Origin of the sequence: Paenibacillus sp. p3-SID1389 (genome assembly GCF_025151705.1) — a bacterium.
Taxonomy (GTDB): domain Bacteria; phylum Bacillota; class Bacilli; order Paenibacillales; family Paenibacillaceae; genus Fontibacillus; species Fontibacillus phoenicis.
Genome location: NZ_JALXVO010000031.1, coordinates 1 through 50,487 on the forward strand (window position 1 = coordinate 1; position 50,487 = coordinate 50,487).

Sequence of the window (50,487 nt, forward strand, 5' to 3'; positions counted from 1 at the left end):
GATATCAGCTGTAGATAAAGTTAGATGTCATTCAAGGGAGCGATTTAATTGGACCATACAGATCAGGCATGGCAGGAAGAACAGCGCCGCGTGGAGTACGTGGCCGACCAAATCGACGCCAGAATCCGCAAGCTGGAGCGGGAGGTTGGCAGCGTACGCGGCGATGTCGTTGAGATGCGGAAGAACTTTTGGGACGAAGTAACGGTGAACTTCAGCGAAGCGGATGATGTCGGTGAAACGTCAACTAGCTTACGGCAGCAGTCCCAGGTGCTCGCAGAGCGGGAGAAAAGCCACCAGCATGCCTCTATCGCGTTGGGGAAGCTGAAACGTCTAAAGCAGTCTCCTTATTTCGGGCGCATTGATTTCGCTGAAGACGGCGAACCGGTGGAAGCCATCTATCTTGGGATTGCTTCATTGCTCGAAGAGGGGGATGAAACGTTCCTCGTCTATGATTGGCGTGCCCCGATTTCCAATCTCTATTATGACAGCGTTCCGGGTCCGGCTTCCTATGAGACGCCGTCCGGTACGATCAAAGGGACGATGACGCTAAAACGTCAGTTCGTGATCAACGGGCGCCGCATCAGGGTGATGTTCGACACCGGCGTCACGATTGGCGACGAGCTGTTGCAGCAGGTGTTAAGCCGCAGCTCTGATGCGCAGATGAAGAGCATCGTGGCCACGATCCAGCGTGAGCAAAATAAAATCATCCGCAACGATCGCAGCCGGATGCTGATCGTGCAAGGGGCCGCCGGCAGCGGCAAGACATCGGCCGCCTTGCAGAGGGTCGCTTACTTGCTTTATAAGCACCGCGAGGTGCTGCAAGCGGATCAGATGATTTTGTTCTCGCCCAATCCGATGTTTAACAGCTATGTTTCAACGGTGCTTCCGGAGCTGGGCGAAGAAAATATGCTGCAAACGACGTTCCAGGAGTATCTGGAGCATCGGCTCGGAAGAGAATTTCAGCTTGAGGACCCGTTTGTACAAATCGAATTTGTCCTCTCTGCTCCTGAGGATGAGGCTTATCAAGCTCGGGTCAGCGGAATCCGTTTTAAATCGTCGGTACAGTTCCTGCATGCGATCACGCGGTATAAGGAACTGCTGGAGCAGAAAGGGATGATCTTTAAACCGCTCCGCTTTCAAGGCAAGGAAATTGTTGGCGTGGAGGAAATTGCCCGGCAATTTTATGCTTATGATCCCGCGATCCGGCTGGCCAACCGTTGTGAGCTGTTAAAAGATTGGCTGCTGAAGGCCATCGCGGCCTTTGGTAAGTCCGAGCTGGATCAGCCTTGGGTAGAGGAACAAATTCAGCTGCTGGATGCAGAGGACTACCAGCGGGCTTACCAGCGCATGCGGCGCAAGCAGCATGGTAAAAGTCCTTCATTCAGCGATTACGAGGATGAGAAGACGATTTTGGCCAAAATGGTTGTCAGCGATCGTCTTAAACCGCTCCGGAAATGGGTCAAATCGCTGCGGTTCGTTGATGTGACGCGTCTATATATGCAGCTGTTCAGCGACCTGACGATCTTCCGGAAAGTCCATCAAGAAGAGCTTCCAGATCAGTGGGAAGATATCTGTGAGCAAACGCTGCAGAAGATTGCGGGGGGCGAGCTGTTCTATGAAGATATTACGCCTTTCCTCTATTTAAAAGAGCTGCTGCTTGGCTTCCGGTCCAACACGTCGATCCGTCACGTCATTATCGACGAAGCGCAGGATTATTCGCCGTTCCAGCTGTTCTTCCTGAAGCGGCTGTTCCCGCGGGCCAAAATGACGGCGCTCGGCGACTTGAACCAGGCGATTTATGCTCACGCCTCGGTGCTTCAGCAGTCTTCTGTATTCAGCGATTTGTACGGTGCGGAGGAGAGCGAGTTGATTACGCTGGAGCAAAGCTACCGTTCCACCCGCCAAATTGTTGAGTTCACCCGCGAGATGATCCCTGGAGGGGAGGCGATCGTTCCGTTTAACCGGGAAGGCGAGATGCCGGAGGTTCACCTGGTTGACGATGCAGATAAGCTCCACGCTTCGCTGGAGGCAACGATCGGTCAGCTGCGCGCGGACGGATATGAATCGATTGCCGTCATCTGTAAAACGGCGGAGGAAAGCAAGCAAGCCTACGATCGGCTTAGCGCTAAGCTGCCGGCCAAGCTGATCAAGAAGACGACGTTATCCTTTGAGAAAGGGGTTCATGTCATTCCGGCGTATTTGGCCAAAGGTGTGGAGTTCGATGCGGTACTGATTTACGACGGTTCCGACCGGAAGTACACGAGAGAAGCCGAACGGAAGCTGTTTTATACGGCCTGCACAAGAGCGATGCACTTGCTGCGCATTTACTCCGTAGGCGAACCTAGCCGGTTTATCCGGGAAGCTTCGAAATCAACCTATATTCTGGTTCCTTGACAGCGGTATAATTTCGGCTAAATGTATCACACTAACCGGGTCTGTTTAAACTTCATTCGTGAAGGGTGGCCTGATGGTTAGATGCTCGGCAAAAAAGGCGATTTGATTGCATTGGCCTCCATACCGCTTATTATGACGCTGGGAAATTCCATGCTGATTCCGATATTGCCACAGATTGCCCGTGAGCTTCATGTCAACTCCTTTCAGGTCAGTATGCTGATCACCGTGTATGCGGTGGTTGCGATCTTGCTGATTCCGATTGCCGGCTATCTTTCCGATAAATTCGGCCGTAAAGCGATCATTGTGCCCAGCTTGATTATCGCGGGAATCGGCGGCTGTATTTCTGGCGTGGCGGATTGGTTTGTGAACGGGCTGGCCGTATACTGGCTGATCCTAGGCGGTCGCTTCCTGCAAGGGATCGGAGCGGCTGGCGCCTTCCCGATCGTGTTGCCGCTGGTCGGCGATCTGTATGAAAGTGAGGAGGAAGTCAGCCACAATTTAGGCTTGATCGAAACCTCCAATACGTTTGGCAAAGTGCTCAGCCCGATCATAGGTGCACTGCTTGGCGCTTGGATCTGGTATGTGCCGCTTCTGTCGATTCCGGTATTATGTTTGATCTCGCTATTGCTGGTGCTGTTTTTGGTGCGGGAACCGAAAGATCGGGAGAAGGCCAAGCCGCTGAGGGAATTTATCTCTGCCGTCAAAGCGGTGCTGAAGCAAAAAGGCCGCTGGCTGTATGCCATCTTTGCGATCGGCTGCATTTCGATGTTCCTGTTGTTTGGCGTGCTGTTTTATTTGTCTGAGCAACTGGAAGCAAAACACGGCCTGGACGGTGTGATCAAGGGGTTGGTACTGGCGATTCCGCTGGCAGCTTTATGTCTGGCTTCTTATGTGACCGGGAAAAAAATCGGCAAGGACAAAAAGCTGATGAAATGGTCTGGCGTCGCAGGCTTAATCCTATCGACCGGCGCCTTATTTGGCATCGGCTTTTTCAACAACATCTATTTTGTGATCGTTTGCCTGATCGTCTGCGGCGCTGGTATCGGCATCGTCCTGCCCAGCTCCGATGCCTTGATCACCGAAGGTGTCGACAAGGAAATGCGCGGTACGATTACTTCACTCTACAGCAGCATGCGGTTTATCGGTGTATCGGCGGGGCCGCCGGTGATGTCGCTGCTGATGAAGGCTGGCCATATGACAATGTTTTTCGTCATCGCCGGAGTGTCGCTGGTGGCGGTCATCCTGCTGCTGACGATGGTCAAGCCGGAATCCGGGCACGGTGGCGCAATCAAGCCCAAGGAGCCCCGAAAACGTACGAAAGTGGTAAAGGCTTTCCATCACAGCTAGGCATAAGGGCATGGACTCTCGGCAGCAGCGGACCGATCGGTTACGCTGCTGTTCTATTGTCCGGGCTTTTTTGGTATGATTAGGAGCGAAAGTGCCGCTGGGACAGAGGTGTTCGAGCGGGCAAAGGTACGAACATCATGATTTTGGAGGGGTAGACATGAATGCCAAACAGGCGGCGGGTTACCGCGCTGCAGAATGGGTAAAGGACGGAATGACCGTTGGTCTCGGGACGGGGTCAACCGCTTATTATGCGATCGAGAAAATCGGCGAGATGGTGGGGAACGGGTTGCAAATTCGTGCCATCGCAACTTCGAAGGCTTCAGAGGAGCTTGCCGCGAAATATCACATCCCGCTAATTGAGGCGAAGGACGTGGACCGATTGGATCTGGCGATCGACGGGGCCGATGAGGTGGATCCGCAAATGGCGCTGATCAAAGGCGGCGGGGGAGCGCTGCTTCGGGAGAAGCTCGTCGCGATCAACAGCGATCGGTTTATCGTCATTGCCGATCATAGCAAGATGGTTCCTACATTGGGGCGTTTCAAACTGCCGATTGAGTTGGTGCCGTTTTGTTACGAATGGACCCTGCGGGAGCTGAAGAGCCGTTACGATGTTCCGTTCGAAATGCGGATGCAGGGGGATCAGCTGTACGTGACCGATAACGGGAACTACATCGTGGATGCGGCCTTCGGACAAATCGCTGACCCTGCCCGGTTAAGCGACGAGTTGAAGGCGATGACAGGCGTTGTCGAGCACGGACTGTTCGTTGGCATTGCGCAAACCGTCGTGATTGGTTATGAGGATGGGCGTACAGAAATTAAGGAGGCACCATGTTCAAATCAATAAAAGCGAGGGTGGACGAGCCTGTCATTCGGGAGCTGCTGGAATATGCGGTGATGTTTGACCCGGATGCGCTGGAGGACGCGGCTCGTTTGTACCGGGAAGAGGATACATATCAGCTGTATGGATATGAAGAGGAAGCGGGGATTGCCGGAATTATCGGCTATCGTGTCAACGCTTCGCAGACGCTTGAAATCATCCATCTTGCCGTCCATCCAGAACAGCGGATGAAAGGGTATGGACGAGCCTTGGTGCTGCTCGCCCTCACGGAAGCATCTCCGGAGCGGATGGAGGCCATTACCGATGAGGCAGGCGCAGATTTTTTCCGGAACATCGGGTTTCAAATTACCGGGTTTTGGGATGAAGCCATCGGGGAAGAACGGTTTCGCTGCATCTATGAAGTGGAAGAGAACGAAGAGGATGAATAAGGTCCGGCTGAAAGGCTGCGGGGAGAACCCCGCGGCTTTTTTTGCGTAATCATCGTGATAAAAATTCGCTCAAGGGATTTGACTTTCAGGCGGCAATCGCCTATAGTTTCATATGTAGTTTCATTGTCGAACTATTCTACTGGTGAACTAACTGGACATGTTTCTTGTTCAGAAGACAAGGGGGGATTTAGGGGTGAATCTTGAAACGAAGCAGTTGATTGAGCGGTATATGGCAGCTTTTTTCGAGGTCTCGAAGCGGCTGAACGGGCAAATCCGCGACATGATTCAAGAGGATATCACCATGGAGCAATTTCAGATTTTGAAGTACATTTCCTCCCGCGGCAGATGTACCTCGACGGAACTGGCAGATGCGTTTGGGGTAGGCAAAAGCTCCATCACCGCGATGATCACACGGATGGTCGACAAAGGATTGCTTCAGCGGACTCGGGATCAAGACGACCGTCGGGTCGTTTATTTAACGATGACAGAGCAGGGGCAACGCAATTACGACATTGTCCAAGATCAGATCATCAGCACCGTTTCGAAGTATTTGGTGCATTTCGAAGCGGACGAAGTGGAAGGATTTATTAGCGCGTTTGAGAGATTAGCCAGATTGGTCGGAGAGGGGAGTTCGGGAAAATGAGATTCATACTGAAGGCAAGATGGTGGATCTTGCTGTTGTGGATCGCTTTGGCGGCAGCATTAATGCTGACGGCGCCTTCCATGGCGGATTTAGTGCGGGAGAACGGGGAGATCACCGTTCCGGACGGGTATTCCTCCTCTGAAGCTTCCGCCATATTAGCGGAGGCGGCCAAGCTGAAGGGCGGAGCGGCAGAGACTCAGATCGCCCTCGTCTTTCATGATGATCAAGGCATCGATGATGCCGAGCAGAAAGAGATTGAACAAGGCATCTCCGCGCTGCGCGACCATATGGAGGAGATCGGCATCGCTTCAATTACCGATCCGTTCAGCACGCCGGAAGCGAAAGATAAGTTGATCTCCAAGGACGGTAAAACGATATTAACCTCTTTGTCGGTGCTTGACGAGCAGCGTCCGCTCAAGGAGATCGAGCAAGATATTCATCAAACCCTCGATTCGCTGAAGGTCGAGCACTATCTGACCGGGCAAAAGCAAATTAACGAGGATATGATCGTCAGTTCGGAGCAGGGTCTGAAGAAATCGGAATATTTTACCGTAATCTTTATTTTGCTGATCCTGTTCGTGGTATTCCGCTCGGTGGTGGCACCGTTTATCCCATTGCTGACGGTTGGGCTCAGCTATCTGGTGTCCCAATCCGTCGTTGCGTTCCTGGTGGATACGGTGAATTTCCCGATTTCGACGTACACGCAGATCTTTATGGTGGCGGTGATGTTTGGGATCGGGACGGACTATTGTATCCTGCTGATCAGCCGCTTTAAGGAAGAACTGCAGCATGCGGATGACCAATGGGAGGCGATCGTCCAGACGTACCGTAAAGCAGGGAAGACGGTGCTCTTCTCCGGGCTCGCCGTCCTGGTCGGCTTCACGACAATTGGATTATCGCAATTTATGTTGTACCGCTCGGCGGTAGCGGTAGCTGTCGGCATCGCGGTTATGCTTATCGCCTTGGTTACGGTCGTGCCGTTCTTTATGGCCGTGCTGGGCACCAAGCTGTTCTGGCCTGTCCGCGGTTCGCTGGAACATAAGGAAAACCGGTTCTGGGGCGCCATCGGTCGCTTCTCCTTGAAGCGTCCATGGGCAGCTCTGTTGATCGTTGCTGCTGTAACGGTACCGTTCGTGATTACGTACACCGGCAATGTATCCTTCAACAGTATGGAGGAAATCGGCGGCGAATATGAATCGGTCAAAGCGTATAACATCATCTCCGAAAGCTTTGAACCCGGTGAGTCGTTGCCGTCCACCATCGTGATCAAAAATGACGAGCCCATGGATAATGCGGAGTATATGGCACTCGCTGAGAAGATCAGCCGCGAGGTTGAGAAAACGGATGGCGTCGCCAGCATTCGGGGGATGAGCCGCCCGACAGGGGAAGTGCTTAAGGATTTCGCATTAAGCAATCAGGTGAAGACCGTCGGTGAAGGATTAGGCGAAGGCGGCGAAGGGCTGGGTAAGATCCAAAACGGATTAGCGAAAGCCAGCCAGGCGCTGTCGGAAAACGCCCCTAAGCTGAAGGAAGCCGCCGATAGCACCGGGAAGCTGGTGGACGGTACCGCGAAGCTGAAGGACGGAATCTCTCAGCTGTCCGGAGGTCTTACCGCGATCGAGAAAGGGATTCGTGAAGGTTCGGCTGGGGCCGGCCAGTTGAAGCAAGGATTACAACAAGCGCAAAAGAGCGCTGAGGATTTGGCGAACGCCCACAATCAACTGCTTGACTCTTATCAGCAGTTGGCTCAAGGGGTTTCCGGCCTGGGTAACGGTCTGAAGGAAATCCGCGAACCTTTGGGGGCTGCTTCGCAGGGGTTAGCCGCCTTGACGGGTCGCTTCAGCAGCCTGGAGGGCAAATATCCTGATTTAGCGTCGGATCCAGATTATTTAACGATTCGCACGACGGTATTGGAAACCGGCAAAGGTCTGGAGCAACTGACGGCCGGGCTTCAGCAGATCGAAGCACAGCTTGAGCAGGTTGCGGCCGGGCTGAATCAAGCTAACCAAGGCTACGCGCAGGCGGCAGCCGGCGGGAAGCAGTTGGCTGAGGTCCTGGACCAAATCGTTGCTGGGCTGGCGAAGCTGCAAACGGGATTGGATCAGGCTGCCAAGGGTCAAGGCAAGATCGTGGGGCAGCTGCCTGAAGTCGAATCCGGTCTGGCGCAAATTCAAAACGGGCAACAGCAAGTACAAACCGGATTCAGCGAATTCTCCGGTCAAATCACGCAGCTTACTGATGGGCTGAATCAAAGCGTTGACGGCCTGGCTCAAGTGTCCGGCGGATTAACAACTGCCAAGGACTACTTGACGGAGGTTGGAAGCACGGACAACGGTCTGGACGGCTGGTACGTTCCGAAGGAAGCGCTGGAGAACGAACAGATCGAGCAAGTATTCGATACGTATCTGTCCGCGGACCGCAAAGTCATGAAGCTTGAAGTCGTCTTCTCCAGCAACCCTTATGGCCGGGAAGCGATTGACCAGATCGATGCAGTGGAAGCTGCGGTGCAAACGGCGGTGAAAGGGACGCCGCTGGAAAACGCCGACATCGCGATCGGCGGCGTATCGAGTACGTTTAACGATCTGAAGACGATTTCGGGGAACGACTATACGCGCACCGTCTTTTTAATGCTGGCTGGGATCTTCATTATCCTGGTGGTATTGCTTCGTTCGTTGGTGATGCCAGTCTACATCATTTTGTCCCTGGTGTTGACGTTCTACGCTTCGATCGGGTTTACGGAGTGGGTCTTCGTCGACGTCTTTGGGTACTCCGGCGTGAGCTGGGCGACGCCATTCTTCGGTTTCGTTCTGTTGGTAGCGCTGGGCGTTGACTACAGCATCTTCCTGATGGACCGCTTTAACGAGAACAAAGAGTGGAACGTCAGCGACGCGATCTTGCATTCGATGCGCAATATGGGGACAGTGATTTTGTCCGCAGCGATCATTCTTGGCGGGACGATGGCCTCAATGTATCCGTCCGGCGTGCTGTCCATGCTGCAAATCGCCACGCTGGTGTTAACCGGCCTGGTGCTGTACTCCGTAGTCGTTTTGCCGTTCCTCATCCCGGTGATGGTGAAGCTGTTTGGGCAAGCGAACTGGTGGCCGTTTCACCGCCGCTTCGGCGAAGGGACGCAGCAAGAGAACAGTGTAAATTTGTAAACCGCAGGTGTACAAAAGCAACGCCGGCTTCTTCTCCAATTTGGAGGGAAGCCGGCGTTTTGTTGTGGATACCTTGACCTTAACCAAGCGTGCTGCGTTTGAGGAAGCTGCGCAGCGCCCATCCGCGCTCTTGACGCTTCTTATATTTCGGTAGAGAACGGTACACCTCAATCGACTCCTTGTAAGCGCGTTTTGCCTCTTCCTTGCTGCCCAGCGACTGATACAAGCAGCCAAGCAAATAATACGCTTCACTGGAGGAGGATTGGATTTCGCCAAACCGCGCGGCGTATTGCAGCGCTTTCTGCGGATCTCGCTCACGGAAGGCGGAGGCGAGGCGCAGGTAAGGTTGACCGTATTTCACCCGTTCGTTCAGGCTTAGGGCGTGCAAAATATGCGCTTCCCCTTCCTCGATCCGTCCCAGTCCTAAACAGGCCGTCCCGAGGTCATCCCAAAACTCTGCCGACGACTCAGAGAAGTCCTTCGCCTCTTCGAGCAAGCGATGAGCTTCGGCATATTTCTTGCGTTCCAGCAGTAAGCGGGCAAGCTCGCGTTTGGCAGAGACGTCGAAGGGGCTTGCGGCCAACTGCTGCCGGAGACGACCTATATTGCGGCTGCGTTTGATCGGTTTGCTCAGGCTCGGAAACAACCCAACATATCGCCGATCAATGAAGTAAAGGATGAGGAGCAAGACGATGATGGCGAGAAACGGATTGCCTAGCAGCCAAGACAAGAGAAAAAACAGGAATATCTTACTCATGAAAAGTCCTCCGCAATCACATGATAATTTCCAATTATATCACAGGGGAAGGAGGACGAGGAAAAAATAAAAACAGCCGCCTCGAGGCGGCTGTCACATTGATTTATTGGAAGTTGCGAAACGAGCCTGTGGAGCCGATCGAACCTGTACCGGTGATCGAACCCGAGGTGTGAGATCCCGTGGAGTTCATGGAGCCTGCGGAACCCAAGGAGCCCATGGAGCTGGCAGCGCTGGAGCCGATGGAGCTCAAAGAACCGGTGTGCGTGGAGCTTGGCTGGTGACTGTTCATGGAAGAGCCGATGCTGCCACCGCTATAGTTGCTTTGACCGATTCCTTGCGTGCTGTAGGAGGTTTGACCGATGCCAGGCTGGGTATAACTCGTGCTGAATCCAGACATCGAGTGTACGCTGCTTTCCAGTTGATTCGCAAGTTGGGCTACGCGTTGATATTGTTGCATCGCTGTTTGATGTCCTTGGAGCGCGGATTGAATCACTTGCACGGCTCTACGCTCACGTTGAGCCAACTCTTCCAACTGCATCGCGTTTTGTTGTTCCTGCTGCAGCATTTGCTGGTACATCATCGTAGCTTGGCGGGTTTGCTGTTCCAGCTGGCGCATCGATTGTTCGATCTCACGAAGTTGTTGACTGACATTGTTGTACATCTGCTTAAGTATCCTCCTCTAGTTAAGTTAGGTTGTGAAACCAACGTTAGGTTACCCCTCGAACTCTCCGCTATACATCGAACTAAGCGGACCTCCGAGCTCGTCAAGGTAAGGGTCCAAACCCTCGTCCAACCAAATTCATAAACTATTCTGGAGGTGAATGCGATTGGACAAAAACGGGTTTATTCAGAAAATCGCCCCCCTTGCCGCTGCCAACTCGAAGGAAAGCGGGATACCGGCTTCATTGACGATCGCCCAAGCGATTTTGGAATCGAACTGGGGGACAAGTCGCTTAGCTGTTCAAGGCAATAATCTGTTTGGGCTAAAAGGCACCGGTCCAGCAGGCAGCTTGATTCTGCCCACAACCGAGTATCGGAGCGGCAAAGCGGTGACGGTGAACGCGGCTTTTCGCAAATACCGGTCATGGGCAGAATCGATTGCGGATCACGCCCGTTTATTATCGGCGCCGCGCTATGCCGGGGCGATTGGAAAGACAGGTCCGGAAGCGGCGCGGGCCGTTGCAGCGGCCGGATACGCGACGGATCCGCAATATGCCAACAAGCTGATCCAGTTGATGAATACCTACAGCTTGACGCAATATGATGCAACGAAGGGAGATGAACCGATGACTGCAGAGGAGAAAAAACAATTTGCTGCGCTTCAAGACCTCGTCCAAGCGCAGGCGAAGAAAATCGCCGAGTTGGAGAAATGGACAAAGCCGGGGATTCCCGCCTGGGCCAAGGAAGCGGTGGAGGCGGCGGTGAAATACAGCAAAGACGATCCGCTGTTGATGAACCCGGAGCAGGGCAGCGTGGATTTTTACCGAATCATTACCGTGATGCACCGTCGGGGCTTGTTTGACAAGGGGATATAAGCCAGGACTTAGACGGTTGTCATCAGCGTCCCCCGGTGGTACGATGGGTTGGAAGATTAAGGAACTGCCGCGAGGGAGGGAGTAACGATTCGCAAGCGATTATGGATATCCGCGGTTGCCGGATTGGTTTTGTTGCTGGCAATGTATACATGGTGGTATATCGAGAACGTATCTCCAGTGAAGGTGACGAAAACCTTTGACGGTGCGGCCTGGATGGAGGAGGACCCGACTTTTGCACCGCCGGTCCATCTTTCGTTAGACGGGTATTATGACAAACGAAACGCCCAATTTAAGGGTGCAGTAAAGATTAACGGACAGGTGTATGACAATTGCTTCCTCGTCAACGGGTCCGGACATCGTTATGAAGGCGCTAACTTGATTCGGCTTGGGGCAAGCTATTTCGATGCAGAGATGGTACGCATCGCGTGGTCCATTCCTCAGTCAGAGCTCCCTCCTGAGTTGACCCACCCGAAGTTCCCCGATGCGGAGATTTGGTTAATTAGCCCGGCTTCATCCGGTGAAGAGGCGAGCAACTTACGACAGGAGTTAGTAGATCGTTACTTCGCGAAGCTAAAGCTGAAATAAAAAAAGGACAAAAGCCCTCGTAGAATTCCTTGCTACAAGGGCTTTTGTCCGGGCATCCCTTGCGGGATGCCCATCATGGGAGAGGAGAAACCGGACGAAGAGCTTATGGGGAAACGTAAGTCTTCTCCGCGGTTGTCTACGACATTTGGTGATGTCGATACTCTAAGTGTGTCCGGGCAGAGGGGTTTTATACCTCCATTCGCAAAAAAGTTCGATGATTTTTTCATTTTTCATTCCAAGGCGGATTATGGTACGATATCGACAGGAATTTTCCAGGCATAAAAGGTGAGTGAACAAATCGATGAGAGTTATTTCGGGCCGAGCCCGGGGCAGGTCGCTCAAAGCCGTACCCGGCATGGGGACCAGGCCAACCACAGACAAAGTCAAAGAAGCGATATTCAGCATGATCGGTCCGTATTTCGACGGCGGCTCCGCGCTGGACTTGTTTGCCGGAACCGGCGGTCTCGGGATTGAGGCGTTAAGTCGCGGCATGGACAAGGCGGTGTTTATCGATAAAGATTTTAAGAGCATTGAGACGATCCGTCAGAATTTGAAGGCGACCGGATTCGAGACCATGGCTGAAGTCTACAAAAACGACGCTGAACGTGCGCTGAAAGCTCTGGCGAAACGGGAGGCGTCATTTGATCTGGTGTTCTTGGATCCGCCGTACCGCCTGAAACACGGGGATGCGCTGATGACCCAGATGGACGAGCTGCAGCTGCTCAAGCCGGAGGCCACGATCGTGCTCGAATACGAAGCCTCGTATGTTTATCCTGAGCGGTTTGGGCCTTTTGTGCAAATACGTAAAGCGGAATACGGGGAGACTTCCGTATCCATTTATACTTACGATACCGAGTTGAACACGGTTCAAACCGACGATCAGGAGGAAAAACAACATGAGTGAACAGCGGCAACCGCGAGTGGCGGTATATCCGGGCAGCTTTGATCCTGTAACGAAAGGGCATATGGACATCATCCAGCGGGCCTCGCGCCAGTTTGACAAGCTGATCGTGGCCGTGCTGAACAATTTGAGCAAGAAGCCGTTATTTACGGTCGATGAGCGCAAGGCCTTGCTCAGAGAGGTGACCGGGCATCTTCCTAATGTCGAAATTGACAGCTTCCGGGATCTGCTGGTCAATTACATGGACTACAAACAAGCCCATGTGATCGTCCGGGGCATTCGCTCCGTCACCGACTTTGAATATGAGCTGCAGCTGGCTTCTACGAATCATAAGCTGAACAGTGAGGTGGAGACGATCTTTATGATGACGCATCCCAAATATTCGTATTTGAGCTCCAGCGTCGTCAAGGAGATAGCCAGCTTCCACGGCGATGTCAGCGATCTCGTTCCGCCGGAGGTTGAGATGGCGTTGCGTGAGAAGTTCAAGGATAAGCTGGGGCCGAGCTAAGCAAGGCTCAGAGCTTAAGGTTTCTCTTGTCGCCGCCACAGGAGCGCGATGGACAAGAAGCCAACCGTCAGCAATGTCAGCATCCACAGCTGCCATTCCATCACCCCGAACGCTTGCTGCCAGCTGGGCAGCTTGACGGCCGGGGTGTCGCTTCCTATTGGGGAGGCTTCGCTGCCGCCAAATGCGGGGAGAACGTTTGGCAGCCAGCGGGTGACCGGCTTCCACAGCAGCAGGGTCAGGACATAAGCATAAGCTGCATGGAGCAGACGGCTGAGCAGGAACGACCGTTCTCCGATGCCTGCGGGGCCGAGGATGGCGCGCACTTGCAGGTAAGCGCATAGGCCGCTCCACCCTAGCACCGCACCCAGTAACGAGGCGCTGAGGGCCGGAGGAAGGGAAGGGGCCAGCCCGGACAGGGCATAGGAGCCTAAATGGACCTCGAGAGCGCTTTTCACTGCAACGGCCATTGTTTGATTAGGGAACGCGAGCAGAATAACGTGAATCACGACTGCGAAAATAAGCATATATCCGCCGATAATCATCAGCGTTTGAACGCCCGAGGCGACCGCGTCGCCCAGCAGCTTGCCAAAGCTGCGGCCGTCTTCGCGGCGGGCCTCCTCCATCCGGCGCATGGCCAGGCGCAGGATGGATTCACGCGGCCTGGCTGCAGGCTTTACCGGCGGAGACACCGCTGATTTCGAGCGGTCTGGGAACACCAACTGCAGCGTAACGCCGGCGGCGAGGCCGGCAATCCAGTGCACGGCGAGCAAGAGCAAGCCGACCTCAGGGCGGCTTAAGAAGCCTGCGCCAATCACAACGACGAGCAGCATCGGGCTGCAGAAGTGAGCTGCCGCGGCGAGACGTTCGGCTTCACGCGCGGTGACCTTGCCCTGCTTATGCAGGGTCACCGCAGCTTCGGCTGCGGCAGGGAAGCCGGCCGTCATCCCCAGCGGCAGCACCCAGCCGAAGGAGCCGGGAAGACCCAGGGCGCGGCGGGTGAAAGGCTCGAGCAACGCGCCCAGACCATGGGCGAATCCTGAGGCGATCAGCATTTGCGACAGAACGATAAATGGCAGCAAGGCTGGGAATACGATGCGCCACCATATGGCCAAGCCTTCCCCCGAAGCTTTGAACGCTTCGCCGGGGGCGTAAACGACGCAGATCACGAGCAAAACGGCCAAAAATCCGGTTAACCATGTAGAGAGCGGGCTGGCGGCCAAACGTCGGAAATTCATATGTATAGATCCACCTTCTTTGTCATTAGATAAAGATCGATAGCGAATATACGCATAGTACATGCTATGCATCAGCGGCGAAGGACAGACTACCGGTTTCGCATGGCAGGTGCAGGCAGAGGAGCGGCGGCTGAGAAGATGCGAAAGCGCCGTCACACAGGAAGGGAGGAGAAACGGGATGCGACCATCCAGAGCCAAAGCGTTAAAATCGGGACTGTATGTGCTGATCCTTGCGGTGATCGTCTATATTGTCGTCTATATGTCTACCCCGTATATGATCAATCAGCCGGGGACGGCAGAGGAAATCAAACCGATGGTTTCCATCCCGTCGGGAGATCCTGAGGAGAAGGGCACTTTTATGCTCACAACGGTTTCCGTCAGTTACGCCAACGTATGGATGCTGGCGACGGCTCGCTTCAACAAGCATGCCGAGATCGTGAAGAAGGAACCTGATCGCAATGACGAGGAATACGAAACGCAACAGCGATACTATATGAACAGCTCCCAATCCAATGCGATTATGGCGGCCTATAATAAAGCCGGCGTCAAGTACGGTATCGTCCCGGAGTACGTATTTATCATCGGCTTGTCTAAGGATAGCCCGCCCAAGGGAGATTTTCACTCCGGGGATATAATTCGAGCGGTGAAGGGACAGCCAGTCAAACGGTTTGAAGACCTTGGCGCCTTGCTGCAGGACAATCAACCGGGGGATGTGGTTGATGTCCGTCTGGAACGGGGAGGCAAATCGGTCGACCAGCAGGTGGAGCTGGTAGAGATTAAGGCGGCTGACGGCGTGCGCAAGGCCGGATTAGGTGTATCGGTAGGCGAACTGCGGAAGATACAGGCAGCGGATCAGGCCAAGGAAGTGAAGTTTGCTGACACGCGGATCGGCGGTCCATCGGCCGGCTTGATGTTTACGCTTGAGATTTATAATCAGTTGACGCCGGGGGACTTGAGCAAAGGCTACCGGGTGGCCGGCACCGGCACCATCGCCGAAGACGGCACCGTGGGAGCGATCGGCGGCGTCCAGTTCAAGATCGTGGCGTCGGATCGGGAGAAGGCGGAAATATTTTTTGTTCCGGAGGCAAATTATAAGGTTGCGAAGGCCAAAGCAGAAGAAATCGGTTCGAAGATGAAGCTCGTCCCGGTGAAGAAGCTGGACGATGCCTTGGATTATTTGGCTTCGTTGGAGCCGAAGGCGTCATAATCCAAGGGCGGGCGAATCCAGGTTTGGCGGCGTGAGGCTTGGAGCGTAACGGCGCGATTAATCCGTCAGGCGAATAGGGGCTTGACGGTACTCGCGCAGCAGCTCCTCTGCGCTTCGCTTTGGCATCGCATTTGCATATACGGCAGCGGCCCGAATGTCGAGATTCAGCTGCGGGTGCTCCATTTCAGCAGCCCGGGTGAGGATCGGCAGACGGGCCGTTTGTTTCATCCGCTTGAGCAGCTGCTGCCCGGCCGCGCTAAAGCCAAGCACGCGCAGATACCCTGGGCCTTGCGCGAGCGCCTCGGGCGCCAGCAGCTCTCGGGGATGCTGCAAGAGAATATGCAGCAGCGTGCGCTGCAGTTTCGTATGCGTGTAGCGTTTCGTCTTGAGCTGCGCGAGCAGCTCGGCGACGGTGGGCTCTGCCAAGCGGGGCAGCGTCTTTTTGATCCGGTATTCCAGCCCTTCGGTCACCTCGTGAAGGGCGGCCAGCTGCTCCGGCGACGCCAGGAGCAGCTGATGGAAGAGCGGCGCGGCCAAGCTCTCCCACGTCACGGGCCCGCGTCCCGCCGCGAACTCGCGGGCGAGGATGTCCACCGTGGACGGCGGGAGATACGGCGCGGCCGCGGTAAGGCCGCCGCCGGCGATCAGCCGCCGCACGGCGGTGGCGCTGGCGATGCTCGCGTTCGTCGGCGCGACATCGCCGTATCCCGCGGCCCGGCGCCGGACGGTGACCGGCGCGATGCCGCTGCGAAGCCGCCGCAGCGCGATCAGGTAATGCAGCCCCAAACTGTTGTTGGGCTGCTCCAAGAGCGCTCGCGCTGCGGCGGCATCAAGGGCGCTGCCGCCGAGCGTGCGGGCGGCTGCGGCCGCGTAGGCCGCGGGGTAGCTCGCCCCGGTGGCGAGCTCCTCCGCCAGGGCCGCCCGCAGCGCCTGCGGTTCGGCGGCCAGCCGCTCGGCCAGCGGCAGCAGCGCCGTCAGCGCGCCGGCTTCGCTGCCGAAGCACAGATGCGTCGTGATCCCCGTCGCATCCAGCAACGCCACGGCTCCGTAGGCGAACCACTCCGCCGGCTGGGCCGCGTAGGCGACCGGCAGCTCCAGTACGACGTCGACGCCGAGGCGGAGGGCCATCTCGGCCCGAGCCCATTTGTCGACAAGCGCCGGCTCGCCGCGCTGCAGGAAATCGCCGCTCATCACGGCGATGACCGCGTCCGCCTGCGTCAACCGCTTCGCCTCGGCGAAATGGTAAGCGTGACCGTTATGGAGCGGATTATATTCAACGATAATCCCTACGATCTTCAAAGGACTCGACTCCTTATTCTCCGGGGTGATAGTTTCAAATTTTCATTTATGAATATACCACAATATACCATGAAATCGGCGCGGTACGGCAAGGGGGAAGTGAACGACAGCTTTTCCGCAGGATTATCGCTTTATTGTTGACAAAACTTACTTAAAATCGGTATAATAACTTTTGTTTGTTTGGAGTGATGCTGATGATTATTCATTTACGTCAGGTGAACTCGTCCGGAGCTCCGGTGAAGATTCATCAAGCCTTGGACGTAAGCCATGTCGTTAAAGGTCGCAGGGACATTACCGCGATCAGTCCGCTTCAGGTCGATTTGCAGGCGGAAGCTGCCGGCGGAGACGTTGTCGATGTCAAAGGCCAGCTGACTGCAGAGCTCGATATGACCTGTTCCCGGTGTCTGAAGCCCTTGAAGCAGGTCGTGCAAGCGGAGTTTTCAGAGAGCTTCAAACAAGGCGACGATCCCGAGACAGACGTACAGGCGCAGGAAGAAGACGATGACTTGCATTATGTCGCCGACGACAAAGTCGATCTCGTGCCGTACGTGGAAGAGACGCTGTTGCTTCATCTTCCGTATGCCGCTCTGTGCGAGGAATCCTGCAAAGGGCTATGCCCGGTTTGCGGAACGGATCGGAACGAGCGGGATTGCGGCTGCAATACGGATAAGATCGATCCGCGACTCGCAGCGCTCGGCGATTTTTTCAAAAAATAAGCAAGAAAACAAGAAATAAAGCCCCGGTTAGGGTTGACTTGAATAAGGAGGTGGGAACCATGGCAGTACCTCAACGGAGAACGTCCAAAACGCGCCGCGACAAACGCCGCACGCATTTCAAATTGGCTGTGCCGGGCATGGTAAAATGTGAACAATGCGGAGAATTGAAGCTTGCTCACCACGTTTGCAAAGTTTGCGGAACTTACAAATCTAGAGAAATTATTGGCCAATAAGCTTAAAGCAACAACTCAAAGTAGTACTTCATTTCGATGAGGTGCTATTTTTTTTGTCTTTGTTGTTGCCGCCTCCCGTGCCGCCTTCCGTCAGGTTTATGGCAATTTCGCTTTTCTTTTGGGACGGGATGCTTTATACTACATTTTAGTACCAGGTTCTAAAGAGTAGCTTCGCCAACTATTACATATAAGGGAACGTTGATATTATAGATAGACCATCATTGCTTGCTGAAGAGGGGGGGATACCCATCGAACGTTTGCCGAAGCGGGCGAGGCAGCAACAGCTCGTCCAAATGATAGAAGCTAACCCGTTTATTACGGACCAAGAGCTGACCCGTCAGCTGAAAGTCAGCATTCAGACAATCCGTCTTGACCGCATGGAGCTGGGCATCCCGGAGCTCCGGGAGCGGATGAAGCTGATGGCGGAACGGTCGTATGACCAGGTTCGTTCCTTGCCGCTGCATGAGGTCATCGGGGAGATCGTCGATCTGCAGCTGGACAAGAGCGGGATCTCCATCTTTGAAATCCGTGAGGAGCATGTGTTCTCCCGGACGGGGATCGCCCGTGGACATCATGTGTTTGCCCAGGCGAACTCCTTGGCGGTGGCTGTGATCAACGACGAAATCGCTTTGACATTCTCTGCAGACATCCGGTTTATCCGTTCGGTGCATCTCGGTGAGAAATGCATTGCGAAAGCTTATGTCAGACCCAATTCCGGCCAAAAAGGCAAAGCGAAGGTTGAGGTCTTTACTTACGTAGGCGAAGAAATGGTATTCCAAGGGAATTTCGTCATCTACCGGTCCACCGGAGAGGACACTTCAGAAGGAGGAAGTCAGCATGAGAATCGCCATTGATGCGATGGGCGGAGATCACGCGCCGCAGAGCACGGTCGAAGGTGCACTGGCCGCAGCCAAGGAATGGAGCGATACCGAAATCATTCTGGTTGGTAATGAGCAAGTGCTGAAGCCGATGCTGCAAGGAGCGCCGGCAAATTTACGAATTTATCACGCGTCCGAAGTGATCGAAGCGGAGGACGAGCCGGTTAAGGCGGTTCGCCGCAAAAAGGACTCTTCGATGGTTGTCGCCGGACGGCTTGTCCGCGAAGGGGAAGCGGAGGCGATGATCTCCGCCGGCAACACCGGTGCATTGATGACTACGGGACTGCTGGTGGTCGGGCGGATGGAAGGGATTGAGCGGCCCGCGCTTGCGCCGATGATCCCGACGGTGGATGAGCGCGGCGTGTTAGCGCTTGATCTTGGTGCCAATATGGATGCCAAGCCGGAGCATCTGGCCCAGTACGCCCTGATGGGAAGCATCTATCGCGAGAAGGTGCACGGCATTAGCAAGCCGCGGGTGGGTCTGCTGAATGTCGGCACCGAAGCGAAGAAGGGCAATGAGCTTACCAAATCGGCTTTCCCGCTGTTAGAGACGATGCCGATTAACTTTGTTGGGAACGTGGAAGCTAGGGATATCTTGACCGGTGCTTGCGATGTACTGGTGTGTGACGGCTTTGCGGGAAATATTTTGCTGAAATCGCTGGAAGGTACGGCGGGCACGATGTTCTCGATTCTGAAGAAGGAATTTTCAAAATCGTTAAAGAACAAGCTGGCTGCAGCCGTATTAATGCCGTCCCTGCGCGGATTGAAGAAGACGATGGACTACAAGGAGCATGGCGGAGCGCCGCTTCTTGGTTTAAGTGGTTTGGTCGTGAAGGGGCATGGATCCTCTGACGGAGGTGCCATTAAGAATGCTGTACGCCAAGCGCGTACGGCGTTGCAAAGCAAATTGACGGAAAGTATAGCACGTGAAATCAGCGGGGAGTGAATGAGGATCGTGACAAAATTACGTTCGGTTGGAATTATCGGGACCGGGAAGTACGTTCCGGAAAAGGTGCTGACGAATGCCGATTTGGAGAAAATCGTAGATACGAATGACGAATGGATCGTTTCGCGTACAGGAATTAAAGAACGGCATATCGCCGCACCGGACCAAGCGTCCTCCGACTTGGCTTATGAAGCGGCCGTTCGGGCGTTGGATTCCGCGGGTTTGAAAGCGGAAGAGCTGGATTTGATCATTGTGGCAACGATCACCCCGGACATGGCGTTTCCTTCGACCGCTTGCATTTTGCAGGACAAGCTCGGTGCGAAGAAAGCGGCTGCCTTTGATTTATCCGCCGCTTGTTCAGGGTTTGTTTACGGAATGGCCACGGCGAACGGATTTATTCAGACTGGAATGTACCGGAATGCACTGGTGATCGGTGTGGATACCTTGTCCCGCATCACGGACTATACGGACCGGAACACTTGTGTTCTGTTTGGGGATGGGGCCGGGGCTGTCGTGCTCGGCGAGGTGCCGGAAGGCCGCGGATTCTTGTCCTTTGATCTCGGCGCGGAAGGGGCCGGCGGCGAGTTGCTGAAGCTCGAAGCGGGCGGTTCTCGCCTTCCTGCTTCGGAGGCGACCGTGGCGGATCGCAAGCATTACATTTATATGAATGGCCGCGAGGTGTTCAAGTTTGCCGTACGCGTGATGGGAACGGCAACCGAAGAAGTGCTTCGCAAAGCAGGGAAGACCAAAGAGGACATCGATCTCTTCGTCCCTCACCAGGCGAATATCCGAATCATCCAATCGGCGAGAGAGCGTCTGAATTTGCCGGAAGAGAAGTGCGTGATCAATGTGGATAAATACGCCAACACTTCGGCAGCTTCGATTCCGCTGGCTCTGGTTGAAGCAGCAGAGGATGGACGCATGAAGGAAGGCGACACCATCCTGCTCGTTGGCTTCGGAGGCGGACTAACCTGGGGAGCATCCGTGCTCGTGTGGTAATCTAGGCGATCGCCATTCGGATACGCGAGGATGGATGGTCATTCACCGGACTTTTACGATAGGGAGTGCACAGGATGGGCAAAATCGCTTTTGTTTTTCCGGGACAGGGTTCCCAAAGCGTTGGAATGGGCAAGGATATATATGACGCGCTGCCGGAAGCACGGGCGCGGTTCGAAACTGCAGATGAGCAGCTGGGCTTCAAGCTCACCGATCTGATCTTCGGCGGACCGGACACGGAGCTGAAGCAGACGGCCAATACACAGCCGGCGCTCTTGACGACTAGCGTGGCGCTATATGAGGCATTTGCCGCCAAAGGCGTTCAACCGGATTATGTTGCCGGTCACAGTCTAGGCGAATACAGCGCGCTGACCGCAGCCGGTGTTCTTCACTTTGAAGATGCCGTGAAGCTTGTTCGGGCGCGCGGCGAATTTATGGAGCAAGCGGTGCCGGGCGGGCAAGGCGCGATGGCAGCCGTCCTTGGCGGCGAGCGTGACGCACTTGCTAAGCTGTGCGCCGACATTACTGCTGGCGGTGCGCTGGTTGAGCTGGCGAATGTGAACTGCCCTGGGCAGATTGTGGTCTCGGGAAGCCGAGAAGGGGTTGACCTCGTCATTGAGCGGGTGAAGGAAATCGGGGCCAAACGGGCGATTCCCCTGGAGGTCAGCGGACCGTTCCACTCTTCTTTGATGAAGACGGCTGCGGAACGGCTGGGCGAACGGCTGGCCGCTGCTTCGTTCAGCGATGCCAAGGTGCCGGTTGTCGCTAATGTGACGGCTCGTCCCGTACAAAGCGGGGCAGAGATTGCCGAATTGCTGGTTCGTCAAGTTTATTCTCCTGTGCTTTGGGAGGATAGCGTGAGTTGGCTCCTTTCCCAAGGCGTGGATACGTTCGTAGAGATCGGGCCTGGCAGCGTCTTAACCGGATTAATCAAAAAAATCGATAAATCGGCGCGGCTGTTTAACGTTAGCGGATTGGACAGCCTGGAACAAACGGCTGCAGCTTTAACCGAATAGGCCGATTTAGCCTTAGGTTTTACCATCGCCGCAAAGGTGCCGCTTGGCGCAAAGAATGGCGATAGGATCATAGAGGCAATCTAGAGCTTTGATTTTTAAATGCTTCGCATAGGTTAGGCGAAAGGAGATGAACCGTATGAGCAAACCGCTGCAAGGGAAAACCGCTTTGGTCACGGGGGCTTCACGTGGAATTGGCCGCAGCATTGCGCTTGCTTTGGCCGAGGCGGGAGCTGACGTTGTTGTAAACTATGCGGGGAATGAAGAAGCCGCCGCCCGCGTCGTTTCCGAAATCGAGGCGCTTGGTGTGAAATCCTACGCGGTTAAAGCGCATGTAGGCAGCAGCGAGCAGTTCGAGGAAATGGTGAAATCCATGCTGGATGCGTGGGGCCGGATCGATATTCTCGTGAATAACGCAGGGATTACAAGAGATAATTTAATTATGCGCATGAAGGAAGAAGAATTTGATCAAGTCATCGAGACGAATCTCAAAGGCGTATTTAACGGCATCAAAGCCGTGACCCGCCCGATGATGAAGCAGCGCTCGGGACGAATTATCAATATCTCTTCGGTGGTCGGCGTGCTCGGCAATGCGGGTCAGGCGAACTATGTCGCCGCCAAAGCCGGGGTTATTGGCTTGACCAAATCATCGGCGCGCGAGCTGGCTTCGCGCGGGATCACCGTGAATTGCGTCGCCCCCGGGTTTATCGATACCGATATGACGGGCGAGCTTCCGGAGGAGTATCGCCAGAAGCTGCTGGCGGATATCCCATTGGCCCGCTTGGGACAACCTGAGGAGATCGCCAGCGTGGTTCTGTTCCTCGCCTCGGACAGCGCGGCATATATGACCGGTCAAACGCTGCACGTAGACGGCGGAATGTATATGTAAAAATCACGCCTTTCGCTTCTATGGCATTTTAACTTCAAATCTCTTATAATACCAAAGAGGAGGTGAACCGGATGTCCGATATCTTGGATCGCGTAAAACGCATTGTAGTGGATCGCCTCGGCGCTGATGAAGCCGAAGTGACGCTGGAAGCGTCTTTCAAAGACGACTTGGGTGCGGATTCGCTTGACGTAGTTGAGTTGGTCATGGAATTGGAAGATGAATTCGATCTGGAAATTTCCGACGAAGATGCAGAGAAGATTACGACTGTAGGTGAAGTTGTAAACTACATACAATCTCATACCTAATGTCATCCAAAAGTCCCGTACCTCCTACATAGCAGGCGGGACTTCTCCTCATCTTCAGCTTCTGCAAGCATTCGTGCTTAAGAACTTAGAATGATTAGTACACATGAAGTCCATACGAGGTGAATGTGTTTGAAGCATAGAGTAGTAGTCACAGGAATGGGGGTCGTGACGGCGCTAGGACAAGACCTCGATACGCTATGGAATAACCTTGTTCAGGGGAAATCCGGCGTTTCGAGAATCGAAGCGTTTGATGTCAGCGAATACCCGACGCAAATTGCCGCCTCCGTGAAAGATTTTAATCCAGAGGATTATGTGGATCGGAAGGAAGCGCGGAAGATGGACCGCTTCGTGCAATTTGCAGCCGCTGCGGCAATCAGCGCCATGAAAGACAGCGGACTCACCATCGGTGAGACGGCCGATCCGGAACGGGTTGGCGTTATGATTGGTTCGGGGATCGGCGGTCTTGGAACTTGGGAAGACCAGCACAATATTTTGCTGGAGAAAGGTCCAAAACGCGTCAGCCCATTTTTTATTCCTATGATGATTGCCAATATGGCCTCGGGCCATGTATCGATCATGTTTGGAGCGAAGGGTCCGAACACGACGGCGGTAACTGCGTGCGCGACCGGAACTCATTCCATCGGCGATTCGTACAAGCTTATCCAGCGGGGTGATGCCGATGTGATGATTTGCGGAGGCGCGGAAGCAACGATCCGTCCGACCGGTATGGCGGGATTCTGCTCGATGCGGGCGATGTCGACCCGCAACGACGAACCGGAGAAAGCCAGCCGGCCGTTTGATCTGGAACGAGATGGCTTTGTCATGGGCGAAGGCGCCGGGATTCTGATTCTGGAATCACTGGAGCATGCACAGAAGCGCGGTGCTAAAATCTACGGTGAAGTTATCGGCTACGGCTTGAGCGGGGACGCTCACCATATGACGGAGCCGGATCCCAACGGACCGGAACGCTGCATGAAGATGGCGATCCGCGATGCCGGGATTGCGCCGGAAGAAGTGGATTATATCAATGCCCACGGGACATCGACCCCGGTTGGCGACCGCTCGGAGACGATTGCGATCAAACGTGCGTTTGGAGACCATGCTTATAAATTGGCGGTCAGCTCGACGAAATCGATGACCGGCCACTTGCTTGGGGCTGCCGGCGGGGTGGAAGGCGTCATTTGCGGGCTCACCTTGAAGCATGGCATCATTCCGCCAACGATCAACTTGGAGCATCCGGATCCGGAATGTGATCTGGACTACGTTCCGAACGAAGCCAGACGTGCGGATGTCCGCGTCGCGATGTCCAACTCGTTTGGATTCGGTGGACACAATGCCACGATCATCATGAAGAAATACGAAGCATAAGGGGTTAAGTCCGGTGAATGGAGATCTGAAGCAGTTACAGCAAAAACTTGAACTGGTATTCCAAAATCGGCAGCTTCTGAAACAAGCCTTCACTCATGCGTCATACGTGAATGAGCATCGCTTCAGTCAATATGAGGATAACGAACGGCTGGAGTTCTTGGGCGATGCCGTTCTCGAATTGACCGTTTCGGAGCATTTATATCGGTTATTCCCGGATCGTCCTGAAGGCGAGCTGACCAAATTGCGCGCCGCGATCGTCTGTGAACCGTCGCTCGTGAAATTCGCCGAAAACCTGGAGTTTGGAAAATACGTCCTGCTAGGCAAAGGCGAGGAGTTGACGGGTGGGCGAACTCGTCCTGCTCTGCTCGCGGATGTGTTCGAATCCTTTATTGGCGCTTTGTACTTGGACCAGGGCCTGGAAGCAGTTACTGCGTTCCTTCATCGCCATGTATTCCCTAAATTGACCCTTGATGGCAAGCTGTCAACCGGCGACTTCAAGACGGAGCTGCAGGAATTGACGCAGCATCATGGCATGGGCACATTGGAATACCGGATCATTGAAGAACGGGGACCGGCCCATGAGCGCGAATTCGTTGCGGAGGTCCGCATGGATGGGCGTCCGCTTGGCCAGGGTACTGGCAGATCCAAGAAGGAAGCCGAGCAGCAGGCCGCCGCCGTGGCATTGGAGTTGCTTAAGAGCTCTGAGCTTGGCGGTTAACCAAGTCATTTTGAAACAAAAAAGGTCGTCCCTGTCACTTGAAGCTCAAGCGGGGGACGACCTTTATTCATATCCACTGCCTTCCGAAAGTCTGTAACGCTGACCACAGTTGTTATTTGTAGTGAAACGTGAAGTTGAAAGATGTAACGCTTGTAGGAGAGCTTATTAAGCGATTTCTCCTTAAAAAAACGGGGTTTCACAGAAAATAAGCATGCTGATCAGCGTTAGATAATGGAACGTGTGCATTTTGCCCAAATAAGCATCCTGGTAAGCGTTAGAGCATATGCGATGCGAGTACGGGTACTTAAAGACGGATACTTATTCAGTACAGGGATGCCGTAACGATTCAACAAAGCTTAAGGCAGCCGCTTTCTGAGCTCGGTCATCAGCGTCAACGTATCCATGCCGGCGTGGTTGCCGAGCAGGATGATCGTATACCCGCCGCCGAGCTCCCGGGACATGCCGGTGGCGTAGCCGGTACCGCTGCCATTGTGGAAGACGCGTGTTGTCCCGTTTTCCTGCTGAATCATCCAGCCGTAGCCGTAATTTTTCTCAGAATACGGGGTGAACATTTGGTCGATCGACGCTTGGCTAAGTACGCGTTCCGTTTCAAATGAGGCGATCCACTTCAACATGTCGTTGGCAGTGGAATATAACGTGCCGGTCCCGGATTGTGAGATATAAGGGCCGGCCGGCGCCCAGAGTTGGTCCCCGGCACTAACGTAGCCCTGAAGGACCGGAATCGAGGGCGTCGCTTCGCCGGTGTCTTTTAAACCCAGCGGCTCCCAAATGCTCTGCTTCAGATATTCCCCATAACTCATCCCCGAGGCTTTCTCGATGATCCCTGCCAGCACGACATAACCGCTGTTGCTGTACATAAATTTGCTGCCCGGTTCACTCAGCAGCGGTTTGGAGCGGATCGCTTCGATGGTATCTTGCAAGGACAGGCCCGCAACACGTGGAAAGTTGGGGTTGATGCCGGACAGGTGGGATAGCAGCAGGTGAATAGTAATCCGATCCCCACTAGGAAAACCGGGGAAATACGACTCTAATGTATCGTCTAGGTGAAGCTTTCCCTCCTCCGCGAGCTTCATGACGGCCGCCGCCGTAAACGATTTGGTCAGCGATCCAATGCGCGACTTTTGATCGGCCCGGACGAGCTGGTTATCGCCGTCATATCCGTACCCTTTGCGCAGCAGGATCTGGTCACCTTTAGCAATCATTGCGATGCCGGAGTACTTCTGGGCTTGCAAATAGCGGTCAGCTACCTCGGTTTCCGAAGAACGGAATGTCGCTGCGTCCGGGGTCAAGGCAACGTGCATCGTTCCTGACATTGCCACGGCATCCACCTCAGCCTTCAGCACTTCGGCTAAAGCCCGCAAAGGCACCAAGGTGACGCCGCCTTGATCTAACGAATTTACGCCGATCCGGAGCGGGTTGCCGTTGACGCTGAACAGATCCGTCCCCGCGCGGTGCAGGATCGTGTCCCCGTGTACCCGAAGCTCGGCAGCACGTTTCGTAGTATTCCATCGTACTTCTGCACCCAGGTATTCCGCCGCTTCACGCAAAGGGGCATAGGTCACGCCGCGATAAATGAGGGGCTTGGTTGTCCAGGCAACGGATTGCCCCCCTACGGTCACAGTTACGGATTTCCCCGCCTGCGTCTGCGAAGCGGAAGCCACTGGCAGTCCCGGCGATCCGAGGGAAGCCGTCCCAAGGCATACAGATATCATGATGCCGGCCAGGCGGGAAAGTTTTTTTATGCTCATCAATGTTGCTCCTTTTACCGATATAAGAGGTTGGATTTTTTTCTATCACACTAGCAAAAAGTGCCTTAAATTTCAAGCGAATGAGAGAAGCGTCATGCCGCGCAATCTTCCGCGACGGATAGCCTGTCCTCCAGGGCTTGGGGTATGTTACAATAGTCGGTAGAGGTGATCGTGAACGTATGTTTTTGAAACGGATAGAGTTAGCGGGCTTCAAATCGTTCGCCGATAAGACGGAGATGGAATTCGTCCGCGGAATTACCGCCGTGGTTGGACCTAACGGCAGCGGTAAGAGTAACATCTCCGACGGGATCCGCTGGGTGCTCGGGGAGCAAAGCGCCAAGTCGCTGCGCGGCGGGAAGATGGAAGATATCATTTTTGCCGGCAGTGACGCGCGCAAGGCCGTGAATTACAGTGAGGTATCGCTGACGTTGGACAACACCGATCAAGCGTTGCCGCTTGACTTCAGCGAAGTGACGGTGACCCGGCGAGTCCATCGCAGCGGCGACAGTGAATACTTCATCAACAAGCAGCCCTGCAGGCTGAAGGATATCACCGAGCTGTTTATGGACACGGGGATCGGGAAGGAAGCGTACTCTATCATCGGGCAGGGCCGGATTGAGGAAATTTTGAGCACACGCTCGGAGGACCGCCGCGGCATTTTTGAAGAGGCTTCGGGGATTGTGAAATACAAGAGCCGCAAACGCGACGCCCGCCGCAAGCTGGATGAAACCGAGCAGAACCTGCTTCGCATCAACGACTTGGTGTCCGAGCTGGAGGATCAGATCGAGCCGCTGAAGGAGCAGTCGGAGAAAGCCCTGAAGTACAAGGAATTGCGTGAGCAATTAAAAAATAAAGAAATTTCGCTATATGTGCATCAGATCGAGCAAATCCATGAATCGTGGAGCGAGGCCAACGCCAAGCTGGCCAAACTGCAGGAGGAGCAGCTGGCGCTGTCGACCGTTGTTTCCGCGCATGATGCCAAATTGGAGAGCGACCGGCTGGCCCTTCGTCAGGTTGAGGATCAAATCGAACTGCTGCAAAGTCAGCTGCTCGAATACAGCGAAAGCTACGAGAAAAGCGAAGGCTACGGCGAAGTGCTGAAGGAACGCGCTAAAAATCTGACTCAAAATCGCGAGCAGCTGCTTCAATCGCTGGAGATTAGTGAAGAGCGGTTCGCCCAGCGGCAGCAGGAAAAGGAGCAGCTGGCAGCCAAATTCGCCGCAGCGGAGCAGCAGCTTCATGAACTGCGTAATGAGCTGGCGGCCGAAGAGGCGAAGCTGATCGGGGTAACCGGCGGCATCAGCCAAGCGCAGGAGGACGGCCTGAAAGGCCAACTGCTGGACATCATGAACCAGATGGCGCAAGCGCGCAACGAGATCCATTATGCTGAACAGCAGAAGGAAAGCGTGAAACGCCGGATGGAACGCGCGGAAGAGGAAGGCGTCAAATGGACGGAGGAGCTGGAACGGCTCAAAGCGCGCAAGGCTGAACTGGAGAAGGTGCTAGACAAGCTGGGCAAAGAGATTGCCGATTTGCGCGGACAGTACATCCAGGAAAGCGAACGCGTGAATTCGCTGCAGAAGCTTGTGGAAGAAAGCCAAAGCAACATCCGCAAATGGGAACAGAAGCGCGAAGCGTTGGTTTCCCGCCGCGACACGATGAAGGAGATGGAGGACGACTACGACGGGTTTGTCTTGGGCGTTAAGGAAGTGCTCAAGGCGGCCAAACGGTCGACGTTGTCCGGTGTCCACGGTGCTGTCGCGGAGCTGATTCGGGTGCCGGAGAAGCTTGAAGTCGCCGTAGAGACGGCGCTAGGCGCTGCGATGCAGCATATCGTCATGGAAAACGAAGCGGTGTCGCGGCAGGCGATCGCCTTTCTGAAGCAGCGGCAGCTGGGCCGGGCGACCTTCCTTCCGCTCGACGTAATTCGTCCGCGCCAGATTTCCGCAGCGGACAAACGTCTACTGGAGGAAGCGGACGGATTCATCGGCATTGGAGCCGATCTGGTGGGCTACGAGCCGAGGTATGAGAACATTGTCGGCAGCTTGCTCGGTAATGTCGTCTTTGCCAGCGATCTGGAGCGGGCGAACAAAATGGCCGCACGGCTGCAATACCGCTTCCGGATCGTGACGCTGGAAGGCGATGTCGTGAATGCCGGCGGTTCGATGACCGGGGGCAGCCAGCATCGCAAGAACAGCAACCTGCTGGGGCGTAAACGCCAGCTCGACCAGCTTGCCGGCGATATTCGCGAAAGCGAGGAAATGCTGGACAAGCTGCGCAAAGGGTTGGCAGACGTACGCAGTCAGCTGGCCAAGGCCGAAAGCGAGTTAACGCGACTGCGGGAAGCCGGCGATGCCAAACGGGTAGAGGAGCAAGAATGCGCCGGTGATTTGAAACAGATCGACCACGAATGGCGCCGTGTCTCCGAGCATTTTGAGCTCTATGGCCAGGAGAAAGGCCACTACCTGAAAGAGCTCGAGGAGCTTGAAGCGACGAAGACCGCGGCGGAAGCGCGACTCGTTGAGCTGGAGAAAGAAGAGCAAACGGTGCAGCAGTCGATCCGGGCAGCCGAGTTCGCGCGTAAAGCTAGCGAATCGGCCAAGGAGGAGCTGCAGGATTTGCTGACCGGGCTCAAGGTCCGGGAAGGCAAGCTGGATCAGGAATGCCAGTCGCTGCGTGAGCAGCTGCGCCGCGCGGAGGAAGAGTTCAAGGTGCAGGAGCGTGAGCTGGGGCAGACCCGCACGATCCTGCAGTCGATTGAAGCGGACCTGAAGCAAAACGAGGAGCAGACCGTGAAGCAACGGGAAGAGCTCAACGACTTTAAGCTGAAGAAGGAACGGGCCAGCGAACAGCTGGAGCTGGAACGCGCTTCGCGCGCCGTGCTTGTGAAGAAGCTGGAGGAAGGCGAAAGCGAAACGAAAGAGCAGCGGCTTGGGCTCAAGGCCGTAGAGGAGCAGCTGCGCCAGACAGAAATCCAGGCGAACCGCCTCGACGTGGAGCTGGATAACATTCTGCGCAAGCTGTCTGAGGATTACGAGCTGAGCTACGAGCTGGCGAAGCAGCGTTACGCCGTGCCGGAGGATGTGCCGCAGACCCAGGCCGACGTGAAGGAGCTGAAGCGGCAGATCACGTTGCTTGGGGAAGTGAATCTCGGCGCGATCGAGGAATACAACCGCGTGTCGGAACGTTATCAGTTCCTCAGCGAGCAGAAGAATGATCTCGTCGAAGCGAAAACGACGTTGTACCAGGTAATCCGCGAAATGGACGAGGAGATGTCCAAACGCTTCAAAACGACGTTTGACGCCATTCGCCGCGAATTTGTGATCGTCTTCTCGAAGCTGTTCGGCGGCGGGCGGGCGGATTTGATCTTGGTCGATCCGGACAACCTGCTGGACACAGGGATCGATGTGGTGGCTCAGCCGCCGGGCAAGAAGCTGCAAAACCTGCAGCTGCTCTCCGGCGGGGAGCGGGCATTAACAGCGATGGCGCTGCTGTTTGCGATTTTGCAGGTGAAGCCGGTGCCGTTCTGCGTGCTCGACGAGGTCGAGGCGGCGCTGGACGAAGCCAACGTGGTCCGTTTTGCCCAGTACTTGCGCGAATTTTCGGAGCAAACCCAGTTTATCGTGGTGACTCACCGCAAAGGCACGATGGAAGAAGCCGACGTGCTGTACGGGGTGACCATGGAGGAAGGCGGCGTGTCCAAGCTCGTTTCGGTGAAGCTGGAGGACGAAGATACGGTCGAAATCGCTTAAGCCAACAGAACATTCTCAAATACAATTTACGGTGGCTTGGGGGTCAAGACGACAGCTTGGCTCTCCTGCCACGTTTTTGTGTTTACGCGGTCTGGGGCGGAAAATTGCTTAGGCCCCCTGCGGTATGAGATAATTGAGTTCGAAGTGATGAAGGAGGACATATTCCTATGAGTTTCTTTAAGAAACTGAGAGAAAGCATTGCATCTAAAACGGAATCCGTAACGAAACAGTTCCGGGACGGGCTGGAGAAAAGCCGGAAAGGCTTTGTTGAAAAAGTGACAGAGCTCGTAACCCGGCGCAAAAAAATCGATGAGGAATTTTTCGAAGAGCTGGAGGAAATTTTGATTGGCGCCGATGTTGGCGTGAACACCGTAATGAAGCTGATCGATGATCTGCGGGCCGAAGTGAAGCAGCGCCGGATCGAGAACGCCTCGGAGCTCCAGCCGCTGCTCTCCGAGAAGCTGACCCAGCTGCTGCGCGGGGATGAGGACAGCGAAATGCATTTGAACCCGGACGGGATCAGCGTCATTTTGTTCGTTGGCGTTAATGGGGTCGGTAAAACGACGACGATCGGTAAGTTGGCCCATTTCTATAAGCAACAGGGTAAGAAGGTCATCCTGGCTGCCGGCGACACCTTCCGTGCAGGGGCGATTGAGCAGCTCGAGGTTTGGGGCAATCGAGTTGGAGTGGATGTCATCAAGCAACAGGCCGGCTCTGATCCGGCAGCGGTGATGTTCGACGCGGTTCAAGCCGCCAAGCAGCGTGGGGCCGATATTCTGCTGTGCGATACCGCGGGACGGCTGCAGAACAAGTCGAACCTGATGGAGGAGCTGAACAAGATTTACCGCGTCATCCAGCGCGAAATTCCAGACGCTCCGCATGAGGTGCTGATGGTGCTTGATGCAACAACAGGGCAAAACGCGCTTAGCCAAGCCAAGCTGTTTGGCGAGAAGAGCGGCGTGACCGGTCTCGTGCTCACGAAGCTGGATGGCACGGCTAAAGGCGGTATTGTCATCGCCATCCGTCAAGAGCTCAGCCTTCCGGTGAAATTCGTTGGACTAGGCGAGAAGATGGAAGATCTCCAAAAATTCGATTCCGAGCAATTCGTGCATGGGTTGTTTGCCGGCTTGATTGCTGAGGAGGAAGAAGCTGAAGGGGAACCCAATGAGGCTTAATTGGGCAAGTCCCAGTAACACATTGCGGGGTTCCTTCGTATGATGCTCATAGGCAAACGCCCGGCAAGACAAACTAATCAAGAGAATTTTTGGAGGTGACAGGATGGCCAATACACATACGTATGACCGCCGTGAGGAAATTGCCAACGCGATCACTCACGGCATCGGCGCCTTGCTCAGTGTGGCAGGATTAGTGCTGTTGATCGTTTTTTCCAGCATGAAGGGCACAGCTTGGCACGTTGTCAGCTTTACAATATATGGTGCAAGCATGCTGCTGTTATACCTGTGCTCGACCCTCGTGCACAGCTTCAAGGAAGGGAAACTGAAGGATTTGTTCGAATTTTTCGACCATTCCTCGATTTACATTTACATCGCGGGGACGTATACCCCGTTTCTGCTGGTAGCCGTTAGGGGACCGCTCGGCTGGAGCCTGTTTGGCACCGTCTGGGGGATCGCGCTGCTTGGCGTTGTGTTTAAAGCCTTTTTCGTCAAAAGATTCCTGTTCCTATCGACGTTTTTCTACTTGATTATGGGCTGGTTAATCGTGATTGCCTGGGGACCGCTGACCGCGGCGATGCCGCATCAAGGGATCGTCCTGCTGGTTGCAGGCGGGCTGGCGTATACGCTGGGAACGATATTTTATGTCTGGCGCGGATTTCCTTATCACCATGCGATCTGGCATCTGTTCGTCCTCGGCGGCAGCGTAACGCATTTCTTTGCGATATTGCTGTATCTCTTGCCGAATCATTAAGAGAACTAGGCGTCAAGCCGCTTTCCGAAGCACTGGGAGCGGCTTTTTTGCATAGAACAGCGGCTTTGGCTATGTCCTGAACTGATGTTAAGGAAAAGTGCTTGACATCCATCTCGGCATTCGGTATCATAGGAAAAGTTGATGCCTGTAAAGTGTTTTTCCTTGACGGAGGGGGTGCCCAGATGAGTCAGGAGAATAGGCTTGAGAAGACAAACCGGATCAACCTTTTGTTTGACTTCTATGAAGCGCTGCTGACGGAGAAGCAGCAGACGTTCTTGAAATATTATTTTCTCGATGATTTCTCGCTGGGCGAAATTGCCGCTGAGTTCGAGATCAGCCGTCAGGCGGTATATGAGCATATCAAACGGGCTGAAGGCATGCTGGAAACGTACGAGGAGAAGCTGGGTCTGCTGAAGAAGCACGAAGCGCGGAGCCTCGTGTTGTCCCGGTTAGGGCAGCTGGTCGAAGACAGCGACATGTCCCCGTTACATAAAGAAACCGCAAGAAATTTGCTTCGCGAGGCGGAGCAATTGTAAGATGACAATAGGAATACGGAACGATTCTTATAGAGATGGAGGTGACGAGGTATGGCATTTGAAGGTTTGACAAGCCGTTTACAGAGCGTGTTCAGCAAGCTTCGCGGCAAGGGCAAAGTTTCCGAGGACGATGTGAACGAAGCGATGCGTGAGGTTCGCCTCGCGTTGCTGGAAGCGGACGTCAACTTTAAAGTCGTCAAGGAATTCATCGCCAAGGTGAAGGAGAAGGCGGTCGGCAAAGAGGTGATGGACAGCTTTACGCCGGGCATGGTCATCATCGATATCGTCAACAAAGAGCTGACCGAGCTGATGGGCGGAAGCCAAGCCAAGCTGGCTCGCAGCAATCGGCCGCCAACTGTCGTGATGATGGCGGGTCTGCAAGGGGCTGGGAAGACGACAACCTCGGCGAAGCTGGCCAAGCTGCTGCTGAAGGAGAATCACCGGCCGCTGCTGGTCGCAGGGGACATTTACCGTCCGGCGGCAATCAAGCAGCTGCAGGTGCTCGGCGAGCAGATCAAAGTGCCGGTGTTTACGTTGCCGGAGGGCAACAGCCCGGTTGAAATTGCCCGTCAGGCGCTGCAGCATGCGAAGGATAACGGCAACGACTATGTGTTGATCGATACCGCAGGCCGGCTGCATGTGGACGAAGAGCTGATGGAGGAGCTGCGGCAAATCCATGAAGTGACGAACCCGGACGAGGTCTTGCTCGTGGTGGACGCCATGACCGGTCAGGACGCGGTTAACGTTGCGGAGAGCTTCAATCAACAGCTGACGCTCACTGGCGTCGTGTTGACCAAGCTCGACGGCGATACCCGCGGCGGTGCGGCGTTGTCGGTTAAGGCCGTAACCGGCTGTCCGATCAAGTTTGCCGCGCTTGGCGAGAAGATCGATGCGCTGGAACCGTTCCATCCGGAACGGATGGCATCGCGGATTCTTGGCATGGGCGACATGCTGTCGCTGATTGAGAAAGCCCAAGCCAACATCGACGCGGAAAAAGCGAAGGAAATGGAACGGAAAATGCGCAATGCGGAGTTTACGTTCGAGGATTTCCTGGAGCAAATGGAGCAGGTGAAGAAGCTGGGCCCGCTGGATCAGCTCATGGACATGATCCCCGGCATGGGCAAGATGAAGCAGATGCAGAACGTCAAGGTGGACGAGAAGCAAATGAGCCGGGTAGAGGCCATCGTGCATTCGATGACCAAAGAGGAGAAGCAGAATCCCGATATGATCAATCACAGCCGGCGCAAACGGATCGCTGCAGGCAGCGGAACCACGCTCGCCGATGTCAACCGCTTGATCAAGCAATTTGACGAGATGCGCCGCGTGATGAAGCAGTTCTCCGACATGATGGGGCCGAAAGGCAAAGGCAACAAAATGTTAAAGCAATTAAGCAAGGCTGGCAAAGGGATGAGATTCCCTTTCCGTTAATCGATAGCAAGGTTCATTCTTAGAAGGAGGTGAATTTCGTGGCAGTTCGTATTCGTTTGAAACGTATTGGTGCTCATAAAGCTCCTTTCTACCGTATCGTGGTTTCGAATTCCCGTTCCCCGCGTGACGGTCGTTTTATCGAGGAGATTGGTTACTACAACCCGGTTGCTGAGCCGGCCGTAGTCAACATCGATGAAGAGAAAGCATTGAAATGGCTCCAAGACGGTGCACAAGCATCCGATACCGTTCGCAATCTGCTGAGCAAAGCAGGCGTTATGAAGAAATTCCATGAGCTTAGACAGCAGAAATAATTGCTGATTCGGAGGGTCGTAAATGGAACAATTAGTCGGCGTTATTGCGAAGGCTCTTGTTGATCATCCGGACGACGTGCGCGTAGATGTCGTGGAGAAGGACCACCTGATTGTGTATGAGCTTTCCGTACATCCCGACGATGTAGGGAAGGTTATTGGCAAGCAGGGGAGAATCGCCAAGGCGCTTCGCACCGTCGTAGCATCGGCAGCGGTCAAGATGGATAAGCGGGTCACCGTGGATATCATGTCTTGAACGGTAACTTCATAATGGTAGACGAAAGCGGGTTAGGATGTTTGTCCTAGCCCTTTTTCGTACATGCTGAAGCAGAAGGATCCTGGCAGTTAGGACAAGCTGCGAGTATGACGAGGAGATAGCACTTGGGAGGTTAATATGTCGGATTCATTGTTAACGGTAGGCAAAATCGTAAATACACACGGGATACGCGGGGAGCTTCGCGTGCTGTTGCAGACGGACTTTCCGGAGGTGCGCTTTGCTCCGAAAAGCCGGCTTCTGATCGTTCATCCCGAAACCGGGGAACGGCTGGAGGTCACCGTACAATCGGCGCGGCCTTACAAACAGATGTATATTGTCAAATTCGTCGAATTCTCCAACATCAACGATGTGGAAAGGTTCAAAGGCCGTGACTTGAAGGTGAGCAAGGCGGAATCGGTGGAGCTTCCGGAAAACGAATATTATTTCCATGAAATCATCGGCTGCAGAGTTGTTTCCGATGAGGGGGAAGAGTTAGGTGAAATCGTGGAGATTTTGCGGCCCGGCGCCAATGACGTTTGGGTGGCCAAGCTGCCAAACGGTAAACAGCTGCTGCTTCCGGTGATCGATGACGTTGTATTGGACGTCAACGTGAAGGAGAAAATCATTACAGTGCATATGATGGAAGGACTGTTGTAGGATGCGCGTGGATGTGTTGACCTTGTTTCCTGAAATGTTCGCCGGCGTATTTGGCAGCAGCATCCTCGGCAAAGCTCAGGACAAGGGCATTGTGTCATTCAACGCCATTAACTTCCGGGACTACGCGGGTAATAAACACGGGACTGTCGATGACACGCCTTATGGCGGCGGCGGAGGGATGGTGCTGAAGCCGGAACCGATTTTTCGTGCGGTTGAAGATTTGCTTGGACGGGAGGTTGATGGGGAAAACGGAGATACAGCGAAAGATCCGGCAGCTGCTGCAGAACCTGACCTGACGCCAAACCCTTCCGTTCGTCCACCGCGCATTATCCTGATGTGTCCGCAAGGCGAGACGTTTACGCAAAAGAAGGCGGAAGAATTGGCCCAGGAAGATCACCTGATCTTTATTTGCGGCCATTATGAAGGATACGACGAACGGATTCGCCAGCATTTGGTCACCGACGAGTTATCGATCGGCGATTATGTGCTGACCGGCGGCGAGCTGCCGGCGATGGTTGTCATCGACAGTGTGACGCGCCTGCTGCCCGGGGTGTTAGGCAATGAAACAAGCGCGGTCACCGATTCGTTTAGCACCGGACTGCTGGAATACCCGCATTACACACGTCCCGTTGAGTTTCGCGGCTGGAGAGTGCCGGATATTCTGCTCAGTGGACATCATGCCAATGTCGATGAATGGCGGCGCAAGGAAGCGTTACGGCGGACGTGGGAGCGACGCCCCGATCTGCTTGAGAAGGTGGAGTTATCCCCTAAGGACTTGCGCTGGCTGGAAGAAATCAAAGCTAATGCTCCGAAAGGGAAGGATTAAGTAACTTCTCCATGTCTGTGTCCGATGTGACCGTTAAGCGGTTTAAAGCCATTAACCGGTCACCGGGTTGAACAAAGCCCTGGCGAACGGTGAAAGCCATGCGGTAGCCGTTCTCCTGCAGCTCATAAATCATCTGTTGGGATTTCTCGCCATACGGGTAAGCAAAGTAAGGAGAGTCGACCCCATTTTCCTTCATCTTGTCGATATCGGCTTGGATCAACGTGGAGTCTAGCCCTGCGGATGCAGCAACCCCGCATTTTTGAAAGCCTTTGTAATGCAGATTGTACGTGTGGCTGTGAAACTCGAATACATCGCGCGCAGCATGGATTTCTTCCTTTGAAAGATACGTTTTCTTCGTGGGATCAAAGTTTTGGGTTTCTTCTTCGATTTTACTGCCGATGACAAAGATGGCTGCTTTAAATCCATAGGTTTTGAGAATCGGATAAGCGTAAATATAGTTATTTTGATAGCCGTCATCAAAGGTAATCACCACGCTCTTGGCCGGCAGGGAGATTTGTCCTCTGACGTATTGTTCAAGTTCGCTTAAAGAGGCGGTATAATACCCCTGCTCATGCAGATAGGCCATCTCTGCTTCAAAAGCCTCAAGATTGATGATGGATTTGTTGCCAGGCTCTTGATTGTATTGCTTCGGGGTTATGTAATGATACATCAGTACGGGCACTTGTGCGGCGGTGCCTGGGGCAACCGCAAAGTCCTTCGGCAGGGTGGGGTATTCCTCATGCTTCGCATGGCTTGAAGTAAACACCTTCGTTTTTACCATATCCCATGAGGTACAAGCCTTACGGGCCATTACCGTATTCGGATGGGTCACTGCGGCCGAATACACAAAAATCGAAATTGCTGCGAAAAATAGTACATACTTTGCTAATCTTCTTCTCATTTCTCCACAAACTCCTATTTTACTCTATTAAATCTATTTTATTCGCTCTCTCCAAAAAAGTGGTTACGATTTGTTAGCCTACATCAAAACCAAAAACCCCCGGTAGATTTACCGAGGGTTTTGCTTATTCGAATGATTCGACGATATATCCGGCGGCGATGACGTCTTTTTTGCTTAACACAATCGACCCCAGCTCTTTCTTAACAGTGATCAAATGAGACTTGTTCGTAACGACAGAAGTCGTTTCTCCATCCTTAAGGTTTGCGGCATTAAGGCTAAATGCGGTTTCGCCTCCCGCGCGAACAACGTATACATTGGCGGTATCTTCAGCACCATCGTAGGTTGTGCTGTAATTAAACAAGCTTGCGGCTTCACGAATCGGGACATAAGTCGTTCCATTAAAGACCAGCGCATCCGCGGTCAGCTTGGTTTGCCCATTCACCACGTAATTGAAGTATTTGATGGTCGCTTTGACCGTTTTTACCGCAGGAGCAGCCCCCGCCACGGATGCCGAGCCAATTAAGGCACACGCCGTAACCGCGAGTACGAACTTTTTCATTCGATTCCCTCCAATCGATTATCGTCCTTTAAAAATATTACATAGAAGCTTATCTAATGATATAGGATTTGTGGGTTATTTTGCTGGGAGCAGATCAGACGAAGGGACTAGCCCTAATCCAGAGAGATTGGGTCTTAGGCTTGTGCCTAAGCTCTTGCGAGGGTGCGCGCTTATGGCTTATAATGGAACTACGCGATTGACATAAGGTTAACGTTGAACGGCAAATCGTTAACCACCATGAGTGATTATCGGGGTATGGCGCAGTCAGGTAGCGCGCACCCTTGGGGTGGGTGAGGCCGTGGGTTCGAATCCCGCTACTCCGATCTTTCCTTACATATCAAGGGTTTTGACTGCATTTTAAAGGCTATAAAAGAATGTAGTCAGAGCTGGAAACGGTTTTACAAATATAGACTACACCTTACAGATTAACATCTAAATAAGGGAGTGGTCTTTTTTGTTGCTTAAATTTGGTATTAAATCGTTTATTGAGGATCGGCAACTTAACAACATATCTAAGTATACGTTGGACAGGTATACCAGAACCCTAAAAGAGTTCCATCAATTCTGCACCAACGAGGAGATCATAAATGTGGAGGAGGTGACAACTCCAACGATTAAAAAATACCTTCTTTACTGTCAGAATGAGAAGGGTAACAATGTTACTACCAAAAATAGTAAACTGAGAGTCTTAAAGACCTTTTGTAACTATTTGGTTGAAAGTGAGTTTATAACCGAAAAACTAAATCCATCAAAAAAAGTTAACTATGGGAAAGAAGACATCATTATTCCGGTTTTTAGAGATTACCACATCAATCAAATGCTTACTTACTATCGTAATCTTAAGCAAAAAGATAAGTCATTTTTTGCTGCGCGTGATTATGCGTTAATTCTGTTTTTTTTATCAACCGGCGCTAGAGTTGGTGAGGTAAGCAATCTTAGATGGGATCAAATTGATTTCGACAGCAAAGCAGCGATATTTTTTGGGAAAGGACGTAGGCAACAATCTGTTCCCTTGGTTGATAAACTGTTGAAAGAGCTTGCGGAATGGAGACTATTGCAGGAACGCACAATTGGACAAACTCCTATTTATGTATTCTCGACAAAGGATAACAAGAAGTTATCTGATAATGGTATTAAGCTGATCTTTAAAAGGCTCAAAGAGAAAATGAATTTTCGTGATGTGCGATTATCGGCTCATACGTGGCGTCATACATTTGCCTTTCGCTTCTTGCGCGATGGGGGAGATATTATAAGTCTCCAGCGCTTATTGCGCCACAGTACGCTAGATATGACAAAGCGGTATTTGTCGGCGTTTGGTCACGTTCTCCCGGAGATTAATGAGCGTCATAATCCTATAAACAACATGGACATTTAAGGGGGGGATAGCATGTCATCCCCAATAATCGATCTAATGGACACACGCCGCTTAATCTGGATAATGGACGACGAGACATATAGTCTGTTGCTTGACCTCACCAAACAACATCTAAAATTGGCGCGAGAAGGAATTGAGCCTTGTACATCCCCAGAGCGTAAATCAGCCATACAACAAGAGATTGAGTTTATCAGGACACAACGTGATTCTATCATTACCAACATCATTATAAATAAATCTAATAAAAAGGAGATTGATTGACCATGAAAAATCAAATCACACTAAACCAAATTTTGGAGCAATGCGAAATCAGCCCAAAAGCAACTGTAATCATCGAGCAGCTGGAGTTCTTCCTGAAAAATGACAAGGATCGCTTGACCTTTATCGATCAATACGAGAGACGTGAGCTGTGGAAGGATAAAAAACAATCACTCAAATTAATCCAATTGGCTAAAGAGATTGGGGAATATCATTATACGTACAATGCCGATCAACTTGAGAGCATGGACGAAAAGGAAGCATTGGAGCATATTTTTGTTGAGCCAGTCAATCCGGGTAAACTTTACAGATTGTGGGAGCATAAAGCTAACATTGCCGACTTGTTGTTGATCAAACAACGCCGACCTGAAACTAGTTTAATGACTGCTTTATTGTATGTGTGATGTTGAATTGTAAGTTCTATCATCCAATAAAATAAGGAGAGATTAATTAATGACAACTAAAACTGGACAATTGATTCGAATCATCGAATGCAATCATCCGATTCCTGTAACTATTGGCAAAATTTATGATGTATACGCGGACAACAATGATTTATTCCAGGGCGGCGGAGAGAAATACATCATTGATGATGAGGGCAAAGCCAATTACTCAGTTTGGACGCTTTGCAAAGTAGAGGAAGTATAGGAGGGGGAAGTATGAAATCTAAAAAAGAAGCTTATGGACGTCTTTCTATTGCTGTAATTTTGTTTGTATTATCATCATTTATGCCTAATTTGTGGAGTGTTATTTTTATTGATTTTGTTGGTTTATATGCGCTTGTTTCAGGCTTGATCCACCTCAGAAGATTAGACAGCAATACACAGAGATAATTTGACCAAAGAAAAAGCGCAAAGTCTCCGCTAAGACTAAGCGCCACAAGTAAAAGCCTTCAATCCAAGGAATGGGGCGGTTAATCCGTCCCGCTTTCCCTTACATTATAAACCATAGAAAAACTATTTACAAGTTGTTCATGTTTATTATCGCACAAACACAAATAACCCTTTACATTTTATGTAGAGAGTGATAATTATAAAATATTATAATAAAAAGGAGATGATATTATGTACTTTAATTTATAATTATACTATAACATACATTGGTGAAATGTGCAAGCGTAGATACTATACAATTTTACTTGTGTGGTATTTAGAGAGGGTTGGAAGGTAGCAAAGTTCAGATTATAGAAAGGAATAGATATATTGTACAAAAGCCTAAAACAACAGATTCAAATTCCCACGGATACAGTTCGTGATCCGAACTTAACAGAAAATGATTTTGCATTTATACTTTACTTGAAACTAGTAACATGGAAATGTGGTGAACGTTACACCTTTGAGGCAGCTAATCAAGACATAAAACAATACACTCGCATTGCTGATAATAAGACAATAAAAAAATCATTAAAAAATCTATACGTACATAACTACTTGCTGGAGCAAATCGAAGAATTAAAGCAAAACAAACCTATTCGATTTGTTTTGAACCCTGAAAAGTTCGACACTAAAAACAGAAAAGAAGATCAGAAATTTACTCAGCTTCCGGCAAAGATATTGTATGCTTTGAAGGATGGTAAACTAAACAGAAAGGAAGTCAGGTTGCTTTACTATTTAGGCAGCTATATTAATTTCCAAAATCCATTAAGACAGTTTTGTTTCGTCTCAATAGAACGCATGACAAGAGAACTCAACATGAGTGAGAACACAATCATTAAACACTACAAACTGCTCAAGAAGAAAAAACTTATTGAGATTGATAAACATAAATTGGATTACGGTTACGAAGAAGATGGAACATTGATTTGGTCAAAGTATAATAATCATTACTTTTTAAGGTACGAAAAAATCGCGGATTTATAAGGGTTTTTAGCCAGTTGCAATTTATCCAAGAACGATCCTCAAATTATCCAACATATAACCTCAATTTCTCCAACATCCTACCTCAATTTCTCCAGTACAAATTGAGGCGTAGTTAATAGTTATAGATAAATAGACAAGTAGACAAGTAAAACCAGTATTTAAAAGTGCGCGCGCTTTGCTTGCTTACTTTTGGAATCGCTTGGATTTTTAAATTGAGATTTTTAAATTAAAATGATTGAAATAAGAATTAAAATATAAATTGTATTTTTAAATTAATATAAGTTTTGATTGTTAATGTGTTTATTTATAATAAAATAATTATAAATTTTGAATGTATGTGTATGATGGTATGTATTTATACCTGTTTGGGTAGTTATGTTGAAAATATATTATAAATTAATTATGATTTTGAGCTTAAAATTGATGTTTACTTGTTAGTGTTTATCCTGGCTTGTTAAATCTGGTGTGCAAGGGAAGATGATATTAAATCTTATGCTTTTGTAATATCTCCCTGTAACAGAGATTACGATTTGAATTTTAAAGTCAAATTTATAATTAAATTAATATAGATTTTTGACATATGGGGGTGAAATAGGGTATTTGGTAGGGTGATATATGATTGGTGTATTTTGTATTATAATTTAATTATGATTTTGAGCTTAAAATTGAAATAGGTATTTTTCCTTTGTGTTTGTGTGGGTGGTTTGAGGAACTGTTGGAAATCTTACAGGAGAGTAATTTCATGTGGACACTTTTAGTTTTCTATTTTCGTTGATTTTATTGGCTTTTTTAAACATTATCAATGAAACATTATTATCAATAAATTTAGACCATTCTCAAAAAATCCTTATAAAATAAGGTATTTTTAAACAGGATAAATAAATATATGCAAAAAATTAAAGAGTCTTTAAGGGAGAGCAAACAAAGAAAAATGGTAGCGAAAATGGAGTAATCTGTTCGAAGCTAAGCGTCCCTAAATTTCCTTATATTTATTGATTTTTTTATCGATGGAAAATTGAGATAGTTTAACTTTCCTAACTCACCGTTTCTGTTACTTCACTTGCCATTCCCAAAAAAACCTTGATTTATATGATGTTTTTTGATTATAGCACTAAAACACATAATGGTCTTTAAGGGAGAGCATATTTTAAATACCTCCAAATAATATTAATTAAACAACTCCCTTTATTCTTTGACACCTTCGCCCAAAGGTGTCTTTTTCTTTTATTTCAATTTTGTAGTTCAAATTTATTAACTAAAGGAAGGTGCAAAAAAATGGAAATTACAGAAGAGATCCAACAATTACTTAACGCCGAAAAGGCTAAATGGGAAGAAGAGTATTTATATCCTGTCATTGCTGAGCGTGACAGCTTGCTCCAATTTAAACCCAAGGAGGAAAGCGAGCAAGAGAAGGAAATTGCTCGTCTAAAGGCAGAGTTGAGACATGCTAAGGTAGTAGCAAAGCTAAAGGATGCTAAGTTGGACGATTTTATTGAGCTTATTAATTTTGATGATGATGTGGATGATCAAATCGCAAAGCTATCAGAGCTATTACAAGCTAGGCAACTCAATAATAGTTATATCCCCGATCAACATCATCAAACAAGCAAGTATGAGCAAGCTGCAAGCCAAAACGACACTGTAGGCATGATTGGAGCTAAACTGTCCAAATTGTTTGGATAATAAAAATACAAAAAAGGATGAATAAATTATGTTTAAATCTTCAAATTTTGTACAAAGTGAAGTTGTATCTTTGGACAAAGAGATCGCAAAATTGGGAGTTAAACAAACTCCACTATCTTCCCTCTTGATGGCGTTGGGGAAAACAGGAAAGATCAATGCACCAACCCATACATGGAGAGAGGTTACATTGGATAACACGGATGATATTGGAGCGGTAGAAGGTAATAAAGATATCCAATTTTATCAGTCTAAACGCGCTCAACTCAACAACGTGGCAGAAATCTTCCAAAAAGGCGTGAGCGTATCAGGGACTGTAGAGGCGATGTCTGGGAATAACATCGGGAATCAATTTGCGCAAGAAACAAATGACCGTTTGTTAGAGCTTAAAATTTCCCTTGAACGTAAACTCGTATCAGGCGTTAAGGATGATGGGTCAACTGCACCTTACATCAGACGTTTACAGGGCGTGGAGAATTGGGTTGATGCAGCTAATATTGTTACAGCAGCTACTTCTGGTGTCGTAACCGAAGATGATATTATTTCCACGGTGCAAAAGTTGTGGAACAATAACGGATCTGGTTCGTATTATGCGCTTGTAAATGCACCAATCAAAAACCAATTGGATAAGCTATATAAGGATGCTTATCATTATGTAGCGCAAACAAACACGTTCGGGATCACGGTTAATCGCATCCAAACTAGTTACGGTAATGTTGATTTGATCCTCACACCGTATGCAGATGTCAATAAGATGACAATTTTTGATCCGAATGACCTTAAAATTGAATATCTACGTCAACCTCAATTTCAGGCCTTAGGTAAGCAGGGAGATGCTACAGAAGGTTTTGTTGTTACAGAAGCTACACTGTATGTAGCATCTCCCAAAAAGCTGGCTCAATTAGACATTAGTTAATACATAGAGTGGAGCAATTCCACTCTCTTTTTTTTATTTTCAATTTTGAACTAAAGGAGCGTTTTTACATGGACGACAGAACTAAATGGCGCTTGGAGCGCATTTCGCGAAAAATCACATTGACCGAAATTGCAAAGTATATTGGTAAATCAATAAGTTACGTATGCGCGCACGAAAACGGAAGAAATACATTAACCAATCAGCACTATGCAAGCTACGTTAATTATATTTTGACACATGATAACAGGAAGGAATTAGAACAATGAAACTATCATTTAAATTTATTAACGGGACAGAAGCTAATGGATGGGCTAACTATACATCTGAGCAGGTACAACAATTAATAGATGCTTTATCTAAGGGATACGAATTAAACTTTACGTATGATGATCGGGAGCCAGCAAATTATCAGGCTGACGAAATTGATCATATCAAGGTGTATCTATGAGCATGATTGTCTATATGGGATACGAAGGAAAATTGTGGGTATACAGTGATACTAGGGTATCTGCAAAGGGGAAAGATGGACTAGATTATTACATTCACGACAATTATGAGAAGGCTAAAATTATTAATAATATGATTGTAGTTGGGATGGGGCATCTACCAGCCGTAAAATATGTTTTCGAGCAATTTGAGCGTAGTGATAAGCAAATTGGTGATCTGGAACAAATAACAAAAGATGCCTACGATATATATGGAAATGAGATTGGTATGTACATATTTAATTGCGATACAAATGGAGTGTTTTGGGTCTATACCATTAGTAACTTACTGGGATTTAAAACACGAAAGAAAAAATTAGAAATAATGATTTAGGAGTCGCCGGTGCAAATAGTGATGAGGCCTTACAATATATCTACATGCAATTAAGCAAAAGAGTCCGCCCTCACGATGCAATATTAGCAGCATATCAGCATGTCGCCGACGAAAAAGTAGGCGGTACATGTCATTTGAATCAACTTGAATCTGTTGATAGCTTTACATACCGAATCAATCGATATAAATATACAATCTATGATAAGTCTCCATTACGGCAGTATAACCTTCGCGCAACTATGGACGGTAAAGCCAAATTAAAAAAGGTGCAAATTACAGACGGATCAAATACTGCTTTATTAGATTCTGATACCCGTAAATTTTACCTTAATAATTGGGATATAGAGGGTGTAGGTTCTTTGGACGCGCGATTTATCCAAGCGGGAACATTAACTGCTGATGATGGTTTTATCAATAATCTGACAGTGAATGCCCTTAAAACCCTAGATAAATCTGACAGTATCGGAGAGAGTGTAGACTATGTACATGTTAAGGATAACTATCTTAAGCTAACCACAGGTACAATTACAGGTAGAGACCAAGCTAAAGATAATAACGGTAATCTGCTGTACTGGACAGATCAAAGCAAAACCATGCTGACGACAGAACCAACAGCATATCCATTCTATAATTTGACATATGATCCGGTAGATAAATTTAAATTATATCTGTACGGTCAAGGTGTAGATTCCTATCCTGTGATGGAACTGGGTAGGGGGGATGGCGTCACCCCGAATAGTGCAAAGGCTATTATCAAAAAGGAACCGGATAACCTAAATATTACATATTATAAGAGTAATGACGGTGCTGTACGTGAGGTAGTACTTGGAGACATGGGGATCACCATCAAAGCCGAGAGTAATGGGGATATTGTCATTGAGGGAAAAAATATTAATGTGCGGGCTACTGGTGATGTCAAATTTGAGGGCCTAAAGTATGATTTTGCGTGAGCGGCTAATATAGTCACTCTAATTATGTTAAGGAGTAATAAAATGAACATTTATGAAGCACTAAAAGGCGTTCCAAACAAGAAACGCCTCTATTTTTTGTGGAAATTTAATCTAAATTGGGATCAAACTAAGCGACCCAAAAGCGAGCCTGAATTCCTAAAGATGGTCGGAAACAAGACGTTAAATGGGTTTCTATCATGGGAAAAAACGGAAGAATACAGGAATCTGGTAGCTATTTTGCTTAATACACGCTTCGACAGCGATCTGGAAGAAATCTACGATTCACTTTCCCATAAGGCGAAAGAGGGCGACGAAAAAAGTATTAAGTTGCTTCTGCAGATCGGCAAGGAAATTAAAGGATATGCCAAGGAAGCAGTAAGACAATTAAATCCAGAAGACGATGACGAGGATGATTTAATGTTGTAAGACAAAATGTAAGACAAATGGGTTTACTTAGTCAACCAAATTACGGTATACTATAAGCAAAAGGAGCCGTGCAACGAACACGACTCCAGCAGCAATAGCCGCTTTTAAGGGCGGACGGCATTAAGAAAAGATAATGCTTATTAAGAAATAAGACCGAAACCTTTTCTCAGGAGGGGCGGTCTATTTCTTTTGGTTAAGGATCGCTAAAACAATTGTAACTATCAGCGTCAGTAACGCGATAATTAGCGAACTGAAACCGATCATAATTGTTAAAGCGTCTTTAACTTCCACAGGCATCACCTCCCTTCCGGGAGATTAGCCGACCGCCCTTGTAGCCAATCTATTGCTTGTACAATTATACCATATATTATAGATGAGTGGCGCTTCCCGTCACTCTTTTTTTGTGTTTTATCTTTACGAAAGGATAATGTAAATGGCGTTAACCAAAAGGCAAAAAATTGATAAGATCATGAGTTCGTTTCCTCTATTTTGTAAAAATTTTATAAAAATAGTAAATAATGATGGCGAGCTTGTACCATTTGTATTAAATGACCAGCAACAATATTTTATTGACAATGCAGGCAAATATAATTTGATACTAAAGCCAAGACAGTTGGGATTTACAACGGTTTCGCTGGCCTATTGTCTGTGGATGGCTATCACAAATCCAAACACAAATTATCTTATCGTATCCTATAAAGGTGATAGCGCAAAAGACTTGTTCGCGAAACTCAAGCGAATGAATCAGTATCTGCCGAGAGACAAATATCATGTATTTCCCAGAACAGGCAAAGATAATCGGGATGAGTTGGTGTTGAGCAATGGTAGTACAATCCGCAGCACAACAACGGGTAATAAAGACTTAGGTCGAGGAATGAGTCTAATGTATGTGCTCCTGTCTGAGGCGGCTTTCTATAGCGATTTAAACGAGGTTTTACTTGCATTGGAGCCAGCACTACAGAAGACGGAAAAAAGCAAAATTGTATTGGAATCCACGGCAAATGGGTTTAATCACTTTCAACAGCTATATGATCGGGCAACAAAAGGATTGAGTAAGTACAAAGCGTTCTTCTTCCCCTTTTACTCCACCGCGTACGAAAAGCAATTCGCTTTTGATATAAAGGAAGCGGTAAACTGGTATAGATCCACAAACAAAGGACAACGGCTAAGTGCAAAAGATCTAAGCCCTGAACAGAAGCAACTACATGATGCTGGATGTTCCCTCAATATGCTCATGTGGCGCGAATACATATTGCAAGATAAGGACAAAAATCAGTTTTATCAGGAGTATCCCGCTACAGATATTCAGGCATTTGTCAATACCGGTAGATCAATATTTGATCAAACCAGAATAACAGATGCTATACATTATGTACTTCCCCCGATCACCAAAGAAGAAATCCTAAAACATGAGAGTTTCCCTGACATTTTGAAACAATACATAGGAAAAGGACTGGAAATATATCATTTACCTAAACCGAAACAACGTATGTTTGCAGGGGTTGACGTTGCATCAGGTAGCGGTAATGACTATTCGACGGTTAGCGTTTTTGGTGCGGATGGTCAGCAATATGCATCATTTTGCCGGAATGATATCCCTGTATATAAGTTTGCTGAGATAGTCCGAGCAATTGGGCTGTTTTTTAATTATGCCTTTTTGGTCATTGAGCGTAATGGATTTGGGACAAGTGTGTTGGAGCGTTTGAGAGAAGGAGAAATTCCATACCTTAACCTATTCAAACACCGTCATTTTGATAAAGGTAAGACAAGGCTGCAACTTGGATGGAGTAGTAACGCGGTGACAAAAAATAAAGCGGTAACAGATGCCAAAGAGATGTTTGAGTGTCAATTAGTACAAGTTAATTGTAGAGAGACACTAAAACAGATGCAGACTTTTGTAGATAAAGACGGGAAAGCAGAAAATAAATCCCGTACCCAACATGACGATTTAGTCATTTCGCTCATGTTAGCGATCCAAGGGATAAAAGCGAATAAATACTATGTCGAGGTGGTTTGATGAGTAAAGATTATTGGTTTTTGGAGGAAGTCAATAGAGTTGACAATCAGCAGAGGGTAAATGAGATATTAGACATAAAAGAGTATCTAACGGATACCATCACAAAATCTTAAATAAACCTAACTACAATTACAATGGTAAGGTGTACGAGCCTCGTAAAATTGTTTTGCAGTATGCCAAGACCATCCTTAATTTCAGTGTTGGCTATGTGATAGCTAATCCTATTACTCTAACAGGTGATAAAGTTGTAACTGATGCAATCAAACGAATATACAAGCGTGGTAAGTATAATCAGATTGACTACGATATTTTAGATAAGATGACAAAATACGGATTTGTAGCCGAATATGTCTATATAGATAACGGGCAAATCAAATCAAAGCTACTTGATCCTGCTTGTTGCTATCCAGTGTATAATCATCGTGGGGAGTATACAACGCTAATCGAGCATTATTGTGTAGATTATGTGAGCTATTATAATCTGTACTATCCCGACAAACTAGAAAGGTATAGCGATGAAGGCGGCGACATAAGACAGATCGGAAATTTTGATAATCTTGCTGGCTTGCCTATTATCTACTGTAACCAAAGCGAGATAGGATATCTGGGACGATCTGATCTACTAGATATTTTGCCGATCCTTGACAATATGGAGGACTTACTAAGTAAGGCAATGGATAGCTATTATCATTATATAACAGGGATTCCGGTATTGCGTGGTCAACAGCTTAAAGGTGATGGGATACCTAAGGATATTGTAGGCGGTGGAATAGTCCTAGATGATAATGCAGACTTCTTTTTTGCGCAAAACAAATTTGATCATCAAGCCTTTGAGACGTTGTATAAGACGCTAACCAGTGCGCTGTTAGATATTGCGCATGTACCAGCAATCAGTATGAGTAAAACAGATGTAAGTAACCTAAGTGAGGTTTCAATACGACTATTATTCTCATTGGCAGATATGAAAGGTGCTTTAAATAGTAAGTTTTTATGTGAAGGCATTGAACAGAGATTTGATAAGTTTAGAGCATTACTTGCTAGTATGGGGACAAAGTTTACTGACGAGCAATATGATACATTGGGTATTGTATTCCAGTTTGCTAGACCGTCGAACGACAAGGAGATTGTCGAAAACCTGAAAACACTATACGAGATGGCCGGCATTAGCCTAGAAACACTGCTAGAGTATAATCCATATGTAACGGATGTACAAGGGGAACTAGATAAGATAACGGGAAACGGTAATCATGTAGAGGAACAATTATAATATTTGCATTTATTTATATAATTTAACCAATAAAGGTATATAGCTAAATTTTGCGCGCCTGTTACTATAAAGATTTAGTACCTGGTACTAATGATAAAAAACAGGCGTAAAGCCTAAAAAACGTTCAAATTTTATATATTATTTGTAATTTTATGGTATTCCAGCTTATTTTTCTGTTGCTTTGTGCTATCTACTATATAAGGTTTGTTGTGTGGTACATAGAACACAGTCTAATGTAGTTAGTGGTCAGATTTCCTAGTATATAATGGTAATTTGGCTGATTTGGTTGCTAATTTGTACTATTTGTATGATTGGAGTATCAAATTGGGCCGGAAGGACAGTAGGCGATACCCCAAATTTGACATGAGGGCCGGTAGCATATGAAATTACACATGAACGAAAAATAAAAAAATCTCATGCTCTTATGGTAATATTAGTATGTAATTAAATTTTGGCTTTAATTACTGAAAATATATAAGTAAGTACCCCAACCGATGGGGAATGAAGGCGGTCATTTTTATATGAAATTTATCAATAAAATTTCAAGTTATTTATTTATTGTATTCTGCATAGCAGCATTTGGGTTGTTTATTTATCCGGGGCTTTATAAATATGATAAATTACAGCAGAAGTACCCTGTGAAAATAAACAGGATTACTGGCGAGACGCAGGTATTATTTAATGATGGATGGAGAAAAATGGACGGATACGATGGTGCCGTTCAAGCAATGGAGCATTATAAGCGGGAAATTGAACAGATGATTTCGGATCAAAATGATCGCATTACAAGTAGTGTTTTGGCCGAAGTCAAAAGCCAGCTAGAAATCATAAAACAAGACATATCGAATCAAACAACCAGCGAAACGTCTGTGTTTGAAAATGTTAGGAACCGGAATGAAGTCTCAGATGAAGAAAACACAAAAAGTCAAGGTAAAGAGTATTTTACACAAGGTGATACTACAACTCGTGTCAAAGAAGTCATGGGGACTCCAACAGGAATCTCTGGATTCGGAGGTTATGAGACCTGGTTCTATGACTCATCAATGGTAAATTTTGAAGATGGAAAAGTAACAGGGTGGCATGATTTGAGCAATAATTTATTAGT

52 protein-coding genes and 1 tRNA gene are annotated in these 50,487 nt (G+C 49.8%); 45 read left to right on the top strand and 8 right to left on the bottom strand.

All coding sequences use genetic code 11. From position 1 onward, the window contains the following. The first annotated feature begins 48 nt into the window (after positions 1-48). The 6 genes from helD to M3G15_RS13495 all read left to right on the top strand — a co-directional run bounded on the left by helD (position 49) and on the right by M3G15_RS13495 (position 8,808). Positions 49-2,394 carry an RNA polymerase recycling motor HelD gene (helD, locus tag M3G15_RS13470; RefSeq protein ID WP_260071212.1) on the top strand — a complete coding sequence of 782 codons (2,346 nt, stop codon included), beginning with the start codon at positions 49-51 and terminating at the stop codon, positions 2,392-2,394. Positions 2,395-2,475: 81 nt separating this feature from the next. Continuing rightward, entirely contained in the window at positions 2,476-3,741 is a 1,266-nt protein-coding gene (gene bcbE, locus M3G15_RS13475; protein ID WP_260071213.1) for a bacillibactin exporter BcbE, read from the top strand. A gap of 157 nt (positions 3,742-3,898) precedes the next feature. Next, entirely contained in the window at positions 3,899-4,585 is a 687-nt protein-coding gene (gene rpiA, locus M3G15_RS13480; RefSeq protein ID WP_260071214.1) for a ribose-5-phosphate isomerase RpiA, read from the top strand. After that, positions 4,570-5,007 (top strand): GNAT family N-acetyltransferase, encoded by a 438-nt coding sequence (locus M3G15_RS13485; RefSeq protein WP_260071215.1) that lies wholly within the window; start codon positions 4,570-4,572, stop codon positions 5,005-5,007. Before rpiA ends, M3G15_RS13485 begins: the two co-directional genes overlap by 16 nt. A 193-nt stretch (positions 5,008-5,200) precedes the next feature. Beyond that, positions 5,201-5,650, top strand: coding sequence for a MarR family winged helix-turn-helix transcriptional regulator (locus M3G15_RS13490; RefSeq protein WP_260071216.1), 450 nt, complete (start codon positions 5,201-5,203; stop codon positions 5,648-5,650). Then, a complete protein-coding gene (locus M3G15_RS13495; protein WP_260071217.1) occupies positions 5,647-8,808 on the top strand; it encodes an MMPL family transporter in 3,162 nt (1,053 codons plus the stop codon). The genes M3G15_RS13490 and M3G15_RS13495 overlap by 4 nt, the downstream gene beginning before the upstream one ends. A gap of 79 nt (positions 8,809-8,887) precedes the next feature. Here the strand turns inward: M3G15_RS13495 and M3G15_RS13500 are convergent, their stop codons facing one another. Further along, a complete protein-coding gene (locus tag M3G15_RS13500; protein WP_009222951.1) occupies positions 8,888-9,565 on the bottom strand; it encodes a tetratricopeptide repeat protein in 678 nt (225 codons plus the stop codon). A gap of 103 nt (positions 9,566-9,668) precedes the next feature. Continuing rightward, complete coding sequence (locus tag M3G15_RS13505) at positions 9,669-10,226, bottom strand: hypothetical protein (RefSeq protein ID WP_260071218.1); 558 nt, start codon at positions 10,224-10,226, stop codon at positions 9,669-9,671. A 160-nt stretch (positions 10,227-10,386) separates the two neighbouring features. Here M3G15_RS13505 and M3G15_RS13510 point away from each other — a divergent pair, with 160 nt between their 5' ends. From M3G15_RS13510 to coaD, 4 genes are all read left to right on the top strand, one after another. Next, positions 10,387-11,100 (top strand): glycoside hydrolase family 73 protein, encoded by a 714-nt coding sequence (locus tag M3G15_RS13510; RefSeq protein WP_260071219.1) that lies wholly within the window; start codon positions 10,387-10,389, stop codon positions 11,098-11,100. A gap of 132 nt (positions 11,101-11,232) precedes the next feature. Next, positions 11,233-11,685, top strand: coding sequence for a hypothetical protein (locus M3G15_RS13515; protein WP_198136135.1), 453 nt, complete (start codon positions 11,233-11,235; stop codon positions 11,683-11,685). Between the two features lie 301 nt (positions 11,686-11,986). Continuing rightward, on the top strand, positions 11,987-12,589 hold the full coding sequence (rsmD, locus tag M3G15_RS13520) for a 16S rRNA (guanine(966)-N(2))-methyltransferase RsmD (RefSeq protein ID WP_009222955.1): 603 nt from the start codon (positions 11,987-11,989) through the stop codon (positions 12,587-12,589). Beyond that, positions 12,582-13,094: a pantetheine-phosphate adenylyltransferase gene (gene coaD / locus M3G15_RS13525; protein WP_009222956.1), complete on the top strand. Its 513-nt coding sequence runs from the start codon at positions 12,582-12,584 to the stop codon at positions 13,092-13,094. The genes rsmD and coaD overlap by 8 nt, the downstream gene beginning before the upstream one ends. A 14-nt stretch (positions 13,095-13,108) precedes the next feature. On the opposite strand, the gene M3G15_RS13530 is transcribed toward coaD, so the two are convergent. Continuing rightward, positions 13,109-14,329, bottom strand: a complete 1,221-nt coding sequence (locus M3G15_RS13530) for a nucleoside recognition domain-containing protein (RefSeq protein WP_260071220.1) — start codon at positions 14,327-14,329, stop codon at positions 13,109-13,111. Positions 14,330-14,507: 178 nt separating this feature from the next. On the opposite strand from M3G15_RS13530, the gene M3G15_RS13535 reads away from it, so the two are divergent. Beyond that, positions 14,508-15,536, top strand: a complete 1,029-nt coding sequence (locus M3G15_RS13535; protein ID WP_260071221.1) for a SepM family pheromone-processing serine protease — start codon at positions 14,508-14,510, stop codon at positions 15,534-15,536. Between the two features lie 57 nt (positions 15,537-15,593). On the opposite strand, the gene M3G15_RS13540 is transcribed toward M3G15_RS13535, so the two are convergent. Further along, complete coding sequence (locus M3G15_RS13540; protein ID WP_260071222.1) at positions 15,594-16,835, bottom strand: nucleotidyltransferase; 1,242 nt, start codon at positions 16,833-16,835, stop codon at positions 15,594-15,596. 194 nt (positions 16,836-17,029) lie between these two features. Between M3G15_RS13540 and M3G15_RS13545 the strand changes: the two genes are divergently transcribed. The 10 genes from M3G15_RS13545 to rnc all read left to right on the top strand — a co-directional run bounded on the left by M3G15_RS13545 (position 17,030) and on the right by rnc (position 24,897). Beyond that, positions 17,030-17,551: a YceD family protein gene (locus tag M3G15_RS13545; protein WP_016312480.1), complete on the top strand. Its 522-nt coding sequence runs from the start codon at positions 17,030-17,032 to the stop codon at positions 17,549-17,551. Positions 17,552-17,610: 59 nt separating this feature from the next. Then, positions 17,611-17,784 carry a 50S ribosomal protein L32 gene (gene rpmF / locus M3G15_RS13550; RefSeq protein WP_009222962.1) on the top strand — a complete coding sequence of 58 codons (174 nt, stop codon included), beginning with the start codon at positions 17,611-17,613 and terminating at the stop codon, positions 17,782-17,784. 257 nt (positions 17,785-18,041) lie between these two features. Next, positions 18,042-18,638 carry a transcription factor FapR gene (gene fapR / locus M3G15_RS13555; RefSeq protein WP_028537792.1) on the top strand — a complete coding sequence of 199 codons (597 nt, stop codon included), beginning with the start codon at positions 18,042-18,044 and terminating at the stop codon, positions 18,636-18,638. Next, the gene (plsX, locus tag M3G15_RS13560) at positions 18,622-19,608 is read left to right on the top strand and encodes a phosphate acyltransferase PlsX (RefSeq protein WP_016312478.1); all 987 of its coding nucleotides are present in this window, start codon (positions 18,622-18,624) and stop codon (positions 19,606-19,608) included. Before fapR ends, plsX begins: the two co-directional genes overlap by 17 nt. Before the next feature lie 9 nt (positions 19,609-19,617). After that, positions 19,618-20,607: a beta-ketoacyl-ACP synthase III gene (locus tag M3G15_RS13565; RefSeq protein WP_016312477.1), complete on the top strand. Its 990-nt coding sequence runs from the start codon at positions 19,618-19,620 to the stop codon at positions 20,605-20,607. A 74-nt stretch (positions 20,608-20,681) separates the two neighbouring features. Beyond that, complete coding sequence (fabD, locus tag M3G15_RS13570; protein ID WP_260071223.1) at positions 20,682-21,620, top strand: ACP S-malonyltransferase; 939 nt, start codon at positions 20,682-20,684, stop codon at positions 21,618-21,620. Between the two features lie 136 nt (positions 21,621-21,756). Further along, positions 21,757-22,506, top strand: coding sequence for a 3-oxoacyl-ACP reductase FabG (gene fabG, locus M3G15_RS13575; RefSeq protein WP_009222967.1), 750 nt, complete (start codon positions 21,757-21,759; stop codon positions 22,504-22,506). 71 nt (positions 22,507-22,577) lie between these two features. After that, on the top strand, positions 22,578-22,811 hold the full coding sequence (acpP, locus tag M3G15_RS13580; RefSeq protein ID WP_009222968.1) for an acyl carrier protein: 234 nt from the start codon (positions 22,578-22,580) through the stop codon (positions 22,809-22,811). Between the two features lie 129 nt (positions 22,812-22,940). Beyond that, positions 22,941-24,179, top strand: a complete 1,239-nt coding sequence (fabF, locus tag M3G15_RS13585; RefSeq protein ID WP_260071224.1) for a beta-ketoacyl-ACP synthase II — start codon at positions 22,941-22,943, stop codon at positions 24,177-24,179. Between the two features lie 13 nt (positions 24,180-24,192). After that, positions 24,193-24,897 (top strand): ribonuclease III, encoded by a 705-nt coding sequence (rnc, locus tag M3G15_RS13590; protein ID WP_260071225.1) that lies wholly within the window; start codon positions 24,193-24,195, stop codon positions 24,895-24,897. Between the two features lie 356 nt (positions 24,898-25,253). On the opposite strand, the gene M3G15_RS13595 is transcribed toward rnc, so the two are convergent. Next, the gene (locus M3G15_RS13595) at positions 25,254-26,666 is read right to left on the bottom strand and encodes a serine hydrolase domain-containing protein (RefSeq protein WP_260071226.1); all 1,413 of its coding nucleotides are present in this window, start codon (positions 26,664-26,666) and stop codon (positions 25,254-25,256) included. A gap of 179 nt (positions 26,667-26,845) precedes the next feature. Here M3G15_RS13595 and smc point away from each other — a divergent pair, with 179 nt between their 5' ends. The 9 genes from smc to trmD all read left to right on the top strand — a co-directional run bounded on the left by smc (position 26,846) and on the right by trmD (position 36,355). Next, positions 26,846-30,418 (top strand): chromosome segregation protein SMC, encoded by a 3,573-nt coding sequence (gene smc / locus M3G15_RS13600; RefSeq protein ID WP_260071227.1) that lies wholly within the window; start codon positions 26,846-26,848, stop codon positions 30,416-30,418. Positions 30,419-30,585: 167 nt separating this feature from the next. After that, positions 30,586-31,593, top strand: coding sequence for a signal recognition particle-docking protein FtsY (ftsY, locus tag M3G15_RS13605; protein WP_260071228.1), 1,008 nt, complete (start codon positions 30,586-30,588; stop codon positions 31,591-31,593). Positions 31,594-31,696: 103 nt separating this feature from the next. Then, a complete protein-coding gene (trhA, locus tag M3G15_RS13610) occupies positions 31,697-32,344 on the top strand; it encodes a PAQR family membrane homeostasis protein TrhA (protein WP_009222974.1) in 648 nt (215 codons plus the stop codon). Positions 32,345-32,526: 182 nt separating this feature from the next. Beyond that, on the top strand, positions 32,527-32,880 hold the full coding sequence (locus M3G15_RS13615; protein ID WP_009222975.1) for a putative DNA-binding protein: 354 nt from the start codon (positions 32,527-32,529) through the stop codon (positions 32,878-32,880). Between the two features lie 51 nt (positions 32,881-32,931). Then, positions 32,932-34,308 carry a signal recognition particle protein gene (gene ffh / locus M3G15_RS13620; protein WP_009222976.1) on the top strand — a complete coding sequence of 459 codons (1,377 nt, stop codon included), beginning with the start codon at positions 32,932-32,934 and terminating at the stop codon, positions 34,306-34,308. A gap of 38 nt (positions 34,309-34,346) precedes the next feature. After that, positions 34,347-34,619, top strand: a complete 273-nt coding sequence (gene rpsP, locus M3G15_RS13625) for a 30S ribosomal protein S16 (protein WP_009222977.1) — start codon at positions 34,347-34,349, stop codon at positions 34,617-34,619. Between the two features lie 22 nt (positions 34,620-34,641). Continuing rightward, positions 34,642-34,872 (top strand): KH domain-containing protein, encoded by a 231-nt coding sequence (locus M3G15_RS13630; RefSeq protein WP_009222978.1) that lies wholly within the window; start codon positions 34,642-34,644, stop codon positions 34,870-34,872. A 138-nt stretch (positions 34,873-35,010) separates the two neighbouring features. After that, positions 35,011-35,529: a ribosome maturation factor RimM gene (gene rimM, locus M3G15_RS13635; protein ID WP_009222979.1), complete on the top strand. Its 519-nt coding sequence runs from the start codon at positions 35,011-35,013 to the stop codon at positions 35,527-35,529. Between the two features lies 1 nt (position 35,530). Beyond that, on the top strand, positions 35,531-36,355 hold the full coding sequence (gene trmD, locus M3G15_RS13640; protein ID WP_260071229.1) for a tRNA (guanosine(37)-N1)-methyltransferase TrmD: 825 nt from the start codon (positions 35,531-35,533) through the stop codon (positions 36,353-36,355). Here trmD and M3G15_RS13645 read toward each other — a convergent pair. Continuing rightward, positions 36,330-37,256 carry a polysaccharide deacetylase family protein gene (locus M3G15_RS13645; RefSeq protein WP_260071230.1) on the bottom strand — a complete coding sequence of 309 codons (927 nt, stop codon included), beginning with the start codon at positions 37,254-37,256 and terminating at the stop codon, positions 36,330-36,332. The genes trmD and M3G15_RS13645 overlap by 26 nt on opposite strands. A gap of 124 nt (positions 37,257-37,380) precedes the next feature. Further along, positions 37,381-37,815 carry a copper amine oxidase N-terminal domain-containing protein gene (locus M3G15_RS13650; RefSeq protein ID WP_260071231.1) on the bottom strand — a complete coding sequence of 145 codons (435 nt, stop codon included), beginning with the start codon at positions 37,813-37,815 and terminating at the stop codon, positions 37,381-37,383. A 249-nt stretch (positions 37,816-38,064) separates the two neighbouring features. Between M3G15_RS13650 and M3G15_RS13655 the strand changes: the two genes are divergently transcribed. The 12 genes from M3G15_RS13655 (at position 38,065) to M3G15_RS13710 (ending at position 46,098) form a co-directional block, all read left to right on the top strand. After that, positions 38,065-38,138 (top strand) — tRNA-Pro (locus M3G15_RS13655). A 134-nt stretch (positions 38,139-38,272) separates the two neighbouring features. Then, positions 38,273-39,190, top strand: coding sequence for a tyrosine-type recombinase/integrase (locus M3G15_RS13660; RefSeq protein ID WP_260071246.1), 918 nt, complete (start codon positions 38,273-38,275; stop codon positions 39,188-39,190). A gap of 263 nt (positions 39,191-39,453) precedes the next feature. Then, the gene (locus M3G15_RS13665; RefSeq protein ID WP_260071232.1) at positions 39,454-39,852 is read left to right on the top strand and encodes a hypothetical protein; all 399 of its coding nucleotides are present in this window, start codon (positions 39,454-39,456) and stop codon (positions 39,850-39,852) included. Between the two features lie 49 nt (positions 39,853-39,901). Next, positions 39,902-40,096, top strand: coding sequence for a hypothetical protein (locus M3G15_RS13670; RefSeq protein ID WP_260071233.1), 195 nt, complete (start codon positions 39,902-39,904; stop codon positions 40,094-40,096). A gap of 11 nt (positions 40,097-40,107) precedes the next feature. Then, positions 40,108-40,281, top strand: a complete 174-nt coding sequence (locus M3G15_RS13675) for a hypothetical protein (protein WP_260071234.1) — start codon at positions 40,108-40,110, stop codon at positions 40,279-40,281. Positions 40,282-40,650: 369 nt separating this feature from the next. Continuing rightward, positions 40,651-41,307 (top strand): helix-turn-helix domain-containing protein, encoded by a 657-nt coding sequence (locus tag M3G15_RS13680; protein ID WP_260071235.1) that lies wholly within the window; start codon positions 40,651-40,653, stop codon positions 41,305-41,307. Between the two features lie 1,275 nt (positions 41,308-42,582). Next, positions 42,583-42,990, top strand: a complete 408-nt coding sequence (locus M3G15_RS13685; RefSeq protein ID WP_260071236.1) for a hypothetical protein — start codon at positions 42,583-42,585, stop codon at positions 42,988-42,990. 28 nt (positions 42,991-43,018) lie between these two features. Beyond that, complete coding sequence (locus M3G15_RS13690; protein ID WP_260071237.1) at positions 43,019-43,903, top strand: DUF5309 domain-containing protein; 885 nt, start codon at positions 43,019-43,021, stop codon at positions 43,901-43,903. A 262-nt stretch (positions 43,904-44,165) separates the two neighbouring features. Further along, positions 44,166-44,351: a hypothetical protein gene (locus tag M3G15_RS13695; RefSeq protein ID WP_260071238.1), complete on the top strand. Its 186-nt coding sequence runs from the start codon at positions 44,166-44,168 to the stop codon at positions 44,349-44,351. Positions 44,352-44,353: 2 nt separating this feature from the next. Next, the gene (locus M3G15_RS13700) at positions 44,354-44,722 is read left to right on the top strand and encodes a hypothetical protein (RefSeq protein WP_260071239.1); all 369 of its coding nucleotides are present in this window, start codon (positions 44,354-44,356) and stop codon (positions 44,720-44,722) included. A gap of 134 nt (positions 44,723-44,856) precedes the next feature. After that, a complete protein-coding gene (locus M3G15_RS13705) occupies positions 44,857-45,672 on the top strand; it encodes a hypothetical protein (protein WP_260071240.1) in 816 nt (271 codons plus the stop codon). Between the two features lie 42 nt (positions 45,673-45,714). After that, a complete protein-coding gene (locus M3G15_RS13710; protein WP_260071241.1) occupies positions 45,715-46,098 on the top strand; it encodes a hypothetical protein in 384 nt (127 codons plus the stop codon). A 180-nt stretch (positions 46,099-46,278) separates the two neighbouring features. On the opposite strand, the gene M3G15_RS13715 is transcribed toward M3G15_RS13710, so the two are convergent. Then, positions 46,279-46,395 (bottom strand): putative holin-like toxin, encoded by a 117-nt coding sequence (locus M3G15_RS13715; protein WP_397376624.1) that lies wholly within the window; start codon positions 46,393-46,395, stop codon positions 46,279-46,281. Between the two features lie 136 nt (positions 46,396-46,531). Here M3G15_RS13715 and M3G15_RS13720 point away from each other — a divergent pair, with 136 nt between their 5' ends. The 3 genes from M3G15_RS13720 to M3G15_RS13730 form a co-directional block, all read left to right on the top strand. After that, positions 46,532-48,115, top strand: a complete 1,584-nt coding sequence (locus M3G15_RS13720; protein ID WP_260071243.1) for a terminase large subunit domain-containing protein — start codon at positions 46,532-46,534, stop codon at positions 48,113-48,115. A gap of 142 nt (positions 48,116-48,257) precedes the next feature. After that, complete coding sequence (locus tag M3G15_RS13725) at positions 48,258-49,382, top strand: phage portal protein (protein WP_260071244.1); 1,125 nt, start codon at positions 48,258-48,260, stop codon at positions 49,380-49,382. Positions 49,383-49,903: 521 nt separating this feature from the next. Continuing rightward, on the top strand, positions 49,904-50,487 hold a 584-nt coding region (locus M3G15_RS13730), incomplete at its 3' end, for a hypothetical protein (protein ID WP_260071245.1).

Bases quoted from the DNA above. Each gene is read 5' to 3' on its own strand.
- bcbE (WP_260071213.1), top strand. From the start codon at position 2,476: ATGCTCGGCAAAAAAGGCGATTTGATTGCATTGGCCTCCATACCGCTT.
- rpiA (WP_260071214.1), top strand. From the start codon at position 3,899: ATGAATGCCAAACAGGCGGCGGGTTACCGCGCTGCAGAATGGGTAAAG.
- M3G15_RS13485 (WP_260071215.1), top strand. From the start codon at position 4,570: ATGTTCAAATCAATAAAAGCGAGGGTGGACGAGCCTGTCATTCGGGAG.
- M3G15_RS13495 (WP_260071217.1), top strand. From the start codon at position 5,647: ATGAGATTCATACTGAAGGCAAGATGGTGGATCTTGCTGTTGTGGATC.
- M3G15_RS13500 (WP_009222951.1), bottom strand. From the start codon at position 9,565: ATGAGTAAGATATTCCTGTTTTTTCTCTTGTCTTGGCTGCTAGGCAAT.
- M3G15_RS13505 (WP_260071218.1), bottom strand. From the start codon at position 10,226: ATGTACAACAATGTCAGTCAACAACTTCGTGAGATCGAACAATCGATG.
- M3G15_RS13510 (WP_260071219.1), top strand. From the start codon at position 10,387: ATGCGATTGGACAAAAACGGGTTTATTCAGAAAATCGCCCCCCTTGCC.
- rsmD (WP_009222955.1), top strand. From the start codon at position 11,987: ATGAGAGTTATTTCGGGCCGAGCCCGGGGCAGGTCGCTCAAAGCCGTA.
- coaD (WP_009222956.1), top strand. From the start codon at position 12,582: ATGAGTGAACAGCGGCAACCGCGAGTGGCGGTATATCCGGGCAGCTTT.
- M3G15_RS13530 (WP_260071220.1), bottom strand. From the start codon at position 14,329: ATGAATTTCCGACGTTTGGCCGCCAGCCCGCTCTCTACATGGTTAACC.
- M3G15_RS13535 (WP_260071221.1), top strand. From the start codon at position 14,508: ATGCGACCATCCAGAGCCAAAGCGTTAAAATCGGGACTGTATGTGCTG.
- M3G15_RS13545 (WP_016312480.1), top strand. From the start codon at position 17,030: ATGATTATTCATTTACGTCAGGTGAACTCGTCCGGAGCTCCGGTGAAG.
- rpmF (WP_009222962.1), top strand. From the start codon at position 17,611: ATGGCAGTACCTCAACGGAGAACGTCCAAAACGCGCCGCGACAAACGC.
- plsX (WP_016312478.1), top strand. From the start codon at position 18,622: ATGAGAATCGCCATTGATGCGATGGGCGGAGATCACGCGCCGCAGAGC.
- fabD (WP_260071223.1), top strand. From the start codon at position 20,682: ATGGGCAAAATCGCTTTTGTTTTTCCGGGACAGGGTTCCCAAAGCGTT.
- fabG (WP_009222967.1), top strand. From the start codon at position 21,757: ATGAGCAAACCGCTGCAAGGGAAAACCGCTTTGGTCACGGGGGCTTCA.
- acpP (WP_009222968.1), top strand. From the start codon at position 22,578: ATGTCCGATATCTTGGATCGCGTAAAACGCATTGTAGTGGATCGCCTC.
- M3G15_RS13595 (WP_260071226.1), bottom strand. From the start codon at position 26,666: ATGAGCATAAAAAAACTTTCCCGCCTGGCCGGCATCATGATATCTGTA.
- smc (WP_260071227.1), top strand. From the start codon at position 26,846: ATGTTTTTGAAACGGATAGAGTTAGCGGGCTTCAAATCGTTCGCCGAT.
- ftsY (WP_260071228.1), top strand. From the start codon at position 30,586: ATGAGTTTCTTTAAGAAACTGAGAGAAAGCATTGCATCTAAAACGGAA.
- trhA (WP_009222974.1), top strand. From the start codon at position 31,697: ATGGCCAATACACATACGTATGACCGCCGTGAGGAAATTGCCAACGCG.
- M3G15_RS13615 (WP_009222975.1), top strand. From the start codon at position 32,527: ATGAGTCAGGAGAATAGGCTTGAGAAGACAAACCGGATCAACCTTTTG.
- ffh (WP_009222976.1), top strand. From the start codon at position 32,932: ATGGCATTTGAAGGTTTGACAAGCCGTTTACAGAGCGTGTTCAGCAAG.
- M3G15_RS13630 (WP_009222978.1), top strand. From the start codon at position 34,642: ATGGAACAATTAGTCGGCGTTATTGCGAAGGCTCTTGTTGATCATCCG.
- rimM (WP_009222979.1), top strand. From the start codon at position 35,011: ATGTCGGATTCATTGTTAACGGTAGGCAAAATCGTAAATACACACGGG.
- trmD (WP_260071229.1), top strand. From the start codon at position 35,531: ATGCGCGTGGATGTGTTGACCTTGTTTCCTGAAATGTTCGCCGGCGTA.
- M3G15_RS13645 (WP_260071230.1), bottom strand. From the start codon at position 37,256: ATGAGAAGAAGATTAGCAAAGTATGTACTATTTTTCGCAGCAATTTCG.
- M3G15_RS13650 (WP_260071231.1), bottom strand. From the start codon at position 37,815: ATGAAAAAGTTCGTACTCGCGGTTACGGCGTGTGCCTTAATTGGCTCG.
- M3G15_RS13665 (WP_260071232.1), top strand. From the start codon at position 39,454: ATGAAAAATCAAATCACACTAAACCAAATTTTGGAGCAATGCGAAATC.
- M3G15_RS13670 (WP_260071233.1), top strand. From the start codon at position 39,902: ATGACAACTAAAACTGGACAATTGATTCGAATCATCGAATGCAATCAT.
- M3G15_RS13675 (WP_260071234.1), top strand. From the start codon at position 40,108: ATGAAATCTAAAAAAGAAGCTTATGGACGTCTTTCTATTGCTGTAATT.
- M3G15_RS13685 (WP_260071236.1), top strand. From the start codon at position 42,583: ATGGAAATTACAGAAGAGATCCAACAATTACTTAACGCCGAAAAGGCT.
- M3G15_RS13690 (WP_260071237.1), top strand. From the start codon at position 43,019: ATGTTTAAATCTTCAAATTTTGTACAAAGTGAAGTTGTATCTTTGGAC.
- M3G15_RS13695 (WP_260071238.1), top strand. From the start codon at position 44,166: ATGAAACTATCATTTAAATTTATTAACGGGACAGAAGCTAATGGATGG.
- M3G15_RS13700 (WP_260071239.1), top strand. From the start codon at position 44,354: ATGATTGTCTATATGGGATACGAAGGAAAATTGTGGGTATACAGTGAT.
- M3G15_RS13710 (WP_260071241.1), top strand. From the start codon at position 45,715: ATGAACATTTATGAAGCACTAAAAGGCGTTCCAAACAAGAAACGCCTC.
- M3G15_RS13715 (WP_397376624.1), bottom strand. From the start codon at position 46,395: ATGCCTGTGGAAGTTAAAGACGCTTTAACAATTATGATCGGTTTCAGT.
- M3G15_RS13720 (WP_260071243.1), top strand. From the start codon at position 46,532: ATGGCGTTAACCAAAAGGCAAAAAATTGATAAGATCATGAGTTCGTTT.